General features: G+C 64.8%; 52 protein-coding genes (1 of these 52 running past the window's edge). 25 read left to right on the forward strand and 27 right to left on the reverse strand.

The genetic code is table 11. From position 1 onward, the window contains the following. The first annotated feature begins 64 nt into the window (after positions 1-64). Positions 65-541 (forward strand): hypothetical protein, encoded by a 477-nt coding sequence (locus BH683_RS06605; protein WP_084834288.1) that lies wholly within the window; start codon positions 65-67, stop codon positions 539-541. Positions 542-546: 5 nt separating this feature from the next. Then, positions 547-1,611: an IS3 family transposase gene (locus BH683_RS06610; RefSeq protein ID WP_210405175.1), complete on the forward strand. Its 1,065-nt coding sequence runs from the start codon at positions 547-549 to the stop codon at positions 1,609-1,611. A gap of 148 nt (positions 1,612-1,759) precedes the next feature. Here the strand turns inward: BH683_RS06610 and BH683_RS06615 are convergent, their stop codons facing one another. After that, positions 1,760-2,170, reverse strand: coding sequence for a TIGR03668 family PPOX class F420-dependent oxidoreductase (locus BH683_RS06615; RefSeq protein ID WP_084835481.1), 411 nt, complete (start codon positions 2,168-2,170; stop codon positions 1,760-1,762). Positions 2,171-2,221: 51 nt separating this feature from the next. On the opposite strand from BH683_RS06615, the gene BH683_RS06620 reads away from it, so the two are divergent. Genes BH683_RS06620 through BH683_RS06630 form a run of 3 tightly spaced genes read left to right on the forward strand, consistent with a single transcriptional unit; the run spans position 2,222 to position 5,648 of the window. Further along, a complete protein-coding gene (locus tag BH683_RS06620; protein WP_084835482.1) occupies positions 2,222-2,851 on the forward strand; it encodes a hypothetical protein in 630 nt (209 codons plus the stop codon). 60 nt (positions 2,852-2,911) lie between these two features. Next, positions 2,912-4,465, forward strand: a complete 1,554-nt coding sequence (metG, locus tag BH683_RS06625; protein WP_084835483.1) for a methionine--tRNA ligase — start codon at positions 2,912-2,914, stop codon at positions 4,463-4,465. A 7-nt stretch (positions 4,466-4,472) separates the two neighbouring features. Then, entirely contained in the window at positions 4,473-5,648 is a 1,176-nt protein-coding gene (locus BH683_RS06630) for an aminodeoxychorismate synthase component I (protein ID WP_246833221.1), read from the forward strand. 26 nt (positions 5,649-5,674) lie between these two features. Here BH683_RS06630 and rsmI read toward each other — a convergent pair whose 3' ends face one another. Continuing rightward, positions 5,675-6,523: a 16S rRNA (cytidine(1402)-2'-O)-methyltransferase gene (gene rsmI / locus BH683_RS06635; protein ID WP_084835485.1), complete on the reverse strand. Its 849-nt coding sequence runs from the start codon at positions 6,521-6,523 to the stop codon at positions 5,675-5,677. Positions 6,524-6,674: 151 nt separating this feature from the next. Here rsmI and BH683_RS06640 point away from each other — a divergent pair, with 151 nt between their 5' ends. Then, positions 6,675-8,171, forward strand: coding sequence for a phospholipid carrier-dependent glycosyltransferase (locus BH683_RS06640; protein ID WP_246833229.1), 1,497 nt, complete (start codon positions 6,675-6,677; stop codon positions 8,169-8,171). Between the two features lie 108 nt (positions 8,172-8,279). Here the strand turns inward: BH683_RS06640 and BH683_RS06645 are convergent, their stop codons facing one another. The 4 genes from BH683_RS06645 to BH683_RS06660 all read right to left on the reverse strand — a co-directional run bounded on the left by BH683_RS06645 (position 8,280) and on the right by BH683_RS06660 (position 12,964). Continuing rightward, entirely contained in the window at positions 8,280-9,998 is a 1,719-nt protein-coding gene (locus BH683_RS06645) for a BCCT family transporter (protein ID WP_084835486.1), read from the reverse strand. 107 nt (positions 9,999-10,105) lie between these two features. Next, a complete protein-coding gene (locus BH683_RS06650; RefSeq protein ID WP_084835487.1) occupies positions 10,106-10,480 on the reverse strand; it encodes a GntR family transcriptional regulator in 375 nt (124 codons plus the stop codon). 2 nt (positions 10,481-10,482) lie between these two features. Beyond that, positions 10,483-11,742: an arginine deiminase gene (arcA, locus tag BH683_RS06655; protein WP_084835488.1), complete on the reverse strand. Its 1,260-nt coding sequence runs from the start codon at positions 11,740-11,742 to the stop codon at positions 10,483-10,485. Between the two features lie 19 nt (positions 11,743-11,761). Then, the gene (locus BH683_RS06660) at positions 11,762-12,964 is read right to left on the reverse strand and encodes an MFS transporter (protein ID WP_084835489.1); all 1,203 of its coding nucleotides are present in this window, start codon (positions 12,962-12,964) and stop codon (positions 11,762-11,764) included. 164 nt (positions 12,965-13,128) lie between these two features. Between BH683_RS06660 and BH683_RS06665 the strand changes: the two genes are divergently transcribed. Together BH683_RS06665 and BH683_RS06670 are read left to right on the forward strand one after the other, a co-directional pair. Then, positions 13,129-13,962 (forward strand): oxygenase MpaB family protein, encoded by an 834-nt coding sequence (locus tag BH683_RS06665; RefSeq protein ID WP_084835490.1) that lies wholly within the window; start codon positions 13,129-13,131, stop codon positions 13,960-13,962. Between the two features lie 51 nt (positions 13,963-14,013). Then, entirely contained in the window at positions 14,014-16,176 is a 2,163-nt protein-coding gene (locus tag BH683_RS06670) for a molybdopterin-dependent oxidoreductase (RefSeq protein ID WP_084835491.1), read from the forward strand. A gap of 4 nt (positions 16,177-16,180) precedes the next feature. Here the strand turns inward: BH683_RS06670 and BH683_RS06675 are convergent, their stop codons facing one another. Continuing rightward, positions 16,181-17,707: an MFS transporter gene (locus BH683_RS06675; protein ID WP_246833222.1), complete on the reverse strand. Its 1,527-nt coding sequence runs from the start codon at positions 17,705-17,707 to the stop codon at positions 16,181-16,183. A 68-nt stretch (positions 17,708-17,775) separates the two neighbouring features. Here BH683_RS06675 and BH683_RS06680 point away from each other — a divergent pair, with 68 nt between their 5' ends. From BH683_RS06680 to BH683_RS06695, 4 genes are all read left to right on the forward strand, one after another. After that, positions 17,776-18,351: a TetR family transcriptional regulator gene (locus tag BH683_RS06680; RefSeq protein WP_084835571.1), complete on the forward strand. Its 576-nt coding sequence runs from the start codon at positions 17,776-17,778 to the stop codon at positions 18,349-18,351. 131 nt (positions 18,352-18,482) lie between these two features. Next, positions 18,483-19,358, forward strand: coding sequence for a nitrilase-related carbon-nitrogen hydrolase (locus tag BH683_RS06685; protein ID WP_084835493.1), 876 nt, complete (start codon positions 18,483-18,485; stop codon positions 19,356-19,358). 30 nt (positions 19,359-19,388) lie between these two features. After that, positions 19,389-20,810 (forward strand): dihydropyrimidinase, encoded by a 1,422-nt coding sequence (gene hydA, locus BH683_RS06690; RefSeq protein WP_084835494.1) that lies wholly within the window; start codon positions 19,389-19,391, stop codon positions 20,808-20,810. Between the two features lie 41 nt (positions 20,811-20,851). Next, on the forward strand, positions 20,852-21,892 hold the full coding sequence (locus tag BH683_RS06695) for a TIGR03842 family LLM class F420-dependent oxidoreductase (RefSeq protein WP_084835495.1): 1,041 nt from the start codon (positions 20,852-20,854) through the stop codon (positions 21,890-21,892). A gap of 30 nt (positions 21,893-21,922) precedes the next feature. Here the strand turns inward: BH683_RS06695 and BH683_RS06700 are convergent, their stop codons facing one another. Further along, on the reverse strand, positions 21,923-22,861 hold the full coding sequence (locus tag BH683_RS06700; RefSeq protein WP_246833223.1) for a TauD/TfdA family dioxygenase: 939 nt from the start codon (positions 22,859-22,861) through the stop codon (positions 21,923-21,925). 238 nt (positions 22,862-23,099) lie between these two features. On the opposite strand from BH683_RS06700, the gene BH683_RS06705 reads away from it, so the two are divergent. After that, entirely contained in the window at positions 23,100-23,555 is a 456-nt protein-coding gene (locus tag BH683_RS06705; RefSeq protein ID WP_084835496.1) for a VOC family protein, read from the forward strand. Positions 23,556-23,638: 83 nt separating this feature from the next. Here the strand turns inward: BH683_RS06705 and soxR are convergent, their stop codons facing one another. Continuing rightward, positions 23,639-24,115 carry a redox-sensitive transcriptional activator SoxR gene (soxR, locus tag BH683_RS06710; RefSeq protein WP_084835497.1) on the reverse strand — a complete coding sequence of 159 codons (477 nt, stop codon included), beginning with the start codon at positions 24,113-24,115 and terminating at the stop codon, positions 23,639-23,641. Positions 24,116-24,167: 52 nt separating this feature from the next. On the opposite strand from soxR, the gene BH683_RS06715 reads away from it, so the two are divergent. Beyond that, entirely contained in the window at positions 24,168-24,704 is a 537-nt protein-coding gene (locus BH683_RS06715) for an NAD(P)H-dependent oxidoreductase (protein WP_084835498.1), read from the forward strand. A 2-nt stretch (positions 24,705-24,706) separates the two neighbouring features. Then, positions 24,707-26,200, forward strand: a complete 1,494-nt coding sequence (locus BH683_RS06720; protein ID WP_084835573.1) for a DHA2 family efflux MFS transporter permease subunit — start codon at positions 24,707-24,709, stop codon at positions 26,198-26,200. Positions 26,201-26,250: 50 nt separating this feature from the next. On the opposite strand, the gene BH683_RS06725 is transcribed toward BH683_RS06720, so the two are convergent. Further along, positions 26,251-27,120: a universal stress protein gene (locus BH683_RS06725; protein WP_084835499.1), complete on the reverse strand. Its 870-nt coding sequence runs from the start codon at positions 27,118-27,120 to the stop codon at positions 26,251-26,253. A 473-nt stretch (positions 27,121-27,593) separates the two neighbouring features. Here BH683_RS06725 and BH683_RS28600 point away from each other — a divergent pair, with 473 nt between their 5' ends. Together BH683_RS28600 and BH683_RS06730 are read left to right on the forward strand one after the other, a co-directional pair. Then, the gene (locus tag BH683_RS28600) at positions 27,594-27,764 is read left to right on the forward strand and encodes a hypothetical protein (RefSeq protein WP_168186982.1); all 171 of its coding nucleotides are present in this window, start codon (positions 27,594-27,596) and stop codon (positions 27,762-27,764) included. Positions 27,765-27,778: 14 nt separating this feature from the next. Continuing rightward, the gene (locus BH683_RS06730) at positions 27,779-28,234 is read left to right on the forward strand and encodes a DUF5994 family protein (protein WP_094647302.1); all 456 of its coding nucleotides are present in this window, start codon (positions 27,779-27,781) and stop codon (positions 28,232-28,234) included. 125 nt (positions 28,235-28,359) lie between these two features. Here BH683_RS06730 and BH683_RS06735 read toward each other — a convergent pair whose 3' ends face one another. Beyond that, positions 28,360-29,988: an AMP-binding protein gene (locus BH683_RS06735; RefSeq protein ID WP_084835501.1), complete on the reverse strand. Its 1,629-nt coding sequence runs from the start codon at positions 29,986-29,988 to the stop codon at positions 28,360-28,362. Positions 29,989-30,133: 145 nt separating this feature from the next. Between BH683_RS06735 and BH683_RS06740 the strand changes: the two genes are divergently transcribed. After that, the gene (locus tag BH683_RS06740) at positions 30,134-30,937 is read left to right on the forward strand and encodes a LuxR C-terminal-related transcriptional regulator (protein WP_084835574.1); all 804 of its coding nucleotides are present in this window, start codon (positions 30,134-30,136) and stop codon (positions 30,935-30,937) included. Positions 30,938-30,971: 34 nt separating this feature from the next. Here BH683_RS06740 and BH683_RS06745 read toward each other — a convergent pair whose 3' ends face one another. Continuing rightward, positions 30,972-31,895: an NAD-dependent epimerase/dehydratase family protein gene (locus BH683_RS06745; protein WP_084835502.1), complete on the reverse strand. Its 924-nt coding sequence runs from the start codon at positions 31,893-31,895 to the stop codon at positions 30,972-30,974. After that, the gene (locus BH683_RS06750) at positions 31,892-33,700 is read right to left on the reverse strand and encodes an ABC transporter ATP-binding protein (protein WP_246833224.1); all 1,809 of its coding nucleotides are present in this window, start codon (positions 33,698-33,700) and stop codon (positions 31,892-31,894) included. Before BH683_RS06750 ends, BH683_RS06745 begins: the two co-directional genes overlap by 4 nt. A gap of 100 nt (positions 33,701-33,800) precedes the next feature. Between BH683_RS06750 and BH683_RS06755 the strand changes: the two genes are divergently transcribed. After that, entirely contained in the window at positions 33,801-34,367 is a 567-nt protein-coding gene (locus tag BH683_RS06755) for a TetR/AcrR family transcriptional regulator (protein WP_084835575.1), read from the forward strand. Between the two features lie 50 nt (positions 34,368-34,417). Here the strand turns inward: BH683_RS06755 and BH683_RS06760 are convergent, their stop codons facing one another. Then, entirely contained in the window at positions 34,418-36,652 is a 2,235-nt protein-coding gene (locus BH683_RS06760; protein ID WP_246833230.1) for a bifunctional SulP family inorganic anion transporter/carbonic anhydrase, read from the reverse strand. A 195-nt stretch (positions 36,653-36,847) separates the two neighbouring features. Here BH683_RS06760 and BH683_RS06765 point away from each other — a divergent pair, with 195 nt between their 5' ends. Beyond that, positions 36,848-38,050, forward strand: a complete 1,203-nt coding sequence (locus BH683_RS06765; protein WP_084835504.1) for an aminotransferase class I/II-fold pyridoxal phosphate-dependent enzyme — start codon at positions 36,848-36,850, stop codon at positions 38,048-38,050. Here BH683_RS06765 and BH683_RS06770 read toward each other — a convergent pair whose 3' ends face one another. The 6 genes from BH683_RS06770 to BH683_RS06795 form a co-directional block, all read right to left on the reverse strand. After that, a complete protein-coding gene (locus BH683_RS06770; protein WP_084835505.1) occupies positions 38,051-39,277 on the reverse strand; it encodes an MFS transporter in 1,227 nt (408 codons plus the stop codon). It lies immediately after the preceding gene. Between the two features lie 148 nt (positions 39,278-39,425). Further along, positions 39,426-40,670 (reverse strand): amidohydrolase family protein, encoded by a 1,245-nt coding sequence (locus BH683_RS06775; protein WP_084835506.1) that lies wholly within the window; start codon positions 40,668-40,670, stop codon positions 39,426-39,428. Positions 40,671-40,722: 52 nt separating this feature from the next. Beyond that, positions 40,723-41,367 carry a GntR family transcriptional regulator gene (locus tag BH683_RS06780; RefSeq protein WP_084835507.1) on the reverse strand — a complete coding sequence of 215 codons (645 nt, stop codon included), beginning with the start codon at positions 41,365-41,367 and terminating at the stop codon, positions 40,723-40,725. 17 nt (positions 41,368-41,384) lie between these two features. Continuing rightward, positions 41,385-42,440 carry a 2-oxoglutarate and iron-dependent oxygenase domain-containing protein gene (locus BH683_RS06785; protein ID WP_084835508.1) on the reverse strand — a complete coding sequence of 352 codons (1,056 nt, stop codon included), beginning with the start codon at positions 42,438-42,440 and terminating at the stop codon, positions 41,385-41,387. A gap of 26 nt (positions 42,441-42,466) precedes the next feature. Next, positions 42,467-43,294, reverse strand: coding sequence for an ABC transporter permease subunit (locus BH683_RS06790; protein WP_246833231.1), 828 nt, complete (start codon positions 43,292-43,294; stop codon positions 42,467-42,469). Positions 43,295-43,347: 53 nt separating this feature from the next. After that, positions 43,348-44,154 (reverse strand): ABC transporter ATP-binding protein, encoded by an 807-nt coding sequence (locus BH683_RS06795; protein ID WP_084835577.1) that lies wholly within the window; start codon positions 44,152-44,154, stop codon positions 43,348-43,350. A gap of 248 nt (positions 44,155-44,402) precedes the next feature. On the opposite strand from BH683_RS06795, the gene BH683_RS06800 reads away from it, so the two are divergent. Together BH683_RS06800 and BH683_RS06805 are read left to right on the forward strand one after the other, a co-directional pair. After that, the gene (locus BH683_RS06800) at positions 44,403-45,569 is read left to right on the forward strand and encodes a nitrate ABC transporter substrate-binding protein (protein WP_084835510.1); all 1,167 of its coding nucleotides are present in this window, start codon (positions 44,403-44,405) and stop codon (positions 45,567-45,569) included. 33 nt (positions 45,570-45,602) lie between these two features. Then, positions 45,603-46,571: a 2OG-Fe(II) oxygenase family protein gene (locus tag BH683_RS06805; protein WP_084835511.1), complete on the forward strand. Its 969-nt coding sequence runs from the start codon at positions 45,603-45,605 to the stop codon at positions 46,569-46,571. Positions 46,572-46,654: 83 nt separating this feature from the next. On the opposite strand, the gene BH683_RS06810 is transcribed toward BH683_RS06805, so the two are convergent. The 5 genes from BH683_RS06810 to BH683_RS28605 are packed head-to-tail and all read right to left on the reverse strand — an operon-like array spanning position 46,655 to position 51,403. Next, positions 46,655-46,978, reverse strand: coding sequence for a multidrug efflux SMR transporter (locus BH683_RS06810; RefSeq protein ID WP_084835512.1), 324 nt, complete (start codon positions 46,976-46,978; stop codon positions 46,655-46,657). Continuing rightward, entirely contained in the window at positions 46,978-47,343 is a 366-nt protein-coding gene (locus tag BH683_RS06815) for an SMR family transporter (protein WP_084835578.1), read from the reverse strand. The genes BH683_RS06810 and BH683_RS06815 overlap by 1 nt, the downstream gene beginning before the upstream one ends. A gap of 23 nt (positions 47,344-47,366) precedes the next feature. Further along, positions 47,367-48,551, reverse strand: coding sequence for a lipase family protein (locus BH683_RS06820; protein WP_168186983.1), 1,185 nt, complete (start codon positions 48,549-48,551; stop codon positions 47,367-47,369). Between the two features lie 36 nt (positions 48,552-48,587). Then, positions 48,588-50,078 (reverse strand): bifunctional 3-(3-hydroxy-phenyl)propionate/3-hydroxycinnamic acid hydroxylase, encoded by a 1,491-nt coding sequence (locus BH683_RS06825; protein WP_168186984.1) that lies wholly within the window; start codon positions 50,076-50,078, stop codon positions 48,588-48,590. After that, the gene (locus BH683_RS28605; protein ID WP_168186985.1) at positions 50,063-51,403 is read right to left on the reverse strand and encodes a nucleotide disphospho-sugar-binding domain-containing protein; all 1,341 of its coding nucleotides are present in this window, start codon (positions 51,401-51,403) and stop codon (positions 50,063-50,065) included. Before BH683_RS28605 ends, BH683_RS06825 begins: the two co-directional genes overlap by 16 nt. Positions 51,404-51,654: 251 nt before the next feature. On the opposite strand from BH683_RS28605, the gene BH683_RS06830 reads away from it, so the two are divergent. Continuing rightward, on the forward strand, positions 51,655-52,707 hold the full coding sequence (locus tag BH683_RS06830; protein WP_084835515.1) for a type III polyketide synthase: 1,053 nt from the start codon (positions 51,655-51,657) through the stop codon (positions 52,705-52,707). Positions 52,708-52,834: 127 nt separating this feature from the next. On the opposite strand, the gene BH683_RS06835 is transcribed toward BH683_RS06830, so the two are convergent. Beyond that, on the reverse strand, positions 52,835-53,377 hold the full coding sequence (locus BH683_RS06835) for a CGNR zinc finger domain-containing protein (RefSeq protein ID WP_084835516.1): 543 nt from the start codon (positions 53,375-53,377) through the stop codon (positions 52,835-52,837). Between the two features lie 87 nt (positions 53,378-53,464). Between BH683_RS06835 and BH683_RS06840 the strand changes: the two genes are divergently transcribed. After that, positions 53,465-54,565, forward strand: a complete 1,101-nt coding sequence (locus tag BH683_RS06840; protein ID WP_084835517.1) for a DMT family transporter — start codon at positions 53,465-53,467, stop codon at positions 54,563-54,565. Here the strand turns inward: BH683_RS06840 and BH683_RS06845 are convergent. Continuing rightward, positions 54,458-56,731, reverse strand: coding sequence for a pyruvate dehydrogenase (locus tag BH683_RS06845; protein ID WP_246833232.1), 2,274 nt, complete (start codon positions 56,729-56,731; stop codon positions 54,458-54,460). The genes BH683_RS06840 and BH683_RS06845 overlap by 108 nt on opposite strands. Before the next feature lie 247 nt (positions 56,732-56,978). Here BH683_RS06845 and BH683_RS06850 point away from each other — a divergent pair, with 247 nt between their 5' ends. Beyond that, positions 56,979-57,671, forward strand: the 5' portion of a protein-coding gene (locus BH683_RS06850; RefSeq protein ID WP_084835579.1) for a type 1 glutamine amidotransferase domain-containing protein. It continues 3 nt past the right edge of the window; the window shows 693 of its 696 coding nt (coding positions 1-693); the start codon lies at positions 56,979-56,981; its stop codon lies off the right edge, out of view.

Below are 57,671 nucleotides of genomic sequence, written 5' to 3' on the forward strand. Positions count from 1 at the left end.
CCCTCTCTGCCATCCTGGTCGTAAGACACAAGGTGTGGTAGGGGTGGTGGGGATGGAGTGTGACATGGATTTGTTGGATACCCCGATCGATATCCCGATTGGACGGTCAGCGAAGGGGCGGCGGTCGTTCCCGATCGCGTTCCGGGTTGCGTTTTTGCAGCGCTGGGACCTGGCGGTGCAACGCGGCGCCAAGACTCGGTTGATGCGTGAGTACAACCTGACTCGGGCGACCGTGCGAGAGTGGTTAGAGGCCCGCGAGTCTGGTGCGTTCAGTGACTCGATGGTCGCTGCCGCCGACAAAACGAGGGACCGCATGGACAGCCAAGACCGCGCTGAGCTGGCCCGGTTGCGCGCCAAAGTCGCCCGGTTGGAGAAGAAGAACGCCCAGTCCGAGGCGGCGTTGGAGATCATGGGAAAAGCCTTCGAGCTCTTGGACGGGATCACCAAGAGCTCGACCGAGGACGAGGGTCCGCAGATCCCACCGGCGTTGATGAGCGCCGAGCAGTACCAGGCCTGGCTCAAGCGACATCATCTTTCCTGACCGAGTTGGTCACCGCCTTGGCCACTCACACCTGGATCGGGGTCAAAGCCGCATGCGCATTGACCGGTCTGGCTCGCTCGACCTACTACCGGATCGAGCGCGGTTACCGTCATTACAAGCCGGTCCAGGATCCGGTGCCGCACACGCAGCGGTTCCAGCCGGCTGCGCTGACCGCCACCGAAGAAGAGGTCATTGTCGAGATATTGAACCGTGAAGAATACGCGGATCTGTCTGTGCAGCAAACATATTGGCGCGCTTTCGACAAGCGTGAGATCGGTTGCTCACCACGCACGTTCTACCGGATCGCTGCGCGCTACGGCACGGTCGGTGACCGCCGCCGCGGCCACCACAGCAGCCCCGGCAACCACAGTCGATCCAAACCAATCATTCATGCCAGCGGCCCGGGTCAGTTGTGGTCCTGGGACATCACCGACCTGCACGGCCCGACCAACGACGACCGCTACAAGCTCTACCTCGCGATCGACGTGTTCTCCCGCCACCCGGTCTGCTGGCGCATCGAGTACACCGAAAACAAGCCCGCCGCGATCGACATGTTCACCACCGCCATCGCCGAGCACGGCCCACCCACGGTGCTGCACTCGGACAACGGTGCAGTCATGCGATCGCACAAACTCATCAGCGCCCTCGAAGAACAGGGTGTGATCAACTCACGCTCACGGCCCCGAGTCAGCAACGACAACCCGTTTTCCGAATCACTGTTCAAGACCATCAAGTACGACCTGTCCTGCCCCGATCGGTTCGACAGCATCGACCACGCTCGTGCCTGGACCCAACAGTTCCTGCACGCCTACGCCACCGAACACCGCCACAGCGGGTTGAACTATTACACCCCCGAACAAGTGCACATCGGAACCGCCGACTCGGTCTACCAACAACGACTCGAACACCGCATGAACTACTACAACCAACACCCTGAAAGGTTCCGAAAACAACCCACACCGCAGGCACCACCCACCAGCGCCGGAATCAACCACAAACCGGCCGAACAGGCCGAACAGGCCGAACAGGCCGAACAATCGAAAAACCCACACCTGTCTCAGACAGGTTGACAACTTCCGCACAACAGGTGGACGACGCGAATTCGGGTGGAGGAACGACGCGAAACCCACCCCCCACCCGTTTTTGCACCACCCACCGGTCACAACAGGTGGACGACGCAAATATGGGTGGGCGAAGGGCGCGAAACCGGGCCTGTGGTCAGCCGGAGTAGCTCCACGACGACCATCGGGTGACGGCGATGGCGATGGCGGGACCCTCGAGCGACACCGATCCGTACTGGTCGTACTTTGCTCTCAGCATTTCGCGTGCCCGGTCGGCCCGCTCACCACTGGTGTGCACGGTCGCCACGCCGTCGGCCCGGACCCACCAGAGCTGTTCCCAGTCGTCGTCGTAGTGGTCGACCAGCACACTGACCTTCGACTGCGCTTCGATGTTGGCCAACCGCCGGAGCCTGGTCGTCGACTTGGGCTTGCCGTCGACCGCGGTGTAGACGACGTCGCCCTCGCAGGCGAAGACGATCGGCACCAGATGCGGACCGCCCTCAGGGACCACTGTCGCCAGCACTGCCGAGCGGGCTTCGATGAATCGGGTCCGCGCCGTCTCGTCCATACAGATCTACCCTAGTGGCCCAGATCCTTCGCCTCTGCAAACATCGTCGGGATGAGAGATGTCGACATGCCCTCCCCCGACCGACTACGTCCTCGCTGGGCAGCCTTCGCCGCGGTGCTGGCGGGGCTGGGCCCCAGGTGGGCCGAGGGCGCTCACGCATCGGCCGACGCCTGGCACTACGACGACGGCGGCGGCAACTGGGTAGATCTCTGTGTGACGCCCGTCGGCCATGCCGTGCTGGTCGGGCATGACCACGAGTATTCCGAGACATATTTCCGGGATGCGGCCGAGTACTTCGAAGAGCAGCACACTGACCTCCTCGCCGGTACGCCTGCATGGTGGTCAGCAACAATCGCGCCGTATCTCGACGACATCACCGGTCAGGGTGTGTGGATCGGCTTCATCTACGGTTTCGACGGTAGCTCGTGGTCGCGCGCGGACTACGACGCAGAAGACGGCTTTTCGAGCCTGCGTCTGCCGTTTGTCTCCGATGAGCGGACTGTCGAACAGATCACGGAGCATCTCTCCCGTGCCGCGCCCGGCCCCGAGCTCGACGTATCGGCGGTTCAAGCTCTGGTCGCGGCTGGTCCAGCGGTGGACCGCGCCACGCTCGACGCGGTGTTCAAGGGTCGAGAGCTCGACGCCGGCGCCGCGCTGGCAGCTGCCCGGGGATTCGCGTGAGCACCACGTTCCGCAGCCGGGTCCGCCGGCGTTGCGTGGGCCGATAAGCTGTCAGCCACCATGGCTTCTGCATCGAAACCGCCGTTCTACATCACGACGGCCATCGCTTACCCCAACGGCTCCCCGCACATCGGGCACGCCTACGAGTACATCTCGGCTGATACCCTCGCCCGTTTCAAACGGCTCGACGGCCATGAGGTGCTCTTCGTCACCGGCACCGATGAACACGGGCAGAAGATGCAGCAGACCGCCGAGAAAGAGGGCATCGAGACCCGCGCTCTCGCCGACCGCAACTCTGCTGCTTTCCGGAAGCTGCAGGAGACGCTCGGTAGTAGCTTCGATCGCTTCATCCGGACCACCGACGCCGATCACCACGTCGCGTCGAAGGCGATCTGGGAGAAGATGAGCGCGGCCGGCGACATCTACCTGGACAAGTACTCGGGCTGGTACTCGGTCCGCGACGAGGCGTTCTACGCCGAATCCGACACCACCGTCCTCGAGAACGGCACGCGTGTGACCTCCGACACGGGCACCGAGGTCGAGTGGACCGAGGAGGAGGCCTACTTCTTCCGACTGTCCGCATATCAGGACAAGCTGCTCGCACTCTACGAAGAGCATCCCGACTTCATCGGGCCGGTGACCCGGCGCAACGAGGTCGCGAGCTTCGTTCGCGGTGGTCTGCGCGATCTGTCGGTGTCCCGCACCACCTTCGACTGGGGTGTCAAGGTTCCCGGTCACGACGACCACGTGATGTACGTGTGGGTCGACGCACTGACGAACTACATCACCGCGGCCGGCTACCCGGACACCGAGTCCGAGACATGGAAGAAGTTCTGGCCCGCCGATCTGCACATCATCGGCAAGGACATCATCCGGTTCCACTGTGTCTATTGGCCGGCATTCCTGCTGAGCGCCGGGATCGAACTGCCGAAACGCGTGTTCGCCCATGGATTCCTGCTCAACAGCGGTGAGAAGATGAGCAAGTCGGTGGGCAACGTCGTGGACCCCTACGTACTCGTCGAGGAGTTCGGCCTCGACCCCATCCGGTTCTTCTGCCTGCGTGAGGTGCCCTTCGGTCAGGACGGCTCGTACAGCCACGAGGCCATCGTGGCGCGGGTCAATGCGGATCTGTCGAACGAGCTCGGCAACCTGGCCCAGCGCACCCTGTCGATGGTGGGAAAGTACTTCGACGGCGTCCTTCCCGAGCCACTGAATCTCACCGATGCCGACAACGAGCTGCTCGCCAAGGCAGACGGATTGCTCGATCGAGTACGCATCGAGTTCGATCAGCAGGCGATCCACACCGCCCTCGAAGCGATCTGGGAAGTCCTCGGCGACACCAACAAGTACATTTCCGTCGAGCAGCCGTGGAAGCTGGCGAAGACCGACCTCGAACGCACCGGAACCGTGCTCTACATCTGCGCCGAGGTCGTCCGGATTGCCACCTTGCTGGCGCAGCCCGCCATGCCCGGATCTACCGGCCGGCTGCTGGATCAACTTGTTGTCGACCATGATTCGCGGACGTTCGACTCCATCGGCAAACGCCTCACGGCCGGCACGACGCTACCGAAACCCACCCCGATCTTTCCCCGGTTCGAAGTCCCGAAGGACTGATCGTTCGTTGCGCAGCATTGAGCTCGGCCCCGCGGCTCCTGCAGATGTGGTGCGCGCTCTGGACTTCCACACTCGGCGACTGGGCATACCCGGACCCACGGCACTGATCGGCGATTGGCTCGACACCGACGCCGTGATCGCACCGTCCATCTCGCTGCGCTCCGGTGTCGACATACCGGACGACCCTGCGGAGTTCTGGTTCGGCTACCGCAGCTTTCCCGATCGAGCCGACCGCGGCCCGTTGCCTCCGTCCGTGGGCGGAACGACGGACAGCGTGCTGCACCTCGATCGCACCGGCAGTTGGTGGTGGACCTCACTGAGCGGCCACGCCTGCCCCGACTGGGTTCGTGCCTCCCTCGTCGAACACCACAGCCACGGGTGGTCGGTGAACTGGCAGCCGCCGCCCCGGCGCCCCCACGTGGAAGCAATCGCATTGTGCCTGGACGCAATACGCGCAGGCGAGGTCTACCAGGCCTGTGTCTGCACCCGATTTTCCGGACACATGGTCGGGTCTGTCGCGAACTACTTCGCCGACGGCGTCGCTGTCACCCGTCCACGCAAATCCGCTCTGCTGCAGGGAGATTGGGGATCAGTAGCGTCGTTCTCCCCCGAGTCCTATCTGCGGCGACGAGGGAATGTGGTCGCGTCCAGCCCGATCAAGGGAACCCTGCCGATAGATCTCGACCCGCAGGTTCTCCGGGACTCCGCGAAAGACGTCGCCGAGAACATCATGATCGTCGACCTCGTTCGCAATGATCTCGGCCGGGTGGCTGTTCCGGGCACCGTGATGGTCACGGAATTGCTCGACGTCCATCCGGCGCCGGGTGTCTGGCACCTGGTCTCCACCGTCCAGGCCACCACCACCCCGGGCGTGACCAACGCCGAACTCATTGAGGCCACCTTCCCCCCGGCATCGGTGACCGGAACGCCGAAGGTGCGAGCCCAAGAGCTGCTTTCGGCCTGGGAGCCCTTTCCCCGTGGGCTGTACTGCGGCGCGGTCGGCGTCGTCTCCCCCACCGCAGGCCTCGACCTGAATGTGGCCATCAGGACGGTGCAGATCACCCCGAGCGGCGCGGCACACCTCGGGGTCGGCGGCGGCATCACCATCGATTCAGACCCGCTTGCCGAATGGCAGGAGTGCCTCGACAAAGCCGCAGCCATCATCGGACTGCAACCGACCTGACGGCCCGGGGTCCTGACGTCGTGCGCCTAATCCTGCCGCGCCGCCAGCACCGCTTCGTACAACTCGCGTTTGGAAGCGCCGGTGGATGTCGCGACCGTCGCACACGCATCCTTGAGCCGAATCCCCTCGGCCACCAATCGCTCGACCCGCTCGATGAGGTCGTCGATGTCGGGTTCGCCTACCACCGCCCCTTCGAGGACGACGGTGATCTCACCGCGTACCCCGCCCGCTGCCCAGTCGACGAGTTCGGCCAGCGTCCCGCGTCGCACCTCTTCGTAGGTCTTGGTCAACTCGCGACAGACAGCGGCGCGCCGGCCCGGCCCGAGTACCTCCATTGCATCCGTCAGACACTCGGCAAGCCGGTGAGGTGCTTCGAAGAACACGGCCGTCCGCGCTTCCTCGACGTACGCCGCGAGCCAGGTCTTGCGCTGCCCGGACTTCCGCGGAGCGAACCCGTCGAAACAGAACCGCTCCACCGGTAGCCCGGACACAGCCAACGCGGTCGTCACGGCGGAGGGTCCGGGCAGGCACGTCACCGCGAGCCCGGCCTCCACACATGCCACCACGAGCCGGTAGCCGGGATCGGACACCGATGGCATCCCGGCGTCGGTGACGACCAGGACGGTCGCGCCTGATCGCACCTCGTCGACGAGTGCGGGGGTGCGCTGGGCTTCGACCTGGTCGTAGTAACTCACGATCCGGCCACTGATGCTCACGTCGAGCCCTGAGGCCAGGGCTCGAGTCCGCCGGGTGTCCTCGGCCGCGACCACATCGGCGGTCGCCAACGCCTCACGTAAGCGGGGTGAAGCATCGTCGAGGCGGCCCATCGGGGTCGCGGCAAGAACCAGTAGGCCCTGCGGTTGCGGAGAGTTCATCACTGCACAGCCTACGATTGGCCCCGTGACGTTTGCCCCGCCGCTCGAGATCTCCGCACCGGAGGACTCGATCTCATCTCGCCGCGCAGCCGATGAGCTCCCCGGCACCTACGCCGAGGACCTCGGTACGAGTCCCAGCGGCGCCCGCAGGATCCCGGCGCCGGTGTTCGGTGCGACCGACCGGCGGCGCGGGTGGGTCGTCGCGCTGATCCTCACGGCCATCGGGGCCGTGACCCGGTTCATCAACCTCGGCTCGCCCACGGACAAGGGCACCCCTGTTTTCGACGAGAAGCACTACGTACCGCAGGCGTATCAGGTCCTGACCGGCGACAACTGGCTCGAGGACAACCCCGCCTACGGTCTCGTCGTCCATCCGCCGGTCGGCAAGTGGATGATCGCCGCCGGCGAATGGATCTTCGGGTACGACGCGTGGGGCTGGCGATTCATGTCGGCAGTCTGCGGCACGCTGATGATCTTGATCGTCATCCGGTTGGTCCGGCGGCTGACGAGGTCGACGCTCATCGGTGGTGTGGCGGGCGTATTGATGATCTGCGACGGCGTCTCGTTCGTGAGCTCACGGACCGGCCTGCTCGACATCTTCCAGATCTTCTTCGTCCTGGGCGCACTCGCTGCGATCGTGTGTGACCGCGATCAGATGCGCGCGCGAATGCACAAGGCCTTCGTGGAGGGCCGGATCGACGACTCACCCTATGGGCCACGTCTGGGCTTTCGGTGGTGGCGGTTCGGCGCCGCAATCCTGCTCGGTCTGGCCTGCGGCACGAAATGGTCGGGGATCTATTTCGTCATCGCCTTCGCGTTGTTGTCCCTGGGCTTCGACGTCGCGACGCGGCGGGCATACCTGGTGCAGCGGCCATGGCGCGGCGTCGTCGTCCGAGATCTAATCCCCACCGGCTTCTCGCTGGGTATCACCCCGGTCCTGGTCTATCTGGCCACCTTTGCGCCCTGGTTCGGTTCCGAGACCGCGGTGTACCGATATGAGGTCGGCAGGCAGATCGGCACCGGCGGTCCGTTCTCCTGGGTGCCGGACGCGTGGCGGTCACTCTGGTACTACGAGTCAGGGGTTCTCGAGTTCCACTCGAATCTGACCAACAGCGCCGGCAATCACCACCCGTGGGAATCGAAACCCTGGACCTGGCCCATGAGCTTGCGGCCGATGCTCTATTACATCGAGTACGGTCCCGACAAGTGCGGCGAGTCCGAGTGCGTCCGGGCAATGATGTTCATCGGAACACCCATCCTCTGGTGGCTGGCCCTGCCGATGCTGACCTGGGCGCTGTGGCGGATGGTGATCCGCCGCGACTGGCGCTACGCCGTCGTACTGGTCGGCTACGGCGCGGCTTTCTTGCCGTGGTTCACCAATCTCGATCGGCAGATGTACTTCTTCTACGCCGCAGCCATGGCCCCGTTCCTGATCATGGGCTTGGCGTTGTGCGTCGGCGATATCCTCGCGGCGGGGCGGCGAGCCAGGCGTAACGGTTACGAGTGGAAGGTCATCAGCGTCGTAGGCGTGAGCATCTACCTGGGACTGGTGGTGCTCAACTTCATGTGGATGTGGCCGATCCTCACCGGTGAACCGATCTCGCGGGAGATGTGGAACATGCAGATCTGGCTCCCCAGCTGGAGTTGAACGAACAAACCCACCCGTTCTGGTCAATCCCACGGGTCGTGGACCCTTGGGTTTGTCTGGAACGAGTGGGCTTGCCTGGGACGAGTGGGTTGTGAGGTCGAGCGGAAACTACTTGTCTTTCGGCTTCCCGGGTGGATCGATCGAGTCGGCCTGCGCCAGCTGTTCCGGGGTGATCGCGGAGAACTCACCCGATGGCAGCACGTCGTTCGAGTCGTCCGCAGCCAAGATGTTGGCATGGGTCCGCAGATCGCGATCGAGGTTGCCCTCGTAGTGGGTTTGCGCCACGATCAGCGGGTCTTTTCGCAGATCCATGTACAACGAGACACACATCAGGATCATGACGATCACGAACGGCAGCGCCGCGATGATGGCCATGGTCTTGATGCCCTGCAAAGCGTCGTCGCCGCTCACCCACAACAGCAGTGCAGCGACCGCACCGGTGAGTGTGCCCCAGAAGATGGTGACGCGTTTGGTCGGTTCGTGCGCCCCTCTTTCTGACAGCGTCCCCATCACCAAGGAGGCGGCATCGGCCCCCGACACGAAGAAGATCGCGACGAGGATCATGACGAGCACGGAGGCGATCCCGGTGAGCGGCAGGTTACCGAGCATGTCGAACAGCTGACTCTCCGGCGTCTCGACATCGGCCAAGTTCTTGCCGTCCATCTGCTGCTTGATCGCTGTGCCCCCGAAGATCGCGAACCACACCAGGGACACGATCGTGGGAACGAACAGGACGCCGACCACGAACTGGCGGATGGTGCGGCCACGGCTGATCTTGGCGAGGAACATGCCGACGAACGGGGTCCAGGACACCCACCACGCCCAGTAGAAGATCGTCCAGCCCGCGAGCCAGGTTTCGCCTTCGGCGTCGACCGTCGCCCCCGAACGGGCGGAGAACGAGGTGATGTCGTTGAGGTAGGTGCCGATCGTCGTAGGCAGGACGTTCAGGATGAAGACGGTGGGGCCCACCACGAAGATGAACAGTGCCAGCACGATGGCCAGCACCATGTTCGTGTTCGACAGCCACTGAATGCCTTTGGCGACGCCCGAGACCGCGGAGGCCACGAACGCTGCGGTCAGGACGGCGATGATCGCGACCAGCAACAGCTTCGAGGGCTCGTTGAGCCAGCCGATCTCGACGAAACCCGAACCGATCTGTGCCGCACCGAGTCCCAGAGACGCAACGGTACCGAAGAGCGTGGCGAAGATTGCGAGGATGTCGATGACCTTGCCGCCCCAGCCATTGGCACGGTGACCGAGGATGGGCGCGAACACGGCGCTGACGAGCTGCCCGCGACCGCAGCGGTACGTGCTGTAGGCAATCGCGAGTCCGACCACGGCGTACATCGCCCACGGATGAAAGCCCCAGTGGAACATGGTGGTTGCCATCGCCACGCCGACGTCGTCGGCGCTCTGCCCGGGTGGGGCGTTGACGTAGTGCGTGAGTGGCTCGTTGGCGCCGTAGAACATGAGTCCGATACCCATGCCGGCGCTGAACATCATGGCGATCCAGCTGATGGTGTTGTATTCCGGCTTCTCGCCGTCGCGCCCGAGCGGGATCTTGCCGAACTTGCTGACGGCGAGATAGATCGCGAACAAGACGAAGAACGTGGCCGAGAGGATGAACACCCAGCCCAGGTTCTCGGTGATCCAGGCGAGAACGTCCTGGGTCCTGGTGTTCAGGCTCTCTTTGTCGACGATGCCCCAGATCACGAAGGCGATCACCGCGGCGGCAGTCACCCCGAACACCACGAGGTCGATACGCGGTTTCGGCCCGGGTACGTCAGGGGTAGGAACTGCGTCGGACGTTTCGGTCTTCAGTGCCATGAGCTCAATAACATCAGTGTTGGCACTGTTTGTTCAACTTTTGCCGAAGTTTAACTACCTGCTCGTGACCACGTCGCCGCCCATTTTCAATCCGGCAAATGTGCCGCTCACCTGCGCAGAGCCTGGTCCAGCAAGGATTTGATGTGACCGTCGTCGATACGCAATTGTCGCAAGGCGGCAACATGCTCGACGGTCAGGAGCGCCGCGCGCTGAAGGGTCGAGTCCGCATGGGCTTTGATGAATGATCCCTGCCGTCCCCGGGTCTCGATGACGTCGTCGGCCTCGAGTTCGCGATAGGACCGCGCGACGGTGTTCGGCGCAAGTGAGAGTTCTTGCGCGAGCGCCCTGACCGTGGGTATCCGGCTTCCGGCGAGAAGCCGTCCGGAGTTGACCAGTTCGATGACGCCTCGGCGGACCTGCTCATAGGGTGCGATGTCCGAATCCGGGTCGAGCTCGAGGCCGCTACCACCGTCTTCCCTCATGGTCACAACCGGTCACGGGACACCGGGCATGACATACACCGGGGTCCGCCACGCCCCGACCCCAGCTCACTTCCGGCGATGGTCAGCACCTCGATGCCCGAATCCTCAAGTCGGCGATTGGTTTCGACGTTGCGGTCGTAGGCGACGACGACGCCCGGCGCCAACGCGAGCGTGTTGTTCCCGTCATCCCACTGCTCGCGTTCGGCGGTCACCGCATCCAGTCCGGTGTCGATCACACGGAGTTTCTCGATACCCATCGCTTCGGCCGCGGCCTCGACAAAGGGTTGGGGCCCGGTGACCGAAACCGAATCGCCGCTGTGGATGGTGAAAGCGGACAACGTGTCCTGGATGACCGGGTACATGACGACGGCGTCGGTGTCGACCATCGTGCACACGGTGTCGAGATGCATCGAGGCGCGGCGCTGTTCGATGGGCACCGCCAGCACGGTGTGGGCCAAGTTGTCGTCGAACAGACTGCGTGCCAGCGCCTCCGCTCCCGCAGGGGTGGTGCGTTCACCGACCCCGACGGCAACCACACCCGGCGCGAGCAACAGCACGTCGCCGCCTTCGACCGGCGCGGTGTGGGACTCGTAGGCCCTGCGCACTCCGAGAAACCTGGGGTGATGGGCATAGATGAGATCGGTCAACGAGGTCTCCCGGACGCGTGCAGGCAACGCCAGGGACGTGATCGCAAAGCGGTCCCCGATCCAGAACGAACTGTCTCGCGTGAACAACAGGTTCGGCAGCGGATCGATGGCGAACTCGGCACCGTGATGCATGCGCCACACCAGCGAGGACCGGACGGTGGCGGCTGATTCGGGCATCTCATCGAAGGTCATCCCCGCCATCAGCACCCGAGCGAGGTCGTTCGCCGACAGCCCCCGGAGTTCGGTGGAGAGATCCTGCGCGAGGTGGTGTCCCAGGCGGCGCGGGCTGACGGCCGCTGCGATGCCCTGCATCCGGGCCGCGCCGCTGGTCTCGAACGTCTCGGTCAGCAGATCGCCCAGGAGCAGGACCTCCACGCCCCGACCGGTGAGCACCTCCGCGAATGCGTCGTGTTCTTCCTGTGCGCGATCGACCCAGGGCAATCCGTCGAACAGCAGCTGATCGCTGTTCCGGGGGGTCAGTCGCCGCAATTCGTCACCGGGACGGTGCAGCATCACAGTGCGCAACCGGCCGACCTCGGAGTTGGCTCCCAACACCGACTGCTCGGGACTCGACGCCCCAGAACTCGAAACCCCAGAACCCGAAACTTCAGACATGAGGTCAACGGTAGTGCGGTCAGGGCTCGTTCGCCCGTAAGTTGTCGGTCCCGCGCGGTGGCAGCGTCTCGCGGGCGAACATCCAGAAGATCGTGGCCACGAATGCGACGGCGCCGGTGACGGCGAACGCCGGCCCGAAACCCCACTGCTGCGCAATGAATCCGGCGATCACGGGTCCGCTGATCGCACCCAGGTCGGCAACCATCTGATAGGAGGCCAACGCCGGACCCCCCTGTCCGCGACCGGACAGGACGTCGGCGAGCGCTGCCTGATGGGTCGGCGCGAACAACCCCGAACCGATGCCCGCGACGAATGTCAGCGCACTCGCCACCCAGATGTTTCCGCTGTACCCGAGCACGGCTGTGGAGGCGCCCATCAGCAGCAGGCCGGGCAACATGATCGGTCTTCGCCCCAGCGAATCGGACAGTCTGCCCGCCGCGATGATCGCGATGACGTTACCCGCCGAGTACACGGCCAGCACCACCCCTGAGATGGCGGCCGATTCTCCGAGACCGTCGACGATGAACAGCGGCACCAATGCCACCCGCACACCCATCGAGGCCCACCCCTGGGTGAAGGCCGACGACAGGATCGCCCGATAGGCGCTATCGCGCAGCGCCTCCGCGAACGGCATCGCCACCTGGCCGTCACCACCGGGTAGCGGGCGCCCACCGACGCTACGCAATTGGGTGGCGACCACCGCCGACGCGATCAGCAACGCGACCGCGTAGACGACAAAGGGCATGCGGAGCCCGAAACTCACCAGAGCGCTGCCGACCAGCGGTCCCATGATGTTGCCCATCAGGAAGCCCGCACTGAAGTACCCCGAGACCCGCCCCCTGATGTCCGGTGGCGCCAGGCGGATCATCAACGCCGTGGCCGAGACGGTGAACATCGTCGAACCGATACCGCCGAGCCCCCGGAAGATCAGCAGCTGCCAATACGTCTGGGCGAAAGCACATGCGAGGGTCGACGCCGCGACGATCAGCAATCCACTGAGGTAGATCCGGCGCTCGCCGAGGATGCGGACCAGCCGTCCGCTGGCGGGTGCGAACAGCAGTCGCATCACGGCGAACGCGGAGATGATCACCGACGCCGCCGTGTATCCGACGTTGAAGCTGCGGGCGAACGCAGGCAGAGCCGGCGCGATCAGACCGAAGCCGAGGGCGATGACGACGTTGGCGCTGAGCAGGACCCATATCTCGCGGGGTATCTGCTTCACGTGGCAAAGCTACCGCCGGGGTGAGCCGAATCCCGAATCGCCCCTCGCACACCGCCGATGCCGCGTGCGACGAACGGGTGCCGTACGACTGCCTTCTGTGGCGACGCGGGTTAGCATCTGACAACTGGTGTTATCAGAGCACGCGCGCCTGGCGAGGAGCCACAATGCACAAGAATCCGACCCGCACGGCCGATTTGATGACCGCCCTCGGGACCACGATGGGGGTGGCGAACGTCATCATGCAGCTCACGCCACCCGAAGTCGGGTACGGCGTCCTCGAAAGCCGGGTCGACGGGGCCAGCACCTTCAAACACCCGTTCAAACGGGCGCGCACCACCGGCCAGTATCTGGCCGTGGCGATTCAGGGCAACGACGATGATGCAGCTTACGTGCGCGACAAACTGCGCGCGGTCCATGACCAGGTCACCTCGACCCCGGACAGCCCCGTCCGTTACAGCGCGAACAACCCGCGCCTGCAGCTGTGGGTTGCGGCGTGCCTGTTCCGGTTCTACGTCGACCAGTACGAGTTCATGTACGGCCCTCTGAGCGATTCTTCTGCCGATGCCGTCTACGCCGATGCCGCCCGGCTCGGGACGACGCTCAATGTGCACCCCGGCATGTGGCCCGCGGACCGCGCGGCGTTCGAGACCTATTGGGCCGAGCAGACGCGCGAGCTCGTCATCGACCCACCGGTTCGGGACATGCTGGTCTCACTCGCCGACCTCAGCTTCTTGCCGGGCCCGCTCGGGTACCTCGGGACGACACTGCACCGCCTCTTCGGGCGACGACAGCTGTTCATGACCAAGGGGGCGCTACCCGAACCCTTCCGCCGCGCCATGGGCTTCGACTGGACTCCGGCCGACGACGTTCGCTACCGCACGGCGATCGACCGGTACCGCAAGATCGACCGCTGCACACCCGGCCTGCTCAAGGGCTACAACGAGGTGATGCTCGCAGGCCTGCGGATCCGGCGCCGACTCGGCATCAACGTTTTCTGAAGACCCCGTTATCGTCTGCGGAGCAGCCAGAAAGGGCTAGCGTGCACTGATATGACCCCCATCACCACCCGCAGCGTCTGCAATCTCTGCGAGGCGATCTGTGGCCTGCAGGTCACCGTCGACGCAGGCACGGTCACCGACATCCGCGGAGACCGGGACGATCCGCTCTCCCGGGGGCACATCTGCCCCAAGGCAACCGCCCTGACCGACCTGCACCTCGACCCCGATCGCCTGCGGACCCCGCTGCGCAAGACTGCCGACGGTGGCTGGGAGGACATCAGCTGGAAGGCCGCGACCGCGCTGGTCGCCGAGAAGATCGTCTCGACGCAGGAGCGGCATGGGCGCGGCGGCGTGGCCGTGTACACCGGGAATCCGAACGTGCACAGCCTGGGGTTCATCACCCATGGTCTGCCGTTCCTGGGCGCGGTGGGCACCCGCAACATGTTCTCGGCCACCTCCGCCGATCAGCTACCGATCCAGCTGACCGCGCATCTGATGTATGGGCATCAGCTGCAGATACCCATCCCCGACCTCGATCACACCGAGCACCTGCTCATCATCGGTGCGAATCCCGTCGTGTCGAACGGGTCGATGATGACGGCGCCGGACTTCCGCAACCGGATGCGTGAACTGCGCCGCCGCGGCGGGACCTTGGTGGTGATCGACCCGCGCCGCACCGAGACCGCCGCCATCGCCGACGAACACCACTATGTCCGACCCGGGACCGACGCCGCGCTTCTGCTCGCAGTGCTTCATGTACTGGTCCACGAGGTGGGCCTCGACGACAAGCGCATCGGTCATCTTCCTCTCGCCGGACTCGATGAGGTCACGACCGCGTGCCGCAGTACCACGCCCGAGTGGGCAGCAGGCATCACCGGTGTCGACGCTGACGACATCCGTTCGATCGCAACGGATTTCGCCGCAGCCGAGCGCGCAGTCGCCTACGGCCGGATGGGGGTCTCCACCCAGCAATTCGGCACCTTGTGCCAGTGGGCGATCCAGACCATCAATGCCGTGACCGGCAATCTCGACCGGGTGGGTGGCGCCCTGTTGACCGATCCCGAAATCGACCTCGTGGCACGTAAACTCAGCGGCCGTGGACATTTCGACAAATGGCGTAGTCGAGTTCGCGATCTCCCGGAGTTCGGCGGCGAGCTTCCGGTCTCGACGCTGGCGGACGAGATCTCCACGCCGGGCAAGGGGCAGATCAAGACTCTGATCACGGTGGCCGGGAACCCCGTGTCATCTTCACCCGGCGGCGGTGGCCTCGACAAGGCTCTCGCCGACCTGGACTTCATGGTGTCCATCGACTTCTACGTCAACGAGACCACCCGGCATGCCGATCTCATCCTGCCGCCGACGATGATCTTCGAGCGCGACCACTACGACCTGATCTTCCATCAACTCGCAGTGCACAATTCGGCACGCTTCTCCCCTGCCATCGTCGAGAAGTCGGCCGGCGCCAAACACGATTGGGAGATCTTCCGCGACCTCACGCTGGCGATCACCCGCCGTCGGGCGGCATCGCACGGTTCGGGCATCACCGGCCTGAAGAGCCGAGCAGCAGCGCTGCAGGCCCAGGTCAAGTCGACGGCCCGCTTGCGCGCGACGCCCCGCACACTTCTCGGGCTACTCCTGCGAACCGGGCCCGGCGACCTCACGTTGCGGGCGCTGCTCCGGTCACCGTCCGGGGTGGACCTCGGCCCACTACGGCCCGGACTGCGGCGCAAGCTGGTCGCCGATTCCGGTGTGGTGCAACTGGCTCCACCCCTGATACTGGCGGATCTGAATCGGCTGCACACCGACCTCGTCGGTATCACCGAGGGGCAGCTGCTGTTGATCGGGCGCAGGCACCTGCGATCGAACAACTCATGGATGAACAACTCACCCAGACTGTCGAAAGGCCAGGCGCGACACCATCTGTTGATGCATCCCAAGGACCTCGCAGGATGCGGTCTCACCACGGGCGATCGCGCGGTGCTGCGATCGCGCGCAGGCAGCGTCACGGTCACGGTCGCCGAGACGGACGACATCATGCCCGGGGTGGTCAGCCTGCCCCATGGTTTCGGGCAGCGACGGTCCGGCGTCCGCCTCGCCGTCGCCGGTCAGGTCGATGCACCGTCGGCCAACGATGTCACCGACCCCATGCACCTCGACACGGCCTCCGGCAACGCCGTCCTCAACGGCGTGCCGGTGACCGTGACCGCGGTGTGAGTCGTCAGCCCATGTGGGCAGCCGTCATCGACTGCAGCTCATCTTTTTTCACGCGGACGAGGATCAGCACCACCGGTGTCGCAAGAATCAGTAACCCGGCTGCCCAGGCGAAGGCCGTGGTGTAGCCGGCGACCTCGGCGGCGATGAACGCCGTCGGGCCCTCGGTGATCGGATTGGTGGAGAGCGAATCGCCTTTCGCCGAGGTATAGACGGTGGTCAGCAGTGCCGTGCCCAGCGCGCCTCCGACCTGCAGCGTGGCACTCGACAACGCACTCGCTGCGCCGGCGTCGTGATTCGGCACCCCGATCAGCGCCACATTCTGCATCGGGACCATCAGCAGGCCCATGCCGAAGCCGAACACGGCAAGGCCTGGGAAGACGCCGGTCCAGTAGGAGCTGTCGACGTCGATCTGGGCGAGCAGCAGCAGGCCGGCAGCCGCGACCACAGGACCGATGGCCAGCGGGATCCGGGCGCCGACGGTGACCGTCAGCCGCGCCGCCAGTCCCGAGGCGAGCACGATGAAAACGGTGATCGGCAGACATGCGACACCAGCCATCATCGGGCTGAACTCCAGGATCGCCTGCAGGTAGATCGCGAGATACAGGGTGCTGCCGATGATCGCGACCCCGGCGAGTGTGATGCCGATCAGCGCGGCACCGCGATTGCGATCCCACGGAACAGACAGCGGCAGCAGGGGGTTCGCAGATCGATGCTCGACGAGCACGAACACGGTCAGGACGGCCAGACCACCGATGATGAAGCCGAGCGTATCGGGTTCGAGCCAGCCGTGTTCTGCGCGGGTGAAGCCGTAGACCAGTGATCCCAGACCGATGGCGACGAGCAAGGCGCCCGGGAGGTCATAGCTGGTGTCGCCGTGGGCTTTCGTCTCGACGATGACCGGGACCGCAGCTGCGATCGCAAGGGCGGCGATGGGGATGTTGACCAGCAGGCACCAGCGCCAGTCGACATACTGGGTCAACGCACCGCCGAGCAGCAGCCCGATCGCGGCGCCCCCACCGGAGATCGCGCCATAGACGGCAAAAGCCTTTGCACGCTCGGCACTTCGGGTGAACGTGGTCGTGAGGATCGCCAGCGCGGCAGGGGCCACCAGAGCCGCGAACACGCCCTGGCCGGCCCGCGCGATGAACAATTCGATCCCGTTCTGCGCGATGCCGCCGATACCGGACATCACCGCGAATCCGACCATTCCGACGAGAAACGAGCGCTTGCGTCCCCAGTAGTCGGCAATCCGCCCGCCGAGCAGCAGCAACGCGCCGAATGCGAGGGCGTACGAGGTCACCACCCACGCCCGATCGCCGTCGCCGATTCCGAGTTCGGCCTGGGCGTCGGGTAGGGCGATGGAGACGATCGTCGCGTCCAGGACCACCATCAGCTGAGCAAGCGCAACGATGGTCAGGACGAGCCACCGTCGCCGGTGATTCGGGTTGTCCTGGTGGTTCGGAGTGTCCAGGTCGGGGTCGAGCTGCGCCGGTTCCGTGCTCACCGGGGCGTCAAAAGGAGAAGAAGTCACGAGGGAAAAAGGTATGGCACATCGACCCTGAAGTCAAACGAACTAGTTCGTTTGGTTACGCTGTGACCATGAGCGGCAAAGATGTCAGTGCGACCAAGCAGCGAATCATCGACGCGGCCCGCGCGGAGTTCGCCGATCACGGCCTGGCCGGCGCACGCATCGATCGGATCGCGACCACCGCCAAGGCGAGCAAGGAGCGGCTCTACGCGTACTACGGCGACAAGGAATCGTTGTTCCACGCGATCCTCGACGAGGACTTCGGCCGCTTCCTCGACTCCGTAGCCTTCGACGCGGACGATCTGCCGGGTTATGCCGTCGCGGTCTTCGACGACCTCCGCCGCTCACCGCACGTTCAGAGACTGATGTTGTGGGGTCAGCTTCAGGGCCAGGCCGCTCGCGTCAGGCAGCAGGCCGACGCGAATCCACAGTGGGAGGCCCGCCTCGATGCGATCCGGCGCGCCCAGTCCGCTCGGGTCATCGAAGCGACATGGGAACCCGCGGACGTGCTGGCCATGATCTTCGGGATCGTCTCCTGCTGGGTGATCACGCCCGGGTCGGACGGCAACGTCGACCTCGACCCCGACGTCCTCGAGACCAGACGCCAGATCGTCAGAGAATCCGTGGGCAAGATCCTCGGCGGATAGCCGGCCCTTATAGTTTTCCGGCCCTTACAGCTTTCCGGCCCTTACATTTTTCCGGCCCCTATAGTTTTCCGGCCCTTACATTTTTCACCGAAGCAATCGCACGGAAACGTTGCCGCGAGCATCATCAACGGATGAGTGCACACGACACCGGCGGTTCGGATCCCGGCGGCACCTCGGTGCGGGCTGCCATCGTCCAGACCAACTGGACCGGCGATCGCGAATCGATGGTCGCCGCGCACATCGCCTACGCACGCGACGCTGCAGCTGCGGGCGCACAGATCATCGGCTTCCAGGAAGTGTTCAACGCACCCTACTTCTGCCAGGTGCAGGATTCGAAGTACTACGAGTTCGCGGAGTCGATCCCGGGCCCCACCATCGACACTTTCTGCGAACTCGCACGGGAATTGGCGATGGTGATGGTGGTTCCCATCTATGAGCGTGAGCAAGACGGATTCCTCTACAACACCGCGACGGTGATCGATGCCGACGGCGCCCTGCTCGGCAAGTACCGCAAGCATCACATCCCGCAGGTGAACGGATTCTGGGAGAAGTTCTACTTCAGACCAGGCAACCTCGGCTGGCCCGTCTTCGACACCGCCGTCGGGAAGGTGGGTGTGTACATCTGTTATGACCGTCACTTCCCCGAAGGCTGGCGGGCCCTGGGCTTGGCGGGCGCACAGATCGTCTTCAACCCGTCGGCCACCAGCCGCGGCTTGTCCAGTTATCTGTGGAAGCTCGAGCAACCCGCGGCAGCCGTTGCCAACGAGTATTTCATCGCGGCGATCAACCGGGTGGGCATCGAGTCAGAGTACGGCGACGACGACTTCTACGGCACAAGCTATTTCGTCGACCCGGAAGGAAGGTTCGTCGGCGATGTCGCTTCGGACCAGGCCCCGGAACTCGTTGTCCGCGACCTCGACCTGAGTCTGATCGGAACGGTCCGCGACCGGTGGGCGTTCTACCGAGATCGGCGCCCCGACGCGTACGGCAGCCTCACCGAACCCTGAGCAGGACACCGTCTACATCGAGGAGAAGCTGTGCCGACTACGTTCATCCACGGTGGCACCGTGGTGTCGCCCACCGGTAGCCAACTCCTCGATGTGCTGGTTTCCGATGGCACCATCGTGGCTGTGCTGCAACCGGGTTCGACGGCACTGGCCGCCGACCTGACCAGCTCCGCCGAGACCGCGATCGACGCCACCGGCAAGTACGTGATACCTGGCGGAGTGGACGGTCACACCCACATGGAGATGCCGTTCGGCGGCACCTTCGCCTCCGACACCTTCGAGACCGGTACGCGGGCGGCAGCGTGGGGAGGCACCACCACCATCGTCGACTTCGCGGTCCAGAACCCCGGGATGCGGATACAGGACACCGTCGCGGCCTGGCATGACAAGGCAGCGGGTAACTGCGCGATCGACTATGGCTTCCATCAAATCATGGGCGGTGTCGATGCCGACTCGCTCAAGGGCATGGCCGAGCTGGTGAACGAAGGGATCACGAGCTTCAAGCTCTTCATGGCCTACCCGGGCGTCTTCTACTCCACCGACGGCCAGATCCTGCGGGCCATGCAGGAGGCCGCCGAACTCGGCGCACTACTGATGATGCACGCCGAGAACGGCATCGCCATCGACGTGCTGGTCGAGCAGGCGCTCGCACGGGGCGACACCGCACCCTATTTTCACGGCACATCGCGGGCGTGGCAGCTCGAGGAAGAGGCGACGCACCGGGCGATCATGCTCGCTCAGCTGACAGGGGCCCCGCTCTACATCGTCCACGTGTCGGCCAAGCAGGCCCTGGCCCAGATCGCGCAAGCCCGGGGTGAGGGCCAGAACGTCTTCGGCGAGACGTGTCCCCAATATCTCTACCTCTCACTCGAAGAGCATTTGGGCGCATCAGGTTTCGACGGTGCGAAATGGGTGTGTTCCACACCGCTGCGCTCCCGGGAGGAGGGACACCAGGACGAGCTGTGGCGATACATCCGAACCGGCGATGTCGCGACCGTCGCCACCGACCACTGCCCGTTCTGCATGAAGGGCCAAAAAGACATGGGCATCGGCAACTTCGCCAACATCCCGAACGGGATCGGATCGGTGGAACACCGCATGGATTTGATGTTCCAGGGCGTCAAAGACGGCCGGATCTCGCTCGAGCGCTGGGTCGACGTCTGCGCGACGACGCCGGCGAAGATGTTCGGGATGTACCCCCGCAAAGGCATCATCTCCCCCGGCGCCGATGCCGACATCGTGATCTACGATCCCAACGGACACACCAGTATCGGACTCGAGAAGACGCACCACATGAACTTGGACTACTCGGCCTACGAGGGGTACGAGATCGACGGACACGTCGACACGGTCCTGTCGAAGGGCTCAGTGATCATCGATCAGGGTGCTTACCTGGGTACCAAGGGACACGGCAGCTTCGTCAAACGCGGCCTGTCCCAGAACCTGATCTGACCGAAGCCGCACCCGATTCACAGACCTGCACCGGGAGAGAAATGGATATCGGAGTCGTACTGCAATGTGATCCACCGGCCCTCCGGCTCGTCGACCTCGCCGTCCGTGCCGAGGCCCTGGGGTTCTCGCACGTGTGGACCTTCGACTCACACCTGCTCTGGCAGGAACCGTTCGTGATCCACTCGGCCATCCTCGGAGCGACCAGGAAGGTGGCGGTCGGGCCCATGGTCACCAATCCGGCCAATCGCGACTGGACCGTCATCGCAAGCACTTTCGCGACCCTGAACGACCTGTACGGAAACCGCAGCATCTGTGGTATCGGCCGGGGCGACTCCGCCGTGCGGACCCTCAACGGCAAGCCGGCGACCCTCGCGACGTTGCGCGAGGCCATTCATGTGATCCGGGAACTGGCCAATTCACGTTCGGCGGAGTACGGCGGTCGCCGGCTTCGTTTCCCGTGGAGCCACGGCTCCGAACTCGAACTCTGGGTGGCCGCGTACGGACCCAAGGCCCTCGAGTTGACCGGCCAGGTCGCCGATGGGTACATATTGCAACTGGGCGACCCCGACATCGCGGCCTGGACCATCGGCCGGGTCCGGGCCGCAGCCGAAGCCGCCGGCCGCGATCCGATGGCGATCAAGTTCTGCGTTGCCGCACCGGCATACGTGACCAAGGACGACAGCCCCGAGTCCATGGCGCTGGCCCGCGATCAGTGTCGATGGTTCGGCGGGATGGTGGGTAACCACGTCGCCGATCTGGTGAAGCGTTACGGCACCGAGGGTGAGGTCCCCGCCGCGCTCACCGACTATGTCGTGGGAAGGGCCGGATACGACTACAACGACCACGGCAAGGTCGGCACGTCGCACACCGACTATGTGCCCGATGAGATCGTCGACCGGTTCTGCATACTCGGCACCCCTGCCGACCATCTCGCCAAACTCGAAGTGCTCCGGCAGATCGGGGTCGATCAGTTCGCGGTGTACCTGCAACACAACGACAAGCGCGCCACGCTGGAGTCGTACGGAGAGAACATCATCCCGGCGTTGCACCCACCGGTCCAGGCGATCGAGGACCTTGACTGACCCCCGAATCGGCGCGTTGGAGTGGGCGGGTCAGCAACCCTCACTCTCGATGATCGGTGAACCTTCCAGCCGCGCGAAGCGCGAGACCGCAAGGTTGCACAGACCCTGCAGCCTGCACAGCCAGCGGTCGGTGCCATCCCATCTCGCAGCAAAAGAACTGCGGCCGTGGATGGCTCGGCTGTTGTCGATGATGAAGAGGTCGCCAGGGCTGAGCACGACCTGGCTGCGATGCGTCGCCCACACGCCCTTGACCTCAGCCAGCGCGGCCGCGTGCTGCGGGCTGTCGGTCGACATGAGGTCTTCGTCGTACGTGATGACAGGATCGTTCCACGACCCACTGAGTACCGGGATGGGACCGCGCACCTCGTCGGGCACACCACCGTCGACGAACGAACCGTCGACGCGCGTGTAGAAGACCGGATCGCGCAGCAACCGGGCTGTCTCCGCGGGCAACTGCCGTTGGAGTTCGCGGGCCGAGAGCAGGTATGTCGCGGCGTGTGGGTCACCTCGCAGGCACCCGAGCGCGATGAAGTCCGGCCGGGAGACCATGTTGTGGCACTGCTCCGTGTGGCTTTCGAGGTCCACCGCGCTTCCGGTGGAGGTCTGTCGACGTTGGTGGCTGCGGATCGGCACCAGGGTTTGTACGAGTTCTCCCCGACATTCCGGCCGGTAGCCGACCAGGTGGACGATGCTCGAGAGCAACACGGCCGACTGCTTGGCCATCTCGGTGCGACGGGTGAGGGCGTCGACCGGCGAGTCCGGCGTCGCCGAGATGGCGCCGACCTCGAGCCCGCTGAGCAACAGACCACCGTCGCCGTCAACCAGGAAATCGAGCAACAGTTCGCGAACGGCCGCCGGCAGCAGCGCCGCGGCGAGTCGTGACTGCCGTGCGAAGGCCTGCGGATCGGCCAGCGAATCAGCGTGGACGTTCTGCGCGATCATGCCGATGACCTGGCGATGTTCACTCACCGAGACATGCTTGACGGTAGGCCAGGACGCCCCTGGGTTCCATCCTGGATTCGATTGTGCACTCATCATGAGATTGCCCTCCGATCCGTAGGTCGACGCAGTACCAACAGCGTAATGCGCAACACCGAGTCGCACATCGCAACAAATGCGACGATTTGGTCACCGCGATGAGTTCTCCACTCCCGTGCGGTCTATCTCCCAGGAACGCCGACCCGACCCCCGAGCTGAGGAGCCCGCCATGACCGAGATCATCCCGTCACTCTGGTTCAACCAGAACATCGAAGACGCCATGAAGCTGTACACGGAGACGTTTCCCGATTCATCGATCGACAACGTGACCCGCAACGACGGCAACGTGTTCTCGGCGGAGTTCACGGTCTCCGGCCAGAAGTTCATCGGCATCAACGCCGGTCCGGAGTTCTCGTTCACCGAGGCGGTCTCCTTCACCGTCACCTGCGCGTCCCAGGACGAGGTCGACTACTACTGGAACACTCTCACCGCAGGCGGCGAAGAGTCCCGGTGCGGCTGGCTCAAGGACCGCTTCGGACTGAGCTGGCAGATCGTCCCCACACGGCTCTACAAGCTGATCTCGGATCCCGATCCCGCCCGGGCCAAGGGTGCCCTCGACGCCATGATGAAAATGGACAAGCTGATCATCGCCGATCTCGAAGCCGGTGCCGACGCCGCAGTCTGAGACCTACTGCAGAGCAGGTGATTCAGGCACACCCAGATGCCTGCGACACCTGAGTGTGCCTGCAACGGGTGGGTATGAGGGCGCTAGTCCGCCTGCTCGAGTTTGCGCTCACACGTGTCGGTGAGCAGCCGACTCGAGCCGAGCCCCTGTTGAGCGTAGGCGTCTTCAGGGTTCAGCAGATGGCACGCCTTCATCGAGAGGCAGCCACAACCGACGCAGGAATCCATGAGGTCCCGCATCCGCTGCAACAGCGCGATCCGCTCGTCGAGGTCGTCGACCCACCGCTGCGACGCCTTGTGCCACATCGACTTGGTAGGCGACTCGTGCTCGCCGAGCGCCTCGAGTACCGACCCGATGGTGGCCAAAGGGATTCCTGCGGCCTGAGAAGCCCTGATGAAGGCCACACGCCGGAGCATCGCCCGGTGATATCGCCGCTGGTTCCCGGTGGTGCGCCGACTGAAGATCAGGCCACGGTCTTCGTAATACCGCACTGCGGACGGCGCGACCCCGGCCCGGATCGCAAGTTCTCCGACTGTCATCTCCAACTTCTTCAACGCCATCCGCACAGAGTACTTGACTTCAACTTCACTTGAACTTGAATACTCAGCAACCATGACACCATCGACTCATCTGACGTTCGTTCTGATCATCGCGAGTGTGCGCGCCGGCAGGATCGGGCCCAGCGTCGCGCGCTGGTTCCTGGACCAGCTACCTCCACAGCGCCCGGAGTTCGACGTCGTCGACCTCGCCGAACCCACCGGCACGACCACCACCCGACTCCTCGATCACGCTGATGGATTCGTGGTCGTCACCCCGGAGTACAACCACTCCTACCCCGGAGAACTCAAGGTTCTCATCGACTCCCACCGGAGCGAGTGGAAGCACAAGCCGGTCACCTTCGTGTCCTACGGTGGAATGTCCGGTGGTTTACGGGCGGTCGAGCATCTACGAACAGTGTTCGCAGAGCTCTACGTGGTGGGAACCCGCAACGGTGTGGCCATCCACATGCCGTGGGACCACCTCGAGGACGGGACCCTCACCCTCGACGATGCCGCTGCCGCCTCGGCACGGCAGGCCATGGATGAATTGATCTGGTGGGCAGAGTTGTTGAAGCCCGAACGTTCCGCCGGCGCGCGTGGGGTGGCGTGAAGATGAACCGGTTGGCAAAGCAGGTCGCAGCGATACTCGCTCTCGGAACCCTCATGGTGATGCTCGACGTCACGGTCACCGTGGTGGCGATCCCCCGGCTCACCGAATCCTTCGACACCAATCTGTCGACCATGCAATGGGTGACCACCGCCTATGCACTCGCACTGGTCGCCGTCATGCCGATGGCGGCCTGGGCCATCGCACGGTTCGGCGCAGGCCGGGTCTACATCACCGCGCTGACGCTCTTCGTCGTGGGCTCCACTCTTGCCGGCCTCGCCTGGAATGTGGAGAGCCTCATTGCATTTCGCGCGGTCCAGGGCCTGGGCGGCGGCTTCTTGCAACCCGTCGGCATGACCATCGCCCTGCAGCTCGTCGATGAGCGTCATCGCGGGAAGATGATGGGATGGCTCGGTCTGCCTCTGATGATCGGCCCGGTGCTCGGTCCGACCCTCGGCGGTGTACTGGTCGACAGTGTCGGATGGCGGTCCCTGTTCCTCATCAATGTGCCGCTCGGGATCGTCGCGATCGTGCTGGCGGTCAAACTGTTTCCCCGGACAACCGGCAGTGAGCGAAGACCCCTCGACTGGGCGGGGCTACTCCTGCTCGCCCCGGGAGGTGCGCTGCTCGTCTTCGGTCTTTCCCGGGCCGGCGACCACGGCGACCCACTGACCCCGCAGGTGCTGGTGCCGAGCGGTCTCGGCGTCGGACTGCTCGCGCTGTTCGTCCTGCGCACCACGAGGTCGGCGCGACCTCTGCTCGATCTACGCCTGCTCCGGCGACGTTCGTTGGCCGTCGGTGCGGCGAGCATGCTGCTGGTCGGCGGGGCCTACTTCGGTTCGATGATGATCCTGCCGATCTACGTGCAAGCGGTCCGGGGCGACAGTGCCACCGCCGCAGGTCTGCTCATGATCGGTCAAGCCCTGACCACGGGTGTCGTGGTTCAGATCGCGACACGGTTGGTCGACCGGATCGACCCACGAAGGGTGGTCTGGTTCGGCATCGGCATCACTGTGGTCGCCATGTCGCTGATGACGTCGGTGCTCGCTGTCGATACGTCGTATGTCGCGATTGCGGGCATCGGGATCCTGATGGGTGTTGGGATCGGTTCGACGTTCATGCCGATCATGACCGCGGCCCTGCGCGGTATCACCGGTCCCGACCTCGCGTCGGGGACCACCATCCTCACCACCGGCAACCAGTTCGCCGCAGCGATCGGCGCTGCGGCGAGTGCCACGCTGCTGACTGCCTACTTCAACAGCCGGGTACCCATGCTCGATGACGGAGGCATGGCCGCTGCACTCGGACTCCCCACCGTAGAGCGGTTGCTCGCCGCGCCCGGACTGGCCGGCGCGGTCGCCGACACCTACGTCCTCACGCTGGGAATGCTGGTTGCCGGATTCGGTGTCTCGCTGTTCCTACCGAAGTCAGGTGCAGCCCCGGGACCGGACACACCGCAGAAGTCGACACAGGCCATGGCCTCGGACGCCGCCGGGTAGACCGATACCACTCGCCGCCTGCCGAACTTCGACAGGCGGCGAGCCGGTGTTCATTCGTGAGGGGTCTTGACGACCAGCACCGGGCAGGTCGCCTTGTGCAGGACGGCCTGGCTGGTGGATCCGAGCAGCAAACCCTTGAACCCACCGCGACCACGACTGCCGACAACCAGCAACTGCGCGTCTTTGGCGTGTTCCACCAATTGCGCGGCCGGGCCATCCGGCACGATGATCCGCTCCACCTCGACGTCCGGGTAATCGGAACCGAACCCGGCAACGCGCTCGGCCACCACTTCCTGGGCCTCGTCCGCGAGCCGCTGAAGCTGCTGTGGCTCGAGTCCGTATCCGTAGAGCGCGTCCGACGACAGATCGGTCCAGGTGTGGACCACCCGCACGCCCGTGCCCAGCTCCTGCGCATAGGCAAAGGCAGCTTTCAGAGCGCCTTCGCTCAGCGGCGATCCGTCGACTCCCACCACGACCGGGCCCGGGCCGCCGGTCCCTGCATGGACCAGGACCGGGCTCTTGGCATGGGCGGCCAGATCAACCCCGACCGAGCCGAGAAACAGGCCGCGCACGCCGCCCAGCCCGCGGCTGCCGATCACGACCAGGTCTGCATCTTCCGATTCCGCGATCAGCAACGAACCCGGCCGGCCTTCCTCCACCTTGACCTTCACCTTCACGTCCGGCGCGACCTCGGCGACAGCGGCCGCCGCCTTCTGCACGTTCGATTCGGCCTCGGCGCGAATGACGTCGATGACGTCCTGGGGGATCACCAGCGCGGGGGCATAGGCAGCGGTCTGCGTCTCGTACGCACCGAGGACGGACACCGACTTACCTTGCCGTTCGGCGGTTTTCGCTGCCCAGATCAGTGCCTCGAGAGCAGATTCCGAACCATCGAACCCGACCACAATTGTTGAGCTCACCTTTGAACCTCCTTGTCACATTCCACCTTCAATGCTTTCCCTGTTGCGTGCACACGTCAATGCGACAGGCGGGTCTGGTGCGACACATCTGGGTGAACGTTGTCCTGTCGAGAGGAGTCGCGACAACCGATCGGCGCGGCATGTTCGCCCGTTACCGCCGCCCTGAACCGCTTACCCGTACACTTGAGAGGTCGGCCACATTCACCGGCCGGCAACTTTCCGTCACGACACCCATATGACGGGGCTTCGGAAAGTCCGGGTTCGGACGGACGATGCAACCACGCGAGCGGCAACGAAAGGCCGATCCTCACCGCTGCGACGCTGATCAGACCCTTTTCCGGGTCCGAGGCAGCACGTTGGCTGCGCCCGGCAGCAGATATTTCCCACCCGGCCGTCAGAGCGAGACACCACTCCCTGACCGCCCGGCACATACTTCGAACGCCACGTGGTGTTCACCGCAGGAAGAAGACAACATGCAGCAAGATCGAGACCTTTTCTCCCACCCCGAACGAAGTCACTCCGAGGACCCTCAGAAATCGGCCGAATCCGGCCGGATACCGCAACCTGTGTTCTCCGATCTGGTGACCGATCCGGCCGCGAAACGGCAAGAAGCTCCGTCGGTATCGGTTTCGGACCGGGTCTGACGATGAGCAGACCGATGTCGGCGCCCATACGCTTCACCCTCGCAACCGAACGGGGCGCCAACATCGACGGAGCCTGGTGGCCGGAAACCGCACGGGTCGGCAACGAGTTACCGCTGCTGGTCAGCGCTCTCAATCCGTTGCTGGGTGTCGTCCGCGACGTCTCTGTCAACTGGACGCGCTCGGACTCCTTTCCCGATCTCGATGCCGTCGACTACGACGGCATCAGAAACTCACTGGTGCCCGTGGCGCAACGCATCATCTCCTTGACCGGCCTCAAGAGAACCGCGACTCTGCTCGTGATCCCTTATCGCACCTCGTCGGCTCTCGCCGTGGCGATTCTCGGAGAAACGGCCGGAATTGCCTCCGCGGGTAACTCATCGGCCAAGGCCCGCGTGTCGGCGCGTCGAATTGTGCGGGAGGCGACCAAACAACTTTATGGCACGGTCGTTCCCGTAAAATCGACTTCCTGACGCTGTTCGCTCCGCCGCCGCCTGACACAAATTCGCGCCACTTACGCGCATACGCGCCATGTGCAACGGGCGCGAACGTCGGCAGGTGGCGCGAATTTTGGCCTGGGGACAACGTCGACTCGGTCTCACCGTTTTCTGAGCAAGAACCGCTGTACTTTGCCACTCGGTGTCTTGGGCAAGGCATCGATGAAATGAACCGTCCGCGGATAAGCGTGGGCGGCGAACTTCTTCTTCACGAGTTGCTGCAGTTCCGCTTCGAGTTCAGCTGAACCGACTGCCGAATTACGCAGCACCACATAAGCTTCCAGAACCTCGCCACGCAGCTCATCTGCCTTGCCGACGACGGCCGCCTCCACCACGTCGTCATGCATGACGAGAACACTCTCCACATCGAACGGCCCGATGCGGTAGCCGGCCATGATGATCACGTCGTCGTCACGGGACGAGAAGTAGAAGAATCCGTCCGCGTCCACCGCACCCGAATCCCCCGTCAGATACCAGCGCCCGTCCTCCGAATACCGTTCAGCTGTCTTCTCGGGTGCATCGACGTAGGCGAAGAACCACCGCAGCGGACTGGAGGCGGTGTCGATGGCGACTCGTCCGACGGCGCCGGTGACGGCTTGTTCATCGGAGTTCTCCTGCAGCACAACCGAGGACCAGCCGGGGAGCGAGCGGCCCATGGATCCCGCCGGCACCTCGGTACGCAACTCGTCGTGCCAGGCGTTGACGATGAACATTCCGTGCTCGGTCTGGCCGTAGTGGTCGCGAACCGCCACACCGAGGGTGTCCGCGGACCAACTGACGACGTCCGGGGTCAAGGGCTCGCCGGCAGAGGACGCCCTGCGAAGCTTGATCTCCGGGACCGGTCCGTCGCCCGCCCGCAGAGCGCGGTACACCGTCGGCGCCGCAGCAAAGTTGGTGACGCCGAACTCGTCCAGCACGCGCCAGGTCAGGGCGGGTGAGAAGCCCGCATGCAAAAAGAGCGACCGGGTACCGGCGGCCATCGGTCCGAGCAGCGCGTAGTAGAGGCCGTAAGCCCAGCCGGGATCGGCGGCGTTCCAGAAGACGTCATCGGGACGGACGTCGAGGCCGAACTCCTGGTAGGCGTGGAACGATGCAAGAGCTCTTACCGGCACCGGCACACCCTTGGGGGTTCCCGTCGTCCCGCTGGTAAACAGCTCGACGAGCAGCCCATCTCCACCGACGGTGGCCGCGACACCGGCGGGATCGTCGGCCTCGTGGGCGTCGATCAGCGTCGGGAGCTCGAGATCGTGATCAGCAGACCGGCCCGCCGCGATGACTCGCCACGGCGCATCGGCAGGCATGTCCTCTCCGGCCGCCAGCTTGGGCAGCTGATCTAGGTCCGAGATGACGAGCTTCGCCCCGCCGGCCTGCAAGCGGAACGCGATGGCTCCGGGCGCGAACGCCGTGAACAACGGGACGTAGACCGCGCCGCGCCGCCAGATCCCCAGCGCGGCGACGACGAGGTCCGCAGACTTGCTCATCAGGGTCGCCACCCGGTCCCCCGGTTCGACGCCGAGTCCTGCGAGCGCGGCAGCGAATCGGGTGGATTGCTCGCGCAGGTGCCCATAGGTCAAGTCCAGCGACACCAGGTCACCGGCAGCGTCGGTCTCGATGACGGTGAACGCCACAGCATCGGCCGGATGACGATCACAGAGCAGGTCGGCTGCCGAAGCATCCGGGCGGTCGTACTGCGCGAGCAGCTCGCCGACACGGTCGGTGGTGGTGGGCATGCGGTCCTCAGTTCTCTCGGCGGTCGGTCTCCTAGGTAGGATCCATGTCACAGTTGACCAACCGCTACCCCCGAAAAGGGGTGAGAACGTGACAGGCCGGGATTCGTTGCTCCGACCGCGCGACACCGACGCGCTCCGCGACGAGATGCGCCGCCTGTCGAAGGTGCTGGAGGTTCCGGTCCTGTTCGGTGGCGAGGTACACGGCGGATCGCTGCTCCTGACAGAATTCGCCGGAACGCGGACCAACGGCCTGCGAGGACTCGCCGTCAGTTCGCAGTCCGGGCTGGGCGGACGCGTCATCGACCGACTCCGGCCCGCGTCGGTCTCGGATTACCGCAGCGCCGATGCGATCACCCACCACTACGACCGGCCGGTCCTCGGTGAAGGCCTGCGGTCGGTGCTCGCGGTGCCTGTCGTTGTCGACTCCGCACCCCGCGCCGTGCTCTACGCCGCGCGTCGGGACCAGGTACCGATGGGCGGGATGACAGCCGACGCGGTGGTCGCGGCATGTCGGCGATTGGCCACCGAGATCGCCATCAGAGACGAGGTGGACCGCCGCACCGAGATGCTCTCCATCGCTCGGACCGGTGCTCGCGACGCGTTTGACCCCGCGACGCTCGAAGAACTTCGGAGCATCCACGCGGGCCTTCGCGAACTCGCGGGCTCACTCGACTCGGTCATGAACCGGCAGGCACAGGCGCTATCGGACCGACTCGCTCGAGTCATCGGTGGAGACATCGACCCCGAGGACTCGGTCTCTCTGTCTCGCAGGGAGATCGATGTTCTCACCCTGGTCGCCGTTGGTTGCTCCAATGTCGAAGTGTCCAGCAGGCTTTCCCTCGGCGCCGAGACGGTGAAGAGCTATCTCCGCAGTGCCATGAGGAAACTGGGAGCACATTCCCGGGCCGAAGCAGTCGCCAATGCCCGCCGCAGGAATCTGCTCCCCTAGGCCCGGCTACACCAAGCGAGACGTGCGTTCGGTGTCAGCGCCCGCTGCGAATGTGGATGTCCCAGTGGGCCAGCCCGTGTATCTCGAGTACGTCGGTGGTGAACAACACCGGATCGATCCGATTCTCGGCCGCTTCGACGGCCGCCACGGTCATGGTCGCCGTTGCCTCGGACTGGTTGTGTCCCGAGGTGTGCAGCCAACGACCGGTGGTCCGATTGCGCGCCAGCACCGACCACTCGTCGCTGCCCGGCAGATGCACCCGCCGCAGTAACGGACCGCCCACCGCAGGAAAGAGATTGGCCATTCGCAGTGACAGCGTCGCGGCGCCGGAACCGAGAGCCAAGTAGTTCTCCACGAGCCTGCCGTCATCGCCCGCAACGACATGGTCCGGAAAGTCTGCCCTCACGAAACGCTTGCGGCTGCCGACCGGGCCCCCGAGGGTTCTGGGCCTGGTCAGATTGCGAATCGACTGACCGGAGCCGTCGACGAAGGTCGCTCCGAGCAGGCCGACAGTCCACTCGACCGCGGCCCGGCCATGCTCGTCACCTTCACCGAGGGTCAGCCCCACGTCCACGTGATCGCCCGCTTCGGCAGCCAGCTCGGAAGCCATCAGCGTGCTGAGTCCCGGCGCCAGGCCGACAAACGCCAGTACACCACCTGCTGCGGGTGCTGCGGCGATCTTCTCCAGATAACCGGACGAGGCACTGATGTCGACGAATCTGGCGTTTCCTGCCTGCTGAGCCAATGCCAGATTCTCGAGACCCGAGGCATTGACCACCATGTCGGCGTCCGCTACCGCCGCCGCGTAAGCCGACGTGTCGGCCGCACCGAGGTCGACCACCCGATCGGCTCCGGCGCGGTTGCGACCGACCCGAACGACGTCGTGACCGCGCTCGTCGAGCTTGGTCACGATCCTCGTCCCCACCGCACCGTTGGCACCGAGGACCGCGACTCTCACCGCGCAACCTCGTCCAATTGCTCGGCTGGGACGTCGAATCCACCGGCGTGCACCATCCGACGATACAGTTCGTCGTTCTTCATCAGCTGCTCGTGGTCCCCCGTTGCACGTACCCGACCGGACTCCATCACCACGATGGTGTCGGCGTGCCGGACGGTCGAGAGCCGGTGGGCGATGGTGAGGACGGCGCCGGACGTGGCTCGATGTCTGATCGATGCGACGATCGCCGCCTCGGTCAGTGTGTCCACCTGCGACGTCGCCTCGTCGAGCAGCAGGATCGGCGAGGGACGGATCATGGCTCGCGCCATGGCGATACGCTGCCTCTGACCACCGGACAGGTCGGTGTCCCGAATCGGGGTATCGAGACCCTTCGCCTGCGCCGCGACCACCTCGTCGAGTTGCAGCAGTGAGAGCACCTCTGCGAGTTCAGTATCGGTGGCGTCCGGGTGGATGAACCGAAGGTTCTCGCCCACCGTGCCGGGCACCAGTGGGGACTCCTGCTCGACATAAGAGATCCTGGCTCGGACCTCGTCGACACCGAGATCCGGGTACGGGACACCGTTCAGGCGAACGACTCCTGCCTCGGGCTCGACGAACCGCAGAACCGCAGAGAACAGCGACGTCTTTCCCGCTCCGGACGGTCCGACGATGGCCGTGTGCCCGACGGCCGGAACCTGCAGCGTCACCCGATCGAGAGCAGCGTCGAAGTCTCCACCGTAACGGACGGTCACGTCGTCGAACTCGATCGACGCGGTCTCCGTCACGGTCGACAACATGTGTGAGTCAACGGCTTTGACCGCCGAAAACTCGGCCTCCAGCGTCTCGAGTTCGCGGATGCGCATGGCCGCAGCGATACCGGACTGCAGTGCGGTGACATTGGCGGTCAACTCCCCCACCGGTCCCATCAGGGTGAACGCGTAGAGCAGGAAGGCGATGAGCGCCGACACCTCGAGTGTTCCCGAGTCGACCCGCCAGGCACCGAGAGCCAGGATCGCGATGATTGCGCCCTGCACCCCGGTCCACGCCACCGTCCACGCGCCCGCCGAGATGCGCACGCCTGCAATGGCATGCAACCGCGCCTGCATCGCGCTCGTGCCGATGAGGGCACCGATCCGGTCCTCGGCTCCGGCCGCCTTCACCGTGCGCACCGACCGCAGACTCCCCTCGAGCACACCGCCGAGGTGACCCAAAGACTCCTGGGTCAGCGCTTCCGCCTTGGCGATTCGTGGCATCAGCACGGTGAAGATCGCGCCCACGATGATGATCGCGGCAAGTGTGACGCCCAGCAGCATCAGGTCGAGGACACCCATCAGGACCACGGTCCCGATCGTCACGCAGGTCGCGTTCACCACCCCCACCGCGGCAGTGGATGCGGCTTCCCGTAGCAGCACGGTGTCGGAGGTGACGCGAGTGACCAGTTCGCCCACCGGACGCGACTGCACTGAGGGCACGGTCGAGCCGAGCAGACGTTTGACGAGGGACCCGCGGGCGTCGAAGACGATGTGTTCTGCCGTCGTACCGAGTACCACCCACTGGGCCCAGCCGAGAATCGCGCCGACCACCAGCAGTGCGATCAGAACCCACACCGGGCCCTGCATCGATGCGCCGGTGCCCAGTGAGTCCAGGATCCACTTGGTGACCATCGGCGTCGCCAGAACCGTGACCGACCCGCTCAGCGCCAAGGCCAAGCCCAGCAGGATCGAGCGTCTGTGCGGCCGCGCGAAACCGATCAGTACTTTCGCGTTCCGCAGCCCACCGGCATCGGTTGTGGGTGCAGGGCCGCTCGACTCGATGGAGGTATCCACCCTCGTAGTGGAACACATATGTTCCATTACGGACAAGGGCAATTCCCTTCCCGTATGTCGATGTTCCGATTCGGAGCGTATGTGCACTAAACTCTCGACCATGACTGCGACGCAGCCCGCCGCCGAGACCGGCGCCCGCGAGCGGACCCGCCGGGCCATCCTCGATGCCGCGGTCGCCGTTCTCGCGAAATCGCCGGCGGCACCGTTGTCCGAGATCGCCGATCGCGCCCGCGTGGGGCGTACCACGCTCCACCGCTACTTTCCAGAACGCAGCGACCTGCTCACCGCCGTCGGGCGCTATGGCGAACAGTCGATGGCCGACGCGGGGGCAAGGGCTGATCTCGCCGCCGGAGATGGTCTCGACGCCGTGCTTCGCCTGTGTCAGGAGTACTTCGAACTCAGTGACATGCTGACGGTGCTGTTCTTCGCCGCCGGAGTCGATGATCAGGACATCTGTTTCTCGGACAGCACCGTCGTCGACGCGGTCGAGCGCGGGCGTCGCGACGGATCCATCGACCGCGAACTCGACGCGGCCTGGATCATCAACATGATGTGGGCGTTGCTCTACGCCTCGGTCGACCACGTCAACACCGGCGCCGCCGGCCGATTGAAGGTGCAGTCGATGACACTGCTGAGTCTGCGTAAAGCCATTGCAGCCCAGCAGTAGTCACCAACCGAACGGACACCGGACAACCAGGAGATCAGGGCGATCGGTGATCAGGGACGGAGCACACCGCCCGGCTGACCCACCTCGACTCCGCTGGTGGTGACGGTCACCATGCGAGCAGTGGTGATGTCGAAGAACAGTCCGGCCACCCGCATGCGTCCGTCGGCGACGGCCCTGCCGACCACCGGATGGCGCTGCAGGGTCTGCAGCTGCAGTGCCACATTCACGATCCCGAGCTGATCGACTTCATCGAACCCTGCCTGGGCTGCGCTGAGTCCGGCGGGGTGGCCGGCGCGGAAGGCCGCCAGGGACGGCTGTGCGTTCTGCAACCAGCTGGCCACCGGGCCACTGTCGTCGGCCGCGTCCCCCGCGATGAGCGCCTTCATCGCACCGCACGACGAATGTCCACACACCACCGCCGAACTGACACCCAACTCGTCGATCGCGAACTCGATGGCGGCCTCGACCGACGTGTCAGTGGCAGGGCCGGCCGGAACGAGGTTGCCGACGTTGCGGACGGTGAACAGGTCACCTGGACCGCTGGAGGTGATCACGTTGGGGACCACCCTGGAGTCGGCGCACGTGATGAACAGCGTGTCCGGGTCCTGTCCGTCGGCGAGATCGGTCAAGTACCCGAGCAGTTCGTCGGCGCCGTGCCGGTGGTATTCGTCGACGCCGTCCTTGATCGGCTGCAGCGCCCGAGGGGAGTCGGTCGCCGCGCCGGACTGCCAGGACTTCCATGGCACCAGGCCCAGCCCCCGGCCGAAAGGTGTCCGACGCTGCGGCGGCGCGACGGGCGCGTCTTCGATGGTCGCTCCGCCGGTCTGCTGGATGACCACGGTTCCGCCATTCGCTTCGTGCGCCCGCTTCCAGTCTTCGATCGTGTCTGCCGCGGCATGGTCGAGGTAGTCGGTGTCGAGTTCGATGCTCACGTGCGCGTCTGCTGGGACCGAGGCCAGCGTCTTCGTCAGGCGCGGCAGCGCGAGGAAGCTCAGCGACCCCCTGATGCTCACGCGCCACTGCCGAGATCCATTGGTGCCGAACTGTTCTGCGGTCATCTCGGCGCGGACCACGCGCCAGATCAGCACCAGGACCGCGACGGCCAATCCGATCCCGACGCCCTCGAGCAGGTTGAGGAAGATCACCGACATCATCGTGATCAGGTAGACCCAGAGATCACCGGTTCGCCGAGCCAATCGCATGTGCGCGAGTTTGACCAGCTGGATACCGATGACCACGAGTAGTCCTGCGAGTGCAGCCTTCGGAATCTGCTGCACCAGCCCGGTCAGCAACACGGAGAACACGAGCAGCCAGAAGCCGTGCATGACGGTCGAGGCGCGGGTGCGGGCACCGGTCGCGACGTTCGTCGAACTGCGCACGATCACACCGGTGACCGGCAATCCACCGAGCATGCCCGACGTGATGTTCGCGCTGCCCTGCCCCAGCAGTTCCCGATTGAAATCCGTGCGGGGGCCGGTGTGCATCTTGTCCACTGCGACGGCCGAGAGCAGCGATTCGACACTCGCTATCAGGGCCACCGTGATCACGCCGAGCACGACGGCGCCCCAGTTGCCGGTCGGAAGCTCCGGCAGCGCAATCGAATCGAAGAAGTTGCCGCCGAGTTCGATTCGCTCGGCGTCGATCGGAGCGAGAACGGCGACCAGGGTCGCGGCGACGATGGCGACCAACGGGCCCGGCACCTTGCGTACGTTCGCCGGTAGCAGTGGCCAGGAGAGCATGATGATCACCACGAGTCCACCGACCAGGACGTCGGCAGTCCGGAAGTCGACGATCTGACCGGGCAGGGCCGTCAGATTCTCCCAGGCATCACTACGTGAGGACCCGCCGAGCAGGACATGGATCTGTTGTAGGGCAATGGTGATACCTATACCTGCGAGCATCGCGTGCACCACGACGGGTGCGATGGCCAACGCCGACTGTGCCACCCGGCTCAGTCCGAACACTATTTGCAGGAGACCCGCTGCCACCGTGATCGCGCAGGTGACCTTCCACCCGAAGTTTGCGACCAGCTCGGCGACCACGACGGTCAGTCCCGCTGCCGGTCCGCTGACCTGCAACGGGGACCCGCCGATCATCCCGGCCACGATGCCGCCGACCACGCCCGCGATGAGTCCCGCCATCACCGGCGCACCTGAAGCAATGGCAATTCCGAGCGAAAGCGGTAGCGCTACAAGGAAAACCACCAGCGAAGCTGGTAAGTCATACCGAAAATTTTCCTTGAAGTACTTCCCCCGAACACGTGCTGATGAGTTCTCACTGAGCATCTGCATGATTTACAACCGTAGGGACGCCACGTTAACAACGCCTTAGATTTTCATTACGTTGCACGATTTGTGACGTATGCGACGATTGCCGGGTAAGTCCGGTTTGCTCACCCCACTGAAACCGGAGGACATCACAGCTCCTCCGACAATCGCGACATCCTCCGACATCGGCAACAGCCTCGGTAATCTGTTGCGATGTCCCGCCCAGATAACGAGATCCCGTCCACGCTGGCCTTCGGCAGTCGCGCTGTTCATGCCGGTAACAGCGTCGACAAAGGGTCCGGCGCAATTCGCACACCCATCGTGATGGCGAACTCGTACGCGCTCCCCGATGATCCGTCGAACGTCAGGTGGTCGGGCACCGACATCCCGCTCTACACCCGTAACTCGGGTGCCAATCAGATTGCGCTGCAAAACAAGATCGCCGCCCTCGAGGACGCGGAAGACGCAGTGGTCCTCGCGTCCGGGGTGGCCGCGCTGCACGCGGTCTTCTTCACGTATCTGAACACCGGCGACCACATCGTCGTCGCCGACGTGACCTACGAGGCCACCTGGCGGTTGTTCACCGAACTGCTCCCGCAGAAATACGGCATAGAAGCCACCTTCGTCGATGCGGCAGACCCGGATGCGGTGCGGGCGGCGATGCGCCCGACCACCAAGATCGTGCACGTCGAGGCCATCGCCAATCCGACGACCAAGGTGACCGACATTTCCGTGGTCGCGGGCATCGCGCACGCCGGCGGGGCTCTGCTGTCGGTGGACTCCACGTTCACCCCGCCGCCGCTCTACACCCCCATCGCCGACGGCGCCGATCTGGTGGTCCACTCGTTGACCAAGTACTACAACGGCCATGGCGACGCGATGGGTGGCGCCGTGGTCGGCTCGCGAGAGCTGATCGCGCCCATCAAATCGAACGCGATGGTCGATGTGGGAGGGGTGATCTCGCCGTTCAACGCCTGGCTGATCAGTCGCGGCGTGATCACGCTGCCGCTGCGGTTGGCCCGCCACCTCGAATCGGCCCGGCAAGTGGCCGAATTCCTCGAGGCCGACGAGCGGGTCGCCTACGTGGCCTACCCGGGTCTGCCGTCACATCCGCAGCACGACGTCGCGGTTCGGCAGTTCGGTGGCCGCGGTTTCGGGGCGATGATGGCCTTCGCGGTGCGCGGCGACGCCGACACCCAGAACCGCTTCGTGGCGAATCTGCGCATGATCACCTCTGCGGTCTCCCTGGGACACGACGAGTCGCTGATCGTGCACGTGGGCACTGACGGACCCCGCGTTACCGCCTACCCGGAAACCTTCCGGACGTGGGGCCACCTACGGTTCTCGATCGGACTCGAGGACCCGTCCGACATCATCGCCGATCTACGCGGCGCGCTCGACGAGTCGGTCAACTGATCAGATCGCATCTCTCGATCGGGTCAGCAGGGCCACGAGGGCGCCTGCCGCCAGCGCTGCGATCACACCGGAGAACGCGACACCGGCCGTGGTCAGCGTCCACGCCTCGGCAGCGAACCCGACCGCGATGATCGGCACCGAGATCGCCAAGTAGGCGACGACGAAGTATGCGGACGTCGCGTCGGCCTTGCGATGCGGTTCCACCCGCGCTGCGATGGCAGCGATGCCCTTGCTGAACAGCAGTCCCTGGCTGGCGCCCGCGATCACGGCTCCCACAACGAGTCCCGCGAGCGACGCCGTCTCCAGGCTCACGATGAGCACTGCCATCCCCGCGACCAGTCCGACATAACCCCAGAGCAGCGAGGCCCGAAGCGGTGCCTTGGAGGTCAGTATCTGGGTCAGCGCCGAGGTCGCGAAGAGAACGAACACCACGAGTCCCGTGATCGTCGGGGACGAGACGTCCAGAACGCTCGCCATGAAGTTGGGTGCCACCGCAGTGAACAGACCTGCGACGGCGAAGCCCGCGACCGCACCAACCGCAGCCTGCGTGAATATCCCTCTGACGGAGGGCGGGACGCTCACCCGCTGCAGCGTCGGGCGGGCACCCTTGAGGACCTTGACGGTCTCGGGGACCAGCGACAACCCGATACCCGCGATGATCAGGAGCACCGCGTGGACCACGAAGATCGTCCTGGTCGGATACGGCGCGAACTCGGTGACCATCCCCGCAACCAACGGTCCGAGACCCAGACCTCCGATGTTGGCCGCAGTGGCAACCGCTGTCGCCATCCCGCGTCTGCCGCGAGGCGCCGCCTCGATGACGGCAACCGTAGCGGTGCTGGTGAAGATTCCCGCCGAGAATCCTGAGACCAGTCGGCCCACGAACAGGATCTCGACACTGCCACCGATCAGGAAGAGCACAGCACTCACGAACGAGAGGGCCACGCCCGCATAGAGCATCGGGCGGCGGCCGATGGTGTCGGAGAACTGTCCGACACCGACCAGTGCTGCGATCACGCCCACGGCATACGTGGCGAAGATGAGGGTGGTCATGAGACTGCCGAAACCGAACTCGCGCTCGTACTCCGGATACAGCGGAGTCGGCAACGTGGTGCCCATCATCACCACCGCGAACGAGTACACGACCGCCGGGAAGGCCAGCACTCTCAGACGACCCGGTCGCGCGACCGCGGTGTCGTCGGTCAGCTGGGTTCGATCGTCGGTCATGGCCTACCTCGTTCGTCGATGTACTCGGGTACTCACCTCACAAGCCTCTCAGGCGCCCCGTTGTTCCAACGCGTTCGAAGATGGAATTTCCGGCTCGCCGGTACAGAGATTGCAGCTGGCCGGTAGAGCTGCGCCGCCACGCCGCCGATTACAGAGCGGGCGGCGCTGTCCAGGTCTGGGTCTCGCTGACCGACACGATGGCACCGTTGTGGATGACGATGCGATCGGCGGGTGCGTTTGCGATGACGTCGAGCACGCTTGTGCCGCGGACCGCGAGAAACTCTGCCCGTGCACCCACCCTCGCGCCCGCCTGCGGCAGGCCCATCACCGTCCTCGCGTCGTCTGTCACCATCGCCAGCGCCACGTCGGGACGGACGTGGGCGGCAGCGATGGTCAGAGCCGCCGTTTCCAGGGCGTCGCTGCGGCCGATCGGATTGAAGGGATCGCGCACGTTGTCGGCGCCCGCGGCCACGCAGACCCCACCCGCTCGCAGCGGTTCGATGGCGGTGATACCGCGGGGCATCGACACCGGGTGGTCGCGGCCCTGCAGGTAGAGGTTGGTGATCGGGTTGGCGACCACCCCCAGTCCGCTCGCGGCGATGCGCGGAATCAGTTCCTTCAGCTCGTCCGGCGCCATCGTCCCGAGCCGGGTGCAATGGCCGGCGGTACGGATCCGGTCGGCAGGCCAGTGCCGCACCCGATCGGCGAAGGCTGCGATCGTGTGGTGGTCACCTTCGAGGAACTCGTCGGTGTGCAAGTCGACACCGACGCCCCGCGCCTCGGCGATGTCCAGCAACCGGTTCAGGTCACCGATCGGATCCGGCGCACTGTGCGGCGACCCCCCGACCAGGTCCGCACCGGCATCGAGGGCGGCGTGGACGAGATCGTCACCCGAGTACACCTTGCACAGCGCGGCGATCTCGATGTCGATCAGGCCCCGCAACTCGTTGCGGACCCGCACCACGGCGCGAATGCCCCGTAACGGATCGTCGCCGGCCAGGATGTCCACGTGCGATCGAACCGCAGTGGTTCCGTTGCGCACCAGGGCGAGTGCCGCCTCCCGCGCACGCGAGCGAAACGATTCCTCGTCGAAGGTCGCACTCCCCTGCTTCCAGCTGGCGATGGCGTCATGGAGATCGCCCAGCGGTGGCTGCAACGCATCCCACGACAGCGCCTTGTCGAGATGTGCGTGCGGCTCGGCCGGCGCAGTCATCAAGACATAGCCACGTAGGTCGAGGCTTTCCCTGTCGGCCGCTGTGTGCTCATCGGTCGGCCCCACTGCGGAGACGACGACGTGCTCACCACAGCGGACGAGGTCGACGTCGACGACCGAACCGTCCGGCAGCGTCGCGCCGCGAAGTCGCGAAACCACCTGAGGAAGAACATAGTTCACAAGACATACTCCTGAAATTTGGTCGGCTGAGAAGGCCGGGCTGGCGTCGCACTCAGACCCGCTGGGTGCGCACGAAGATGCCCGCGACGTGGGCGCAGGCGGCTGTGCGGGCCCCCTCGGCGTCGCCTGCCTCGATCGCCGCGACGATCCGCTCGTGTTCGGACACCGCGAGCCGCCGGTTGAGATCGGCGGTCCACACATCCGACCGGAACAGATGGGATTGACCGTCCAACCTCGACAACGCCTCGCCCAGGGGGCGGTTGTCGGCGGTCTCCCGAATCAGCGTGTGAAACTCCAGGTCCAGCAGGGAATCGCGGCGCTGATCGGCCGGTTCGTCGAGCAGCTCGGACTGGACCTGCACCATCTTGCGAAGCTGTGCAACCGTCTCGTGCGTTGCTGTCAGGGTAGCGGTGTAGGCAGCGAGTCCGTCGAGTACCTCCCGCACGTCGAACACCGCTTTGAGTGTTCCCGCGTCCAGGGATGCGACGCGAGCGCCCGCGTTCCGCGTGTGCGACGCCAGACCCTCATAGATCAGCTGCTGCACCGCTTCGCGAACGGGGGTGCGACTCACGTTCAATCGCGCAGCGAGCGCCGGGACGCTCAAGGGGCTGCCCGAGGCCAGCTCTCCCGAGAAGATCAACTCCCGCAGAGCATCGTGTACGGAGTCGGTCAACAGGGCACGCTCGGTTGACGCCACGTCGCAATCCTCCTCCGCTAGTTCCCGGCCGCCGCGACCCGCGCGGTTTCACGCAGGTCGACCGTCGGCGCCGCACCCGTCCGAAGACCGGCCACCTTCATGGCGATGTTCTCGGCCACCGTGATCGGAGCGTAGCCGGTCTCGCCGTCTGAGAGGGTTCCGGGAAGTGGTTCGATGACGGCGTCGTGATTGCCGTCGAAGAAGAACGCCGCCGATCGTCGTCGCCGAATCTGTCCGTTCACCACCGGCGGGTCCACCCGGTGGATCGTCGACATCCAGCGGTCGTTGGTCCAGCGGGCCATGGCGTCGCCGAGATTGACCAGCAGGGCACCGTCAGCAGGCTCGACGTCATGCCAACGACCGCCACGGTCGAGCACCTGGAGACCCGGCACCTGATCGGCCCACAACACCGTCAGGATGCCGAAGTCCGAATGTGCGCCCATACCGCGGAGGTCACCGGTGAACTCGGTATCGCCCTCGGGGAGCGCGTAGTTGTTCATCTTGAGTACCTCGATCGAGTGGTCGACCAAGGTGTCGAAGTGGTGCGGGGAGAGTCCGAGCGCATCGGTGAACGCTCGCATCAACGTGCGCGACAAGCTTTGGGCCGCGGCGAAGTACCGCATCACCCGTGGCTCGAAGCCGGGAGCCGCCCCGGGCCAGTTGTTTGGGGCGTAGCTGGTCTCCGGCAGGTCGAGGCCTGCAAAGTCCGCAGCGGCCGTACCCACCGTGTAGGCCTCGTAGAAGTCGTTCATCTGGTTCGCGGTCGGGATCCCCAGGCTCATACTGAGCGACTCGGACTTCGGCGGGGAGTACCCGCGGTTGGTGGACGGATCGCGCCGGTACTCCTTCTTCACTGCCAGCGGCAGGGCGAAGAACTCGTCGAGCGCGTCGGCCAGGTCCGTGATCAGGGTGGGATCGATGCCGTGCCCGACGATCTGGACGAAACCCACCTCTCGGCACGCCGCGTCGAGTTCGGCGGCGACCGCGGCGCACTGCGTGCTGCTGCCGGCGCTGTGACCGGTGAGGTACGGGCTGATGTCGATGGTGGGCACGTGGAAGTTTTGTTGGGACATCGATGGTACTTCTTTCTACGAGGGGCTCAGGATTTGTTCGCGGACTCGTGCCAGCTGCCGACCGCAGCCTTGGACACCAGGCCCATGAGCGCGAAGACGGCCACCCCGAACAGCGAGGCGAGCACGATGGCGGCGATCAGGTCGTCGGACTGTAGCCGGCCGCGGTAGACGTCGAGGAGCGTTCCGATGCCGGGTTGGCCTTTCGCGAAGAACATGTCGCCGATGATCGCGCCGACCACCACCAGTCCGGACGCAGTGCGGATACCGGTCAGAATGGTCGGAAGTGCAGTGCGCAGTTCGAGTTTGACCAAACGATCCCAGCGTGAGGCGTGCGAGAGGGCGAACAATTCGTGCAGACCCCGGTCCACCGAACGGATACCGAAATGTGTGTTGGTGATGATGGGGAAGGCCGCAATGAGAACGCATACGAGGGTGCGCGAAGACATCCCGTATCCGAACCACAACCCGATCAGCGGCACGATCGCCAGGATCGGGATCACCTGGATCACCACGGCGTAGGGATAGATGATGCGCTCGATCCACTTGGCCTGACTCATCAGCACGCCCGTCCCGACCCCGACCACCACTGCCACGAGGAACCCTACGAGGGCCACCTGCGCCGTGACGGCGAGCGCCTCGAGCATGGGCTGCAGATGAGACCAGTCCAGCAGCGAGTTGCTCAGCACCTCCGAGGGCGGTGGCAGCAGAAACCTCCGCTCGGGCGCGAGCACCCAGTAGCTGACGGCGGACCACGCTGCAAGAGCGCCGATCAGGGACAACAACGGGTAGGCCAGTGCAGCAGCGAATCCCCTGAGGCGGCGGCTGTTTCGGCTGCGGGCCCGAGTCCCGACCATCGCCTTGCTGCGTGGGCGGATCCGGGCAGGCAGGCCGAGGGTGGCGGTGAGGGTCATCGGATACTCCCGTGCAAGGTCGCCGAGATGTCGGCGACGTATTCGTTGAACCGTGGGTCGAATCGCAGCTCTGGGTCTCGCGGGTACGGCAGGTCGATGTCGATCACCGCCGCGATCCTGCCCGGGCGGGGTGTCATCACCACCACCTTGTTGGCGAGATAGACCGCTTCCGACACCGAGTGGGTGATGAACATGGCAGTGAACTTCTCTGTCGCATAGAGCTTCTGCAGCTCGGCCTGCATCTCGAGGCGGGTCATCTCGTCGAGGGCCCCGAACGGCTCGTCGAGCAGCATGATCTCCGGAGACAGCGTGAGCGCCCGGGCGAGGGACACCCGCATCTTCATGCCGCCCGACAATGCATTCGGCAGTTGATTCGCGAACTGGTCGAGTCCGACCGCTGAGATCGCCTCCGCAGCACGACGTTTGTAGTCTGCTCGGTGGCCTCGCCGGTCACGTCTGAGTTCTCCCCCTTTCAGTTCTGCCGACAGTTCCACGTTGGCGCGGACGTTGCGCCACGGAAGCAGAGTCGGCTCCTGGAAGATGAAACCGACCGATTCGCCGGCCACCGCCACCGAACCCTCGGTAGGTCTCTCGAGCCCGGCAGCCATGCGCAGCAGCGTCGACTTTCCGCATCCTGACGGGCCCACCACCGCGACGAAATCGCCGCGTCGGACTTCGAGGTCCGCCTTTTCGATGGCAACGGTTCCGGTGTCGAACTGCTTCACCACATCTGCGAACACCATCTGCAGATCTTTGGTGAGCCGTCGAGCGTCGGTTCCCCGCGTCGTGTCGGCTAGTTTCATCGTCATCTCCAAGAGCTTGGCTGTACATGCAACAGGCTGGCCTTCCAACGCTTCTCATCTTTGATTACATGCATGACGATTTCGTTGCACCACGTTACAACTTGATGACGTAAGCACTCATTGCTTCGAAAAATTGGCTTTTTGCTCGTCTTTTTCGGCACCTCGACGAACTTGGGCGAATCGCTTAACACCATGGCAACAGAGTAGTGATTGCATGCAATCAACCGAAACTCACCTCTAGGAGAACCGTGAAAGCACAACGCGCCCAACGCATCGGTGTCACCGTCATCGCCCTCACCACTCTCGGGCTGTCGGCCTGCGCCTACGGCTCGGACGAGCCAGCAGAATCTGTGTCCCTCGAGCCGGCCGCGGCGCAGCAGAGTCTCGCCGACGTCTGCCCCGCCAACGTAGGCGTCCAGCTGCAGTGGCAGCCGCAGTCGGACATGGGCGGTCTGTTCGGCCTGCTCGGACCCGGATACGTCGTCGACACCGACGACAAGTCGGTCACCGGCCCGCTGGTCGCGGGCGGTAAGGACACCGGTGTCGACATCACTCTCAAATCAGGCGGCCCGGCAATCGGCTTCCAGTCCGTGACCTCGCAGCTGTACGTCGACGACTCGGTGATGCTGGGCGTGGTGCACGGTGATCAGCTGGTGTCGGCGGCCGCCGACCAGCCGGTGGTCGGCGTGACTCCCCTGCTCAAGTACAGCCCGGCGATTCTGATGTGGGATCCCGCGACTCATCCCGAGTGGAAGACGGTCGGCGACGTCGGGACCACCGACGCCACGGTCGTGGTGTCCAAGGACCAGATCTTCCCGCAGTGGATGGTCGCGAAGGGACTGCTCAAGCAGTCCCAGATCGACACGAGCTACGACGGCGCGCCGTCCCGGTTCGTCGGCGACCCGGCCATCGCGCAGCAGGGTTTCGCCAACTCCGAGCCGTACACCTACGCCGAGGAGACACCCGCCTGGGACAAGCCCGTCTCGTACGGCCTGGTCAAGGACGCGGGTTACGACATCTATGCCTCGAACGTCTCGGTACGCGCGGACAAGGTCGCCGAGTTCTCCCCGTGCCTCGATAAACTGGTGCCGATCATCCAGCAGTCCGGCGTCGACTACATCAGTTCACCCGAAGCCACCAACAAGGTGATCGTCGATGTGGTGTCGCAAGACCAGACCTACTCCCCGTACAGCGAAGGCGAGGCGGCCTTCAGCGCGAACCTGCTGCAGGACAAGGGTTTGCTCGCCAATGAGGACAACGGGTCGTTCGGTGTCTACGACGAGACGCGCACACAGAGCAACGTCGACGACCTGCGTCCGGTCCTCGCCGCAGGCGGCAACCAGGTTCCGCAGAACGCGACCGGGGAGCAACTGTTCACCAATCAGTTCACCGACCCCGCCATCTCGATCCCCTGAGCGAACCCCTCTTCACCGGAAGGCACTCCCCGCATGACACACGACATGACAGAACTGCAGCGCGAACGCCGTATGGGCGCACTGGGCACCGAGAGCGATCGCGAGGTGCGGCGCATCTCACTGGCAGATCTGAGCAACCGGCGCGCAGACATCGCTGACGAACTGTGGTCCGCAGCAACCGACATCGGATTCTTCCAGGTCGTCGACCACGGGATCGATCTCGTCGACGTGCAGGACGCATTCGCGATGGCAGAAGCGTTCTTCGCTCTGCCTGAAGACGTGAAATCCCGCCGCCCCAAGCGTTACAACTCCGGGTGGGAGAGCTTGACGCAGGTGCGCCCGTCGGTCGGCACCCCTGATCAGAAGGAGTCGTACCAGGTGACGTTGTCGAACATGGACGGGCTGTGGCCCACCGACGCCGAACTCGCCGGTTTCCGGCAGACGATCCTCGATTTCGAGCGCCGCTGCTGGACCCTGGCGATGGAGCTGCTCTCACTGTTCGCCGACAAACTCGGATTCGACCGGGACTCTTTCACCCGTGCACATGATCCGGCGTCTGCGAGTTACCAGAGCACGTTACGTCTGCTGCACTATTACGCGTTGCCTGCCGACGCCGACCTCACCGGGGTGTGGCGGGCCGGCGCCCACACCGACTTCGACTGCCTGACATTGCTTTTTCAGCGCAATGGGCAGGGCGGACTGCAGGTGTGCCCCGGTAAGGAGATGGAAGATCAGGTGTGGACGTCGGTGGAACCCTCCGACGATGCCATCACCTGCAACATCGGCGACATGCTGATGCGTTGGAGCGACGATGCCCTGCCGTCCAACTTCCACCGGGTGCGCAGCCCGGGACCCGACGATCATCGCGGTTCTCGCTACAGCATCGCGTTCTTCGCACAGGCCAATCGGGAGGTCTCGATCGAGGGCCCGAATGGCAAGTACCCGGCCATCAGCGCCGAGGATTACCTGCAGCAACGCATCAGCGCGAACTTCGCAGGCTGATTCGCTGCCGACTGCCCCATCTTGGTGGGTTGCGGCGACGGCGACCTGCGCTTTCGCTCGCCACAACCCACCAAGATCGGAGCTCAGTGCGCCGCGCCGAGCTCGATGATCAAGACCCCGCCGGCGATGGTCACGATCCCGAGGCCCATCAGCCAGGTCAGTGGGTCGTCGAACAAGATTTTCGCAACGACGGCAGTGATCGCGACACCACACGCCGCCCAGATCCCGTAAGCGATCCCCACCGGCATCCCCTCGGCCAACGTCAGCGCCAGCATCCCGAAGGCCAGCAGATAGCCGATCGCCGTCGGGATGAGCCACACCGCTTTCCGAAAGCCGTCTGATGCCCGCAACGACATGGTGCCGACGACTTCACTCAGGATCGCGATGGTCAGATACACCCACTGCATCAGGGTTGCTCCGGCTCTGCCTCAGTCGACATCGTCACCGTCTCGGCCTTGTGAGACCCCAGTTCCACCAGCAGGACCCCGACGATCACGACCCCGATACCGAGTGCGATCACCCAGGTGAACGGGTCGTCGAAGATGATGGCCGCGAGTACAGCGGTCAGCGCGACGCCGCACGCTGCCCAGATCCCGTAGGCGACACCGATCGGCATACCCTCGCGCAGCACCAGCGCCAGGCAGACGAACGCACCGCTGTAGCCGAGCACGACGAGGGCGATCCAGGCCGGATGATCCACGGCCGCCCGAAGTGCGAGAGTCGCGGTGACCTCCATGACAATTGCGCCGAACAGCAGTAACCACGGCTTCAGCGAGCCGGTCTGCGCGGAAGTGCTCATGGGCGACAATCATCCCGCACGGGCGACCCGGCGAGTCGGTCGGTCAGATACGGGAGGATCCCGCCGGTGTTCACGGTCCCGTGCCCGGCGGTGGGTTGCAGATCGACGGTCACGGACCCACCCAGAACACACTGGTCCCGGATGGACGCTGCCGTCCACGCGGGCTCATTGAACTTGTCCTGTCCGCCGTACAGCACGAGCAGCGGAGCAGTGAGAGCTGCCTTGGGCAGCGCCATCTGCTGGATCAGCTCGCGTAGCCGAGCGGTGGCGGCGGGCGAGGCAGGCACGAAGTCGGGCGCCGAGATCCATGCGACCGCCTGCTCCCGCACAGACGCCTCGGCGCATGCGCTCAGTGCATCCCAGTGCTGGGCGAGGCCGCCGCGCCGATAGTCATCGCGATTCATGTCGGGGTTGCGCCGCGCGAGGGATTCCTCCATCCACTGCAGGCTTCCCTGCTGTTCCTTGGTGAGCGCGCCGGCCGCGGCCAGGTCGACCACCGGGACCTTGCTGGTGGGAGGTACCTGCGCGACCGCACCTTTCAGCCGCAGATCGGGCGCGTAGGACGCCGCGATCTCGTCAGCGGCCCAGCTCGCCCCAGCACCCTGCGATATCCCGTAGGTCACCCAGGTCGTCGACACCTGCGGATACACCTGCCGGATCGCCCGGACCGAGTCGATCATGGTGCGGGCAGCGGAATAGGGATCGAGGTACGGGTGCGGGCCGCTGTCCGAACCCAACCCTGCGAAGTCGGCGAGGGTCACGGCCATACCCGCGCGCAGATACGTGGTCACCAATCGGGCGAGCCCGTAGAGGTTGCCCGTCAACGATGGCGCACAGTTGGTGTTTATCCCGGTCGACCCGTGTCCCAGCGCCAGGACTGGCCAGCCACCCTCGGGCGGTGTGCCCTCCGGTTCGAAGACCGTCCCCGACACGACATTCGGCTTACCACTGGTGTCGGTGGACCGGTACAGGATCCGGTCGCCACGCAGATCGGGAGCGAGGCCGGTGGTCGACACCCAGTCGCGTCTGTCGACGACGTCACCGGGAGCCGGATAGTCGATGGACGACGTCGTCGGCATCGGCTCGTCGGGTGGAGTGGCCGGCTCGGCCGTACCGCACGCAGCGAGAACCAGCGACACGATCGCGGCAATCGCCACAAATCCGTGCCTTGTGAACGTCACGGGCAAGAACTTACCAGCGGTCATCACCCGCCCCGGTCAGGCGATCGGGTCGGCCGCACACACCACCCGATCGGGTCTGATCAACACTGAGCGGGCTCCGTTGGTGTGCAGCCATCGGCGCATCGCGGGTGCGAACGGCCCCAGGTCGCCGACCTCCATCTCCCGCGCACCCACCGATCGGGAGTGCCGCAGCAGCGCCGCATCAGTGTGCCCGTCGACGAGCAGAACGTAACCGCAGCCGAGGATTTCGTCGGACCGCCGGTGCGTGTCTTGTTCGTCCGTAGAGGTGAACTGGGGCACCGTCCGCCCGACGATGCGGTTCTGGCGCCGAGCCCGTTCGCGCAGCGACAGGCGTCTGCGACCAACCCGCGGATAGATGAAGGCGGGGCCGGCCGATGCTGCCCCCGGCACGGAATCGACGGCACGCATCGCTGTGTGAGCCACCGTCTGCGCGGGCATGCCCCGAACGCTCATCAGCGTTCCCACCACGGTCGCCGCGACCACCGACCGCACCACATGCGGCTTGCGTTCGGATTCGTACGTGCGAAGCAGCCGCTCGTCGGCGCGCCCGTCGATCACCGCGGCCAGCTTCCACGCCAGGTTCATCGCATCACGCAGGCCCGCGCCGAGACCCTGCCCGATGAACGGCGGGGTGAGATGCGCGGCGTCACCGAGGACGAAAAGCGGACCCGATTGCCAGTGCCTGGCGACGCGCGCGGCATGCCGATAGATCGCGGTCCGGAGGATCTCGACGTCGGTGTCGGCATCAGCCAGCTGCGCACGTACCGCGCGCAGTGCCCACGCCTCGTCCACGTCGTCGCCGACAGCGGTGTCGAGGTCCGGCAGGCGGAACTCCCAGCGGTATCTGTCTTCTCCGATTCGCATGAACGTCGACGCCTGCGCGCCCGTGCACACCTGGTGCACTCCGGGCCACATCTGCAGGTCCGCAGCACAACGTACATCGACCACCAACCAACGTTGTCTGAAGCGGAGGTCGTACGCCTGCTGCCCGATGGCCGACGCGACGACGCTCGAAGCGCCGTCACACCCGAGGACGAACTGTGCGGTGAGGACGTCAGGACCGCGCTCATCGCGTACCTGAAGCGTCGCCACACCGCCGGACACCACAACAGATTCGACATCGACGCCCTCGCGCACGGTGACGGCCTGCTGCCTCGACACGGCACCGCGCAGAGCTCGCTCGAGATCGGGTTGGTCGAACATCGTGCTCTCGCGCCAGCCATGGTGTCCGTTCGCCGAACTTCGCGCGAACCTCATCAGTACCCGCATCCGTGCGTCGACCAAGCGCATTCCCTCTGCGGGCCGTCCATGCGGACCGAAGTCGTCTGCGGCGCCGGCGGCTTGCAGGATCCTGTACACCTCGTCGTCGAGGTGCACAGCTCGAGGCAGTGGATACACGCCGCGATGTCGCTCGAGGATCGTGCTGGGGATGCCGTATCGAGCCAGCAGAGCGGCGGCCGTCAGGCCGGTCGGTCCGGCACCGACGATCACTACCTGGGCGGACACTGCGCAGGCGATCCGGAGGCGTGCTTCGGCGGCCTGTTCAGTGCCGCACTGATCCCGCGCGCCCCGCCGAGCACGGCCAGTTCTTTCGCCATCGCCCGCGCGCGATCCTGGTAACCGGGGTCGTCCAGCACCGTCTGCACCGCCCGCCGGATGGCAGCCGGCCGGGTCGAGCGCAACCGAATTCCCGTGCCTGAACGCACGATTCGCGCTGCAACTTCGTTCTTGTCCTCCGTGGACCCCGCCACGACGATGGGAACACCATGCCGCAGAGCGAAGTGCACTCCGCCCCAGCCGCCGTTGGTGACCAGGACGTCGGCACGGGGCAACAACATGTCGAACGGGACGAACTCGGTCACGACGGAATTGTCCCCGGGCGCACGTACTGCCTTCGCGGACGGCCCGCCCGTCGTCGCGATCACCAACGTAGGGGTGTGCGCCAGCGCAGCCAGGGTCGGTTCCACCAATCTGCCCATGTCACCGTTGTCGAGCGTGCCCTGAGTGACCACCACCACCGGGTCCGGTCCGTCGAGCCGGGGCCACCAGGGAGGGGTTGTGTGAGACCCGCCTGCGATGTCGAGCACCGGTCCCACGTAGTCGAGCCGCTCGTCGAGATCGCGCCGCGGGTACTCGAACGACGGGGCGGTGAGAACGAAGATGTCGTCGGCGAGCAGTGGCCAGTCCAGAACGAACGAGCCCGCCTCGCATCCGACGGTCTCCTGCACCGCGGCGTCGGCAATCCGCTGAACCCGGCGCAACACCACCGCGCGCGCACCCGCACTGAGCAGTCTGTTCCGGCGCATCCCCCACGGGGTGCTCGACGGCGGAAACCCTGGCCCGAACGGCGCGGTGTCGCGGCTTGACGCCATCAGCGGCGACGTACAGACGCAACCTATCCGTGGTGAACCCATCTGGGTAGAACCCGACCGGTGCGAGCCGACATCACGGACGGTCAGGGTCGGCAACAGTCCGAGGAAGAGGTTCTCGGCGAGCACCACGTCCACAGTACGTTCGGCAAGCACCTTCGACACCGCTCGATGCTGCGCGACGATGTTCTTGGCGAAGAAGTTCTCGAGGTCGTAGCGAGAGCGAAGGATCCCCGGCAACCGGGATCGGCCGGGGAATTGCCCGTCGAGATCTCGATCGTCGAAGTCCGAAGACACGGGTAGCGCAATGTGTTCCAGCCCGGCCCGCTGAACCCTCTCCCGAAAGCGGCTGCCGGTCAGCATCATCACAGTCGAACCATCACTGACGAGTTGTTTACCGATGGTTATCATCGGCTGGACATGCCCGGTCAGCGGAGCGCTGCACAACAACACATTTCGCATCTGGATTCGTCATTCTTCTCGGGAGTAGGTCCGATTGTCACATGACAACAACCGTTCTCGGATCGCCTGGCATCACCTACCGACGCCACAGTCGAGCAAATGACCGACATCACATCCGAAAAGCCCGGTCTCGACAACCCGAGGGGTTGCCGAATGCCATAAACGGACCTACGTTGACCTCAACCTAGTTTGCATCGCGGCGAGACTACGGCTACCCCAGGCTTTTTGAGACGAGATTCGGAAATCATCCCATGGTCACCGCTTATGTAAACCAGATCAGCACCGCAGTTCCAGAGCTCGACGTTCACGAGACCTTCGTCGAGTTCGCCCCCGCGCTGATCGACGCCCGCGGAAAAATGCTGCTGTTCAAGAGGATGGCCGAACGCGCTCACATCTCTCATCGCTGGTCTGCAGTCGAGGATCCGGTGGCGTTCTACGGCGACAATCCGAGCGACGTCGACACCGAAACCCGCATGATCGAGTACGAGGACAAGGCCCCGAAACTGGCCCAGCGCGCCGTGGACGGCCTGGACCTGGGTGCAGCGGCCGACGACATCACCCACTTGGTGATCGTGACCTGCACAGGCTTCTATTCCCCCGGCATCGACTACGACATCATCAAGAACTGCGGCATCAGCCCCAACGTCGACCGCACGCAGATCGGCTTCATGGGTTGTTTCGCCGGTATCACCGGCCTGAAGACCGCGAACAACATCGTTCGGGCCGATCCGAGCGCCAAGGTCCTGCTCGTCAGTGTCGAGCTGTGCTCCGTTCATCTCCAGAAGCCCAAGAGTCTCGAATCCATGTTGTCGTTCTTGATCTTCGGAGACGGCTGCGCAGCAGCAGTGATCTCCGCCGAGACCACCGGAATTGAACTCGACACGTTCAAGCAGTTGATGGTGCCGGACACCCGCGACCTCATCACCTGGCGAATCGGCAACGCGGGTTATGACATGGTGCTGTCCGGCAAGGTCCCCGGCCAACTCGGCAAGGCACTGAACCCCGAGAATCTCAAGCTCATCCTGGCCGGACGTACACCGGACGATATCGACCTCTGGGCAATTCATCCCGGCGGCAGAACCATTCTCGATGCGGTCGAGAACGCCCTCGAACTCGACTCCGACGCACTCGCAGTGTCACGGCACATCCTTGAAAACTACGGGAACATGTCTTCTGCGACAGTACTTTTCGTTCTCGCCGAGATGATGGAGCGCGCCGCACACGGCGGCCCCACAGGCATGGGGAGCGCCATGGCTTTCGGTCCCGGGCTCACCGCGGAGACGATGCTGTTCCGACTGGAGTGACGGCCGACGCTCAGACAGATGCTCCACTTCCAGAAGGATGCTCCGGTTCCAGGGCTCCGGAACCGGAGCGGATTGCTGAAAGTGGAGCAGATTACGCTGCAGGATCGGGCACGGTCGGCGGGGTCGGTCAGCCTCGGGCCCGGCGACGACGATACGCCGCCACGTGAGCCCGGTTGCCGCAACCACCGTCGCTGCAGAACCGTCTCGACCGGTTCCGTGAGAAGTCGACGAACACTGAGTCGCAGTCTTCACCGGCACATGTCTTGAGTCGTTCGAGTTGGCCGGTGCGAATGAGGTCGATCAGGGCCATGGCGTTCTCGGCGGCCATCCTGTCGGCGAGCGGAGCCTCGGCGTCGGTCACGTGGATGTGCCAATCCCAGTGGTCGTGCCGACTCAGATACGGACGCGCGTCGGCTTCCCGAAGGATGTCGTTGACCTCCCGAGCCACGTCGTCGACGTCCATCGACCACAGGGTGTCGAGCCGCTGCCGTAGCTTCCGCACGGCCGCCAGCTCCGCATCATCTCCGTCACGGCGGCCCGAATAGCCCTGCTCATCGAGGTATTCGCTCAGCTGCAACGTGGTGGTCATGGTGTCGACCTCGGCGCGCCCGGTGTTGATCAGCGCGGCTGTGGCAGCAAGCGCCAGATCGGTGTCATGGGCAAAAAGCATTTGACTCCTTACGTCCGATCGGCTTCACTGTAAGGAGTGTAAGCGACATTGGTACTGACGTGCGGACGACCAGCCGAGGAGACCCCGGTGAGCAAACCATCCCCCTCGGGTGCTGCCCGCACACCCGCGTACGGCCTGCTGGTCGCGGTCACCTCGGCGGTCTGTTTCGGCACGTCGGGTCCGCTCGCCAAGGGTCTCATCGACAGCGGGTGGTCGTCCGCCGCAGTGACCGCGGCACGACTCGGCCTGGGTTCTCTACTGCTCGTCATCCCCCTCATCCTTCTGCGTCGCAGACTATTTCGGGAACTCGCCAAGTCACCACTGCTGGTCGTCGCGTACGGCGTACTCGGAGTCGCGGTGGTGCAACTGAGCTTTTTCAACGCCGTCCGCTACCTCGACGTTCCTGTCGCACTGCTGATCGAGTACTCGGGCCTCATTCTCGTCGTGGCCTACGACTGGTTGATCCGCGGCCGCAAGCCCACGATCCTGACCGGCTTCGGTTGCGTCACCGCGCTCACCGGTCTGGTGGTGGTGATTCTCGGAGGTAGCGGGATCGGCGACATCGATCCGGTCGGTCTGGTCTGGGCCATTGTCGCCGGTATGGGATTGGCAAGCTATTTCATCCTTGCCACAGAAGACTTCTCACGGTCCGGTGGGAGCGTTGATCCCCTCGCGCTCGCTGCCGGCGGATTGATGCTCGGCACCATCGTGATCGCAGTCGCGGGGGTGGTCGGTCTGCTGCCGATGTCGATGAGCACCGACTCCCCCGTGCTCGCCGACACCGTGGTGCCGTGGTGGCTGGTGGCGCTGGCCATCGCGGGGATCTCGACGAGCCTTGCGTACGTCACCGGCGTCACTGCGGTTCGATTGCTCGGTGCGACCCCGGCCTCGTTTGTCGCGCTGATCGAAGTGGTCGCGTCCGCGGTGGCATCCTGGTGGCTACTCGGTCAGACGATGGCTGCGGCGCAACTCGTCGGTGCCGCGGTGTTGCTCGCAGGGCTCGTGGCGGTCAACCTCGGCGGCAGACCTCGCGCCACGTCAGACGAATCGTCACTGCACGACCCCTCACTCGACCACCCTTCACTCAATGACGTCGAGGGCGGCCGCGACGATGCCGTCGGCGTCGATCCCGTGATAGGAGTAGACGTCTTCGAGCGACCCGGTCTGACCAAAACGACTGACCCCTAGCGCAACTCCTGGGACACCGTTGACGGTGGGAAGGAACGCAAGGGTGTGCGGATGCCCGTCCAGCACGGTCACCATCGGTGCCGCCCGGTGCGTCGCGAAGATCTGGTCGAGAATCCAGGTCGGCCCATCACCGTGGCCGCGGCGGGACTGCAGCGCCTCGAAGAGCAAACCCGGGCTCGTCACACAGATCACCTCGGCCGACACGCCCTGTTCCTCCAGACGGTTCGCTGCCGCAAGGGTTTCGGTGATCACCGCACCCATCCCGACCAGGGTCACCGCGGGCTGTCGTACGTGCCGCAGGGTGTACGCCCCCGCCACCACCTGCCGTCGTCGTCGCTCACGAGCAGCCGGATCGACCGGCACCGCGGCGAGCGACTGACTCACGGGTCGGGTCGACAGCCGCAGATACGACGACAGGCCGCCGGGCCGACCCAGCCGTGCCATGCACGCCAGGAGAACCCATTCTGCGTCGAGCGCGAACGCCGGCTCATAGCTGACGCATTCCGGCTGCTCCAGACCTATCGAAGGCGTCGTGATCGATTGATGGGCGCCACCTTCGGCGGCGAGCGTCACCCCCGAGGGGGTGCCGACGAGAATCGACTGTCCGCCGGCATAGATGCCGTACGACCACGGTTCCAGGGCACGTCCCACGAACGGGTCGTACAGCACCCCGATGGGGAACAGCGGCTGCCCCCATCGACTCCAGGTGGCGCCGAGTTCGCCGATCAACCCGACCAGGTTGGTCTCGGCGATCCCGAGTTCCATGTGCTGACCGGCCGGGTTCTCGGTCCAGTGCATCATCGTCTGCGCGTCGTCGGCGAACCAGTCCCGTCGCTCACTGGTCGACCAGACACCCACCTTGTTCAGCCAGCCCGCGAGATTGGTGGTGGAACTGACGTCCGGACTCACTGTCACCACACGCTTGGCCACGTCCGGGGACTCCCGCGTGAGATCGAGCAGTGCCCTACCGAGCGCCGCCTGGGTTGTCGATGTTCCCGACGGGGTGCGGCCGAAGTCGGTGGGTACCGTCGGAGGCGCCGACTCCGTCACCGGTTCACGGCGCAGCGCCTCCGCAGTGCGCAGGCAGAGTCGTCCGGCATTGCCCGTCGATTCGAAACGCTGCCACGGGCTGCCCGGATCCATCCCCAGTTGCCCCGCGAAATCGGCGAATTGCTCGACCGTCAGCAGGGACGAATGGTTCTGAGGGTGGCCCTCGGTGGGCAGGGCGTGACCTTTGATCGTGTACGCGATGACAATCGACGGCCTGGTGTCGTCGATCTGCGCGAACGCCTCGCCCAGCGCCTCGAGATCATGACCACCGAGGTTGCGGATCGCACTGAGCAGTGTGGAGTCGTCGAGATCGGCGATGACGGCCGCGACAGCATCCGCGCCTGGACCATCGCCCGGCAACCGGGAACGTACCTCGTCCGCGTCGCAGCGCAGCAGTCGCTGGTACTCGGGGTTCGACATCTGCACGATGCGGGCTCGCAGTGCATCGCCACCGGACCGCGCGAACAGCGATTCCAGCAGTGCGCCGAATTGCACGGTGATCACCTGCCAGCCTGCCGCGGAGAACATCTTCTCGAGTCGACCGGCGGCAATGTTCGGGACCACCCGGTCCAGCGACTGCCGATTCATGTCGACGATCCAGACGATCTCGCCCATCTCCGCGACCGACGGATCGCCGATCGCCTCCCATACGGCGCCTTCGTCGAGCTCGGCATCACCCACGAGCGAGTACTGCCGACCCGCGCCCGCACCACCGAAGGTCGTCTCGACGTACCTGCGCGCCATCGCGCCCCAGATGGGCGCGGTGGCACCGATCCCGACAGAGCCGGTCGAATAGTCCACCGGATCCGGATCCTTGACCCGACTGGGATAGCTCTGCAGTCCCCCGAACTCGCGCAGGGTCGTCAGATACTTCTCGTCGAGTTCGCCCAGCAGGTAGTTGATCGAATGCAGGACCGGAGACGCGTGCGGTTTGACCGATACCCGGTCGCCCGGCCGCAGATGTTCGAACCACAGCGCGGTCATGATCGACGTGATCGACGCGCAGGAGGCCTGGTGCCCACCGACCTTCATGCCGCTCTGGTTCGGTCGAATTCTGTTGGCATGATGGATGATCGACGTGGCAGTCCAGAGAACCCGCTGTTCGATCTCCCGCATCGCCGCTGCGTGGTCGGAATCGTGTGACGACGTTGCGTCCACTGGGGCCTCGGCACTGTCCGTCATACGGTGATCCTGCCTTGCGCGGTCGAGCACGACAAGCGTCCTGGAGATCTCGCGCACCGACGGTGCCGCTGCCGGGATCCGACTCGGGTTTGCCGATGGCCCCACCGGGTACCCACCAACGTCTTTCCATGTGCGGAGGACCACTGTAGTTCGCGCACGAGTGAAACCGAAGGAGTTCATGATGGCGAAAATCTTGTTCGTGGTGACCGGAGCACGACATTGGACACTGGCCGACGGCTCGCAGCATCCGACAGGGTTCTGGGCCGAAGAGTTCGTCGCGCCCTATGAGGCGTTCACACAAGCAGGCCACGAGGTGGTGGTCGCCACGCCGGGTGGTGTGGTCCCGGTGGTGGACGAAGGCAGTTTGAGCCCCGATGTCAACGGCGGCCAGGAGAACGCCGACGCAATCGCCGAAAAGGTCCGGTCGAATACCGCTCTCAAGCAAGCGGTTCCACTGGACTCGGTGAGTCTCGACGACTACATCGCGGTGTTCTACCCCGGCGGCCACGGTCCCATGGAGGACCTCGCGGTCGATGAGACCTCTGGCGCGTTGCTGAACGAGATCATCGATTCAGGGAAGCCTTTGGGGGTGGTGTGCCACGCACCCGCGGCGCTCTTGGCCGCGACGCGGGCCGATGGATCCGCCACCTTCGCGGGGTACCGGTTGACCGGATTCTCCAATGCCGAGGAAGCTCAGGCCGGCCTGGCCGACAAGGCGAAGTGGTTGTTGCAAGACCGGCTGGTGGAACTCGGCGTCGACTATCAGGAGGGCGCGCCATGGGAGCCCAAGGTCGTCGTCGACCGCACTCTCTTCACGGGCCAAAATCCCGCGTCGTCGGCTCCGCTCGCCGAAAAGATCCTCTCCGCCCTCGAC

The organism is Williamsia sp. 1138 (assembly GCF_002095435.2).
Lineage (GTDB): Bacteria > Actinomycetota > Actinomycetes > Mycobacteriales > Mycobacteriaceae > Williamsia.

Excerpts from the sequence above, each read along its gene's own strand:
- BH683_RS06615 (WP_084835481.1), bottom strand. The coding sequence starts at position 2,170 with ATGGACGAGACGGCGCGGACCCGATTCATCGAAGCCCGCTCGGCAGTG.
- BH683_RS06605 (WP_084834288.1), top strand. The coding sequence starts at position 65 with ATGGATTTGTTGGATACCCCGATCGATATCCCGATTGGACGGTCAGCG.
- BH683_RS06740 (WP_084835574.1), top strand. The coding sequence starts at position 30,134 with ATGCGCCGCCTGTCGAAGGTGCTGGAGGTTCCGGTCCTGTTCGGTGGC.
- soxR (WP_084835497.1), bottom strand. The coding sequence starts at position 24,115 with ATGGCGTTGAAGAAGTTGGAGATGACAGTCGGAGAACTTGCGATCCGG.
- BH683_RS06645 (WP_084835486.1), bottom strand. The coding sequence starts at position 9,998 with ATGGCACTGAAGACCGAAACGTCCGACGCAGTTCCTACCCCTGACGTA.
- BH683_RS06765 (WP_084835504.1), top strand. The coding sequence starts at position 36,848 with ATGTCCCGCCCAGATAACGAGATCCCGTCCACGCTGGCCTTCGGCAGT.
- BH683_RS06795 (WP_084835577.1), bottom strand. The coding sequence starts at position 44,154 with ATGAAACTAGCCGACACGACGCGGGGAACCGACGCTCGACGGCTCACC.
- arcA (WP_084835488.1), bottom strand. The coding sequence starts at position 11,742 with ATGTCTGAAGTTTCGGGTTCTGGGGTTTCGAGTTCTGGGGCGTCGAGT.
- BH683_RS06670 (WP_084835491.1), top strand. The coding sequence starts at position 14,014 with ATGACCCCCATCACCACCCGCAGCGTCTGCAATCTCTGCGAGGCGATC.
- BH683_RS06665 (WP_084835490.1), top strand. The coding sequence starts at position 13,129 with ATGCACAAGAATCCGACCCGCACGGCCGATTTGATGACCGCCCTCGGG.
- rsmI (WP_084835485.1), bottom strand. The coding sequence starts at position 6,523 with ATGAACTCTCCGCAACCGCAGGGCCTACTGGTTCTTGCCGCGACCCCG.
- BH683_RS06810 (WP_084835512.1), bottom strand. The coding sequence starts at position 46,978 with ATGCAGTGGGTGTATCTGACCATCGCGATCCTGAGTGAAGTCGTCGGC.
- BH683_RS06705 (WP_084835496.1), top strand. The coding sequence starts at position 23,100 with ATGACCGAGATCATCCCGTCACTCTGGTTCAACCAGAACATCGAAGAC.
- BH683_RS06835 (WP_084835516.1), bottom strand. The coding sequence starts at position 53,377 with ATGCTTTTTGCCCATGACACCGATCTGGCGCTTGCTGCCACAGCCGCG.
- BH683_RS06685 (WP_084835493.1), top strand. The coding sequence starts at position 18,483 with ATGAGTGCACACGACACCGGCGGTTCGGATCCCGGCGGCACCTCGGTG.
- BH683_RS06620 (WP_084835482.1), top strand. The coding sequence starts at position 2,222 with ATGAGAGATGTCGACATGCCCTCCCCCGACCGACTACGTCCTCGCTGG.
- BH683_RS06695 (WP_084835495.1), top strand. The coding sequence starts at position 20,852 with ATGGATATCGGAGTCGTACTGCAATGTGATCCACCGGCCCTCCGGCTC.
- BH683_RS06680 (WP_084835571.1), top strand. The coding sequence starts at position 17,776 with ATGAGCGGCAAAGATGTCAGTGCGACCAAGCAGCGAATCATCGACGCG.
- BH683_RS06650 (WP_084835487.1), bottom strand. The coding sequence starts at position 10,480 with ATGAGGGAAGACGGTGGTAGCGGCCTCGAGCTCGACCCGGATTCGGAC.
- BH683_RS06830 (WP_084835515.1), top strand. The coding sequence starts at position 51,655 with ATGGTCACCGCTTATGTAAACCAGATCAGCACCGCAGTTCCAGAGCTC.
- BH683_RS06735 (WP_084835501.1), bottom strand. The coding sequence starts at position 29,988 with ATGCCCACCACCACCGACCGTGTCGGCGAGCTGCTCGCGCAGTACGAC.
- BH683_RS06845 (WP_246833232.1), bottom strand. The coding sequence starts at position 56,731 with ATGCGGGAGATCGAACAGCGGGTTCTCTGGACTGCCACGTCGATCATC.
- metG (WP_084835483.1), top strand. The coding sequence starts at position 2,912 with ATGGCTTCTGCATCGAAACCGCCGTTCTACATCACGACGGCCATCGCT.
- BH683_RS28600 (WP_168186982.1), top strand. The coding sequence starts at position 27,594 with ATGCAGCAAGATCGAGACCTTTTCTCCCACCCCGAACGAAGTCACTCC.
- BH683_RS06790 (WP_246833231.1), bottom strand. The coding sequence starts at position 43,294 with ATGGTCGGGACTCGGGCCCGCAGCCGAAACAGCCGCCGCCTCAGGGGA.
- BH683_RS06760 (WP_246833230.1), bottom strand. The coding sequence starts at position 36,652 with ATGCTCAGTGAGAACTCATCAGCACGTGTTCGGGGGAAGTACTTCAAG.
- BH683_RS06730 (WP_094647302.1), top strand. The coding sequence starts at position 27,779 with ATGTCGGCGCCCATACGCTTCACCCTCGCAACCGAACGGGGCGCCAAC.
- BH683_RS28605 (WP_168186985.1), bottom strand. The coding sequence starts at position 51,403 with ATGCGAAATGTGTTGTTGTGCAGCGCTCCGCTGACCGGGCATGTCCAG.
- BH683_RS06755 (WP_084835575.1), top strand. The coding sequence starts at position 33,801 with ATGACTGCGACGCAGCCCGCCGCCGAGACCGGCGCCCGCGAGCGGACC.
- BH683_RS06720 (WP_084835573.1), top strand. The coding sequence starts at position 24,707 with ATGAACCGGTTGGCAAAGCAGGTCGCAGCGATACTCGCTCTCGGAACC.
- BH683_RS06715 (WP_084835498.1), top strand. The coding sequence starts at position 24,168 with ATGACACCATCGACTCATCTGACGTTCGTTCTGATCATCGCGAGTGTG.
- BH683_RS06770 (WP_084835505.1), bottom strand. The coding sequence starts at position 39,277 with ATGACCGACGATCGAACCCAGCTGACCGACGACACCGCGGTCGCGCGA.
- BH683_RS06805 (WP_084835511.1), top strand. The coding sequence starts at position 45,603 with ATGACACACGACATGACAGAACTGCAGCGCGAACGCCGTATGGGCGCA.
- BH683_RS06785 (WP_084835508.1), bottom strand. The coding sequence starts at position 42,440 with ATGTCCCAACAAAACTTCCACGTGCCCACCATCGACATCAGCCCGTAC.